This is a genomic window from Streptomyces sp. NPDC054863, assembly GCF_053610825.1.
Genome location: NZ_JBSGZD010000011.1, coordinates 1 through 57,671 on the forward strand (window position 1 = coordinate 1; position 57,671 = coordinate 57,671).

At 74.2% G+C, this 57,671-nt stretch carries 23 protein-coding genes and 1 pseudogene (1 of these 24 running past the window's edge); 15 read left to right on the forward strand and 9 right to left on the reverse strand.

Annotated features, from left to right (window positions below; all coding sequences use genetic code 11):
* Positions 1-279: 279 nt before the first annotated feature.
* A complete protein-coding gene (locus ACWGIG_RS04215) occupies positions 280-2,241 on the reverse strand; it encodes an acyl-CoA dehydrogenase family protein (RefSeq protein ID WP_453319961.1) in 1,962 nt (653 codons plus the stop codon).
* Between the two features lie 336 nt (positions 2,242-2,577).
* Here ACWGIG_RS04215 and ACWGIG_RS04220 point away from each other — a divergent pair, with 336 nt between their 5' ends.
* The 10 genes from ACWGIG_RS04220 to ACWGIG_RS04265 all read left to right on the forward strand — a co-directional run bounded on the left by ACWGIG_RS04220 (position 2,578) and on the right by ACWGIG_RS04265 (position 15,905).
* On the forward strand, positions 2,578-3,264 hold the full coding sequence (locus ACWGIG_RS04220) for a ScbR family autoregulator-binding transcription factor (protein ID WP_453319986.1): 687 nt from the start codon (positions 2,578-2,580) through the stop codon (positions 3,262-3,264).
* A 170-nt stretch (positions 3,265-3,434) separates the two neighbouring features.
* Positions 3,435-4,673 (forward strand): cytochrome P450 family protein, encoded by a 1,239-nt coding sequence (locus ACWGIG_RS04225; protein ID WP_453319962.1) that lies wholly within the window; start codon positions 3,435-3,437, stop codon positions 4,671-4,673.
* Positions 4,674-4,823: 150 nt separating this feature from the next.
* Positions 4,824-5,030, forward strand: a complete 207-nt coding sequence (locus ACWGIG_RS04230) for an acyl-CoA carboxylase subunit epsilon (RefSeq protein WP_453319963.1) — start codon at positions 4,824-4,826, stop codon at positions 5,028-5,030.
* Positions 5,031-5,259: 229 nt separating this feature from the next.
* Entirely contained in the window at positions 5,260-5,862 is a 603-nt protein-coding gene (locus ACWGIG_RS04235; protein ID WP_453319964.1) for a ScbR family autoregulator-binding transcription factor, read from the forward strand.
* 305 nt (positions 5,863-6,167) lie between these two features.
* On the forward strand, positions 6,168-6,998 hold the full coding sequence (locus ACWGIG_RS04240; protein WP_453319965.1) for an AfsR/SARP family transcriptional regulator: 831 nt from the start codon (positions 6,168-6,170) through the stop codon (positions 6,996-6,998).
* 180 nt (positions 6,999-7,178) lie between these two features.
* On the forward strand, positions 7,179-8,933 hold the full coding sequence (locus ACWGIG_RS04245; RefSeq protein ID WP_453319966.1) for an acyl-CoA dehydrogenase: 1,755 nt from the start codon (positions 7,179-7,181) through the stop codon (positions 8,931-8,933).
* Positions 8,934-9,051: 118 nt separating this feature from the next.
* Positions 9,052-9,864, forward strand: coding sequence for a 4'-phosphopantetheinyl transferase family protein (locus ACWGIG_RS04250; RefSeq protein ID WP_453319967.1), 813 nt, complete (start codon positions 9,052-9,054; stop codon positions 9,862-9,864).
* Positions 9,865-10,295: 431 nt separating this feature from the next.
* Positions 10,296-12,395 carry a condensation domain-containing protein gene (locus ACWGIG_RS04255; protein WP_453319968.1) on the forward strand — a complete coding sequence of 700 codons (2,100 nt, stop codon included), beginning with the start codon at positions 10,296-10,298 and terminating at the stop codon, positions 12,393-12,395.
* A gap of 159 nt (positions 12,396-12,554) precedes the next feature.
* Positions 12,555-15,671 (forward strand): acyltransferase domain-containing protein, encoded by a 3,117-nt coding sequence (locus tag ACWGIG_RS04260; protein ID WP_453319969.1) that lies wholly within the window; start codon positions 12,555-12,557, stop codon positions 15,669-15,671.
* 51 nt (positions 15,672-15,722) lie between these two features.
* Positions 15,723-15,905, forward strand: a complete 183-nt coding sequence (locus tag ACWGIG_RS04265; protein ID WP_453319970.1) for a DUF5302 domain-containing protein — start codon at positions 15,723-15,725, stop codon at positions 15,903-15,905.
* Between the two features lie 52 nt (positions 15,906-15,957).
* On the opposite strand, the gene ACWGIG_RS04270 is transcribed toward ACWGIG_RS04265, so the two are convergent.
* The 3 genes from ACWGIG_RS04270 to abc-f form a co-directional block, all read right to left on the reverse strand.
* The gene (locus tag ACWGIG_RS04270; RefSeq protein ID WP_453319971.1) at positions 15,958-16,620 is read right to left on the reverse strand and encodes a dTDP-4-dehydrorhamnose 3,5-epimerase family protein; all 663 of its coding nucleotides are present in this window, start codon (positions 16,618-16,620) and stop codon (positions 15,958-15,960) included.
* A gap of 19 nt (positions 16,621-16,639) precedes the next feature.
* A complete protein-coding gene (locus ACWGIG_RS04275) occupies positions 16,640-17,416 on the reverse strand; it encodes a class I SAM-dependent methyltransferase (protein ID WP_453319972.1) in 777 nt (258 codons plus the stop codon).
* A 248-nt stretch (positions 17,417-17,664) separates the two neighbouring features.
* Positions 17,665-19,389 (reverse strand): ribosomal protection-like ABC-F family protein, encoded by a 1,725-nt coding sequence (abc-f, locus tag ACWGIG_RS04280; RefSeq protein ID WP_453319973.1) that lies wholly within the window; start codon positions 19,387-19,389, stop codon positions 17,665-17,667.
* Between the two features lie 700 nt (positions 19,390-20,089).
* Between abc-f and ACWGIG_RS04285 the strand changes: the two genes are divergently transcribed.
* On the forward strand, positions 20,090-21,259 hold the full coding sequence (locus ACWGIG_RS04285) for a macrolide family glycosyltransferase (protein WP_453319974.1): 1,170 nt from the start codon (positions 20,090-20,092) through the stop codon (positions 21,257-21,259).
* Between the two features lie 16 nt (positions 21,260-21,275).
* On the opposite strand, the gene ACWGIG_RS04290 is transcribed toward ACWGIG_RS04285, so the two are convergent.
* A complete protein-coding gene (locus ACWGIG_RS04290) occupies positions 21,276-22,253 on the reverse strand; it encodes an NAD-dependent epimerase/dehydratase family protein (protein ID WP_453319975.1) in 978 nt (325 codons plus the stop codon).
* 130 nt (positions 22,254-22,383) lie between these two features.
* On the opposite strand from ACWGIG_RS04290, the gene ACWGIG_RS04295 reads away from it, so the two are divergent.
* Positions 22,384-23,685 carry an activator-dependent family glycosyltransferase gene (locus ACWGIG_RS04295; protein WP_453319976.1) on the forward strand — a complete coding sequence of 434 codons (1,302 nt, stop codon included), beginning with the start codon at positions 22,384-22,386 and terminating at the stop codon, positions 23,683-23,685.
* A 114-nt stretch (positions 23,686-23,799) separates the two neighbouring features.
* On the opposite strand, the gene desII is transcribed toward ACWGIG_RS04295, so the two are convergent.
* Genes desII through ACWGIG_RS04315 form a run of 4 tightly spaced genes read right to left on the reverse strand, consistent with a single transcriptional unit; the run spans position 23,800 to position 29,010 of the window.
* Positions 23,800-25,326, reverse strand: coding sequence for a dTDP-4-amino-4,6-dideoxy-D-glucose ammonia-lyase (desII, locus tag ACWGIG_RS04300; protein WP_453319977.1), 1,527 nt, complete (start codon positions 25,324-25,326; stop codon positions 23,800-23,802).
* 40 nt (positions 25,327-25,366) lie between these two features.
* Positions 25,367-26,566: a dTDP-4-dehydro-6-deoxyglucose aminotransferase gene (locus tag ACWGIG_RS04305; RefSeq protein ID WP_453319978.1), complete on the reverse strand. Its 1,200-nt coding sequence runs from the start codon at positions 26,564-26,566 to the stop codon at positions 25,367-25,369.
* A 3-nt stretch (positions 26,567-26,569) separates the two neighbouring features.
* Positions 26,570-27,784 carry a cytochrome P450 family protein gene (locus ACWGIG_RS04310; RefSeq protein WP_453319979.1) on the reverse strand — a complete coding sequence of 405 codons (1,215 nt, stop codon included), beginning with the start codon at positions 27,782-27,784 and terminating at the stop codon, positions 26,570-26,572.
* A complete protein-coding gene (locus ACWGIG_RS04315; RefSeq protein WP_453319980.1) occupies positions 27,781-29,010 on the reverse strand; it encodes an acyltransferase family protein in 1,230 nt (409 codons plus the stop codon). The genes ACWGIG_RS04310 and ACWGIG_RS04315 overlap by 4 nt, the downstream gene beginning before the upstream one ends.
* A gap of 566 nt (positions 29,011-29,576) precedes the next feature.
* Between ACWGIG_RS04315 and ACWGIG_RS04320 the strand changes: the two genes are divergently transcribed.
* The 3 genes and pseudogenes from ACWGIG_RS04320 to ACWGIG_RS04330 form a co-directional block, all read left to right on the forward strand.
* Positions 29,577-40,931: an SDR family NAD(P)-dependent oxidoreductase gene (locus ACWGIG_RS04320; RefSeq protein WP_453319981.1), complete on the forward strand. Its 11,355-nt coding sequence runs from the start codon at positions 29,577-29,579 to the stop codon at positions 40,929-40,931.
* Between the two features lie 13 nt (positions 40,932-40,944).
* Complete coding sequence (locus tag ACWGIG_RS04325; RefSeq protein ID WP_453319982.1) at positions 40,945-52,173, forward strand: SDR family NAD(P)-dependent oxidoreductase; 11,229 nt, start codon at positions 40,945-40,947, stop codon at positions 52,171-52,173.
* Positions 52,174-52,313: 140 nt separating this feature from the next.
* Positions 52,314-57,671, forward strand: a pseudogene (locus ACWGIG_RS04330) (SDR family NAD(P)-dependent oxidoreductase) (its annotated part continues 4,608 nt past the right edge of the window); the annotation flags it as partial.

The following is a 57,671-nucleotide window of genomic DNA, read 5'->3' on the forward strand; positions in this document are numbered from 1 at the left end:
GAGTGATTACGCCGTAATCACTCCACCCCCGCCCACAGTCGTCTCCACAGCTACCGAAGCGACCCAAGCGACTCTGACCTCAGGTTGCCCCAAGGCAGGGCGAGCCAGGGCCTCCCGGCCGTGGGGCACGGGACGGGTGGGGGGGAGTGCGGAGGTGGGGGAGTGCAGGGGCGCGGGCAGTGTGGCCGCCCCCCTGCTGCGGGTGATTACGGCGTAATCACTTTCCGGGTGCTCCGGGTGCTCCGGGTGCTTCAGGCGCTTCAGGTGATTACGCCGTAATCACTCTGCGGCCCAGACGGGCGGAGCGTCCGGGAGGAAGCCGTAGCCGTTGTCCTGGAGCATCGGGAGGGCGTCCAGGAACTCGGGCGGCAGGTCGAACGCGTCGACGAGGGTCCCCATGTGGGGCGCGAGCTCCGAGGTGACCGTCTCGACCGCATCGGGCAGGGAGCGGACGTGGTCCGCGCTCAGGTGCCCCGCTGCGAGCAGATCGCCGGTGTGCTCGTCGAGCTGCTCCAGCAGGAACAACCGGCACACGTTCTCCAGCAGGGCGTGCGTCGCGGGGTCGGTGGCCCGGTCGACGGCGCGGAAGAAGGCGTCGGCCGCCTGTACGGTGGCGTGGATCTTGACCATCCGCAGTGCGGCGAACGAGGCCGAGTTCCAGCGGCCGAGCGGATCCCCCGCCGGGCCGCTCCGCAGCCCCGCACTGGCCCTGGCCCGCCACAGCTGTTCGGCATCGGCCAGCCTCCCGCGCAGGAAGCGCAGGTCCGTCAAGGGCTGTTCCTCCAGCGGGACCTCGCTCTCCTCGCGCTGCGCGGTGCCGGCCCTGAAGAGCATCTCGCTCGCGGCCTTCAGCCAGACGACCAGGTTGTCGCCCTCAGCGGTGATTGTCCCCTCGGTGTACTGCGGGAAGTCGGCGAGGCCGTTCACCGAGAACAGGGCCTGGGCACCGCACCGCTCCCGGCACTCGGTGGTGATGGTGCGCGCCTGCCAGGTGATCCAGCCCTTCATGACGGCCACTTCGCGCTCGACGGTCTCCCGCTCCTTGGGGGAGTCCACCGCGTCCCAGCGGTCGACCACCTCGCGGTGCGCGAAGGTCATGGCGTAGGAGGTGACCAGCGAGCTGAGAAGCCTGCCGTGGTGGCTGCGGTGGGCCTGCAACGGCACCCGCTCGCCGGCCTTGGCCCCGCTGATGTGGCGGTGCTGCGCGTAGCGCACGGCGATGGCGAGGGCGGCCCGTGAGGCGCCCACCGCGGCGCCGCTCATGCAGAGCTTCCCCGTGGTGACCCGGCAGATGGAGTGCAGGAAACGCTTGCGCCGGTTGCCCAGGACGCTGGTCAGCCTCCCCGCCTCGTCCAGCCGCCCGTGCGCGCCCTCCAGCAGGGCCTCGCGCCCCAGCCGGACCCGGTCGAAGGAGGTGAGGCAGTGGTCCACCGGAGCACCCGAACGGTAGGGCAGCAGACGGACGTTGACCCCCGGCAGCGCACCCTGCTCGTCGCTCAGCGGCACCAGGAAGAGGAAGACGCCCTCGTCCTGCCCTTCGACGAGGAGCCGCGCCGCCACGAGCGCGCTCTTCGGGCCGCCGACGGGGCTGGTGTTCGGCATGAACTTCTGGGCGCCCGCGGTGGGCGTGTGCAGGACGAAACCGTCGCACGCCGGGTCGTACTCGGCGACGGTCTCCAGCGCGCTCGCATCGTTACCGTGTTCGAGCTCGGTGCAGAGAAACGTTCCTGTGCGCCGCATGGAGGTGAAGTCGGACAGGTCGCGTCTCCCGCTGTCCTCGTGGTCGAGGAGGCTGCCGAGGAACAGGTTGTAGTGGATGCTGGCGACGGTGCACAGCCCTCCGCCGCCGTCCACGACCGCGGCCCACTCGTGCAGGCCTGCCAGCATCCGCGGGTCGCGGGCGAGGGTCTCCGGGCTGCCGATCAGGGAGTTGACCTCCCGCAGCCTTGCGTAGGCGAGCGCGGCGCGGTCGGCGGGGGAGAGCCCGTCGCGGTAGCGGAACGCCTCGTCCGAGATGAACGTGCGCCAGGTGCCGTGGACCCGCTCCCGCTCATCGCGGTCGAAGAGCAGATGGCTCAGCTCCCCTGCGGTCGCGCCAGCAGGGGAGGCCTGTGCCGAGGCGGGCGAGGTGCCGTGTCCGGGGACGTCCCGGAGGTCCGGGAACAGAGTCGTCCCGGAGGGGAGGGGCTGAGGGAGTCCGGAGGAAGCCAGCTGTTCCTGGTGGTACGCGAGCACGGTCATGTATTCCCCCACAGCGTCGTCACGAGCCAGTTGCAGCCCTGAAGATACGTACCACCCGGTTTTGTTTTCAAGAGCCTCAGAGCACCAAAATGAGGTTGGCACAAGGGGAACGGCAGATTCAGGGGCTGGATGCGGGTGCACATGCGGGGGGAACTTGCCCGAGCACAGGGCATTGAAAAACCGGCTGACTGGTTTTATTGTCCTCTCGCAGGTGAACCTTTGCCGAAACCACGCAGGTGGAGGCAGCAGCTGAGGAGGATGATCGAGATAAGATACGTACCGCCCGGTCTTTAAATATTCGGGCGGTCCATGGCAAGGCGTGGCGCGGAGGTAGTGGTGGCGAAGCAGGAGCGGGCAGTCCGGACGCGAGACGCGATTCTGGTCGGGGCGGCCGAGGTGTTCGACGAGGTCGGGTACGAGGCCGCGGCCATCTCCGAGATCCTCACCAGAGCCGGGGTGACCAAGGGAGCCCTCTACTTCCACTTCTCGTCCAAGAAGGAACTGGCCCAGGCGGTCCTCGCCAACCAGGTCTTCGCGGTCCCGGAGGTTCCCCGGCGCGAACTGATGCTCCAGCAGGGAGTGGACGAGTCGCTGGTGATCGCCCACATGCTCAGCACGGGCGACGCCATGGTGCGCGGCAGCGTGCGCCTCACCGTCGACCAGGGCTCGCGCGTCGACGGGCTGGACCGGCGGGTGCCGATGAGCGCGTGGATCGACCGCAACGCCACGATACTCACCGGCGCGCAGGAGAACGGGGAGCTTCTTCCCCAGGTGAACGTCGACTCCGCGGCGAAGCTGTTCACGGGCGGATTCACCGGGGTGCAGGTCCTCTCGAAGATCATGACGGACCACGCCGACCTGCCGGAACGCGTGGCCGACCTGCAGCGGCACCTCCTGTCGAGCGTCGCGCTGCCCGCGGTGCTCGTCCGGCTCGACATCTCGCCGGACCGGGCGGTGCGGGTGTACGAAGAGGCCGTCACGGCGCGTGCGGAGAAGGCGCTCGCGGCCGGGGTGAGCGGCTGACCCTCTGCGGGGGAGCGGTGCCCTGCGGAGGGGAGCGGTGTCGGGGACGGCGGAGCCGGGCGTCCCCGACACCGGAACCCAGTACGAGTCAGTACGAGCACGAAGGCGCGTACGAGCCAGTACGAGTACGACGTGCACGACAGCAGTGGACATCGACGCAGGGGTGGGAAATGACGGAGATAGCTGCATGCCCGTACGCGCTGGACGTCACCGGGCGCGACCTGGCCGGCGAAGCCACGATGTTGCGGGCCCAGGGGCCCGCGGTCAAAGTGACTCTGCCGGGAGGGGTGACGGCCTGGGCCGTCGTGGGCCAGCGGCAGGTCGAGCAGCTGCTGACCGACCCGCGGGTGTCCAAGGACGCGCGGCAGCACTGGCCGGACCTGCGGGAGGGGCGGATCACCCCGGACTGGCCGCTGTACGCCTGGGTGGCCAACGAGAACATGCTGTTCGCGTACGGCGAGCAGCATTCCAGGCTCCGGCGGCTGGTGGCGGGGGCCTTCACGGCACGCCGCTCCGAAGCCATGCGGCCCCGCGTCGAGGAGATCACCGCCGAACTGGCCGACCGGCTGGCCGCTCTGCCCGCCGACGTCCCCGTCGACCTGCGTGCGGAGTTCGCCGAACTGCTGCCCATGCGGGTGATCTGTGAGCTCTTCGGAGTTCCGCAGGGCGCCGCCACGAAGAGCCTGTGCACCGCTCTGCACACGGTGTTCAGCACCACGGTCTCGGCCGCGGAGATGGAAGCGGCGCGGATGGAGGCCTTCGGGCTGCTCGCCGCGCACGTGGAGGCCAAGCGCGCCGCACCGGGCGAGGACCTGACGTCGTTGCTGATCCAGGCACGGGACCAGGGGGACCGGCTCAGCGAGGCCGAACTCCTGGGCACCCTGTACCTGATGATCGCGGGCGGCCAGGACACCACGGCCGCGCTGATCACCAACGCCGTCGGCCGGCTGCTGTCCTGTCCCGAGCAGTACGCACACGTCCGGGAGTCCCGGGCCACCTGGGACGACGTGGCCGCCGAGACGATGCGGATGCACACGCCCGGGGCGTACTCGCCGATGCGTTTCGCCGTCGAGGACATCGACCTGGACGGCGTGCGCATCGCGCAGGGCGACCCCATCCTCGTCTCGTTCGCCGCCGGAGGGCTCGATCCGGAGCGCTACGGCGAGAACGCGGCCGAGTTCGACCTCCTGCGCACCGACCGCGACACCCTCGGGTACGGGCACGGCACCCACCGCTGCATGGGAGTTCCGCTGGCCAGGGTGGAAGCGACCTCCGCCCTCGCCTCCCTCTTCGCGAACTTCCCGGACCTCAAGCTCGCGTGCCCGCCGGACCGGCTTGAGCCCATGGCCACCTTCCTGATGAACGGTTACCGCGAGCTCCCGGTCCTGCTGGGGGCCCGGGCGCACTGACCGGGTGACCAGAGCTCCGCGGCCCGCGACCGGGTCGCGGAGCTTTTTCGTGGTCCGCCCCGGCCGGAGAGCTCCGGAGCGGTCCTCCACCGGAGTTGGAGCGGTTCTTGAGCGGTGTGGCGGACGGTGGCGGAAAGTGAGGAGGACTTCGTGGGCAGTGTGGAAAGCACCGGAGCAGTGGTCCGGGTGGAGCGTGGCGAGGCCAGCGAGGAGGAACTCGCCGCGGTGGTGGCGCTCTTCTCGCTGCTCGCCGCGCGGCGCGAGGAGAGCAGGGAACCGGCTCTGGAACGCCCGCGCGCGGGGTGGCGGCGGCCGGAGCGCGACGCCGTGTACCACGCCCCGTACAGCTGGAGATGAAGCCGTACGGCCGAAGTTGAGGTCGTACGGCGGGAGTTGAAGCCGTACGGCCGGGGCTGAGCGCGGGGGCGGGGGCGGGGGACCGGCGACGGTCGGCGACAAATGCCTCTCATGTCGGAGATAAATGCCGCTCTCATCTATAAACCGCGCGTGCGGTTTGTTAATTTGGTGATCAGGGCGCCCGTCCTCCGGCCGTGTCGCCCGTCGCCGAGATTCCAGGAGAGAGCAGATGGTCAAGCAGGAACGTGCGGTACGCACTCGGAGGGCCCTGATCGAGGCGGCGGCCGAGGTGTTCGCGGAGGAGGGGTACGTACCTGCCTCGCTGACCACGATCAGTGGACGCGCCGGAGTCAGCAACGGCGCGTTGCACTTCCACTTCAAGAACAAGCAGGCGCTCGCCCGGGCCGTCGAGGAGGAGGCCGCCCTGGTGGTGGCCCGGATCGTCGAGGGCGCGGGGGGCGACGGGGGCGGCGTGCTCCAGGAACTCGTCGACGCGTCGCACGGGCTGATGGACCGGCTCGCCCGGGACGTCGTGGTCCGGGCCGGCTTCGAGCTGGGCGGGGACAACATCGCCGGGGCGGGTTCCTGTCGCCGGGGCTGGCAGCGGTGGGTCGAGGAGGCGCTGACCCGCGCCGAGGGGGAGGGGTGTCTCGCGGAAGGGGTCTCGTCGGACGCCGCGGCCAGCACGATCGTCGCGGCCACCGTGGGCTTCGAGGTGCTCGGCGCCCGGGACCCCGACTGGTACGCGGAGCGCAGGATCGCCGGGTTCTGGGAGTTGTTGCTGCCCCGCCTGAGGGGAACGGGCCAGGAAGTAGACCGTACGGTCCGTTAATTTCCCGTATCGGCGTCAGATCCCGGTGTCCTGGTTCGGCGTGCCTCCTGATCCCCTCGGAGGTGCGCTGGGCTGCGCGGATACCCAATCCACCGTGCTGAAAAGGCACTTCGGGGTACCCCGCTCCTGTGGTGCGGCTGTAGGCAGAATCGAGCAGGGGTGTGGCACGGTAAGAAAACAGCGTGAGCGGTTTGGTATTGACAGACCGGACGGCCTGTTTTTAACTGGGATATGTACCGAGTACCGAGAGGTTCTTGACGAGGCCTCGGGTGACTGACGACTCAGGCACGAAGAGGGGAAACGGCGTGGACATCGAAGTATTGGGCCCGTTGGCCGTCAGGGAGAACGGGATCTCGGTGACGCCGACGGCCCCCAAGCCGCGACAGGTGCTCGCCCTGCTGGCCCTGCACGCCGACGAGGTCGTCCCGGTGGCCGCGCTCGTCGAGGAACTCTGGGGCGACCGGGCGCCGCGCAGTGCGCGCACGACCCTCCAGACGTACGTGCTGCAGCTCCGCGAGCTGATCTCGGTGGCCCTCACGCACGACCCGCAGGGCGCCGTGCCGCGCATCGCCAAGGACGTGCTCATGACCGCGCCCGGCGGCTATGTGCTGCACACCTCGGGCGGTGCCAGCGACGTCCGCGAGTTCGAGCGGCTCGCCGGAACGGGGTACCGGGCGATGGACGCCGGTGACTTCCCGCGCGCGGCACGCGAACTGAGCGCCGCCCTGGGCCTGTGGAACGGATCCGCGCTCGCCGACGTACAGGCGGGACCCCGGCTGGAGACGCAGACCCGGAGGCTGGAGGAGACCTGGCTCTGCGCGCTCGACCAGCGCATCGAGGCCGACCTGCGGCTCGGCAAGCACCGCGAACTGCTCGCCGAACTCACCGTGCTGGTCAGCCGCTACCGCACCCACGAGAATCTGCACGGCCAGTTCATGCTCGCCCTGCACCGCTCCGGACGCCGCAGCGAGGCGCTCGACGTCTACCAGCGGCTTCGCCAGACCCTGGTCCGCGAGCTCGGCCTCGAACCCTCCGCCGGACTGCGCAGGCTGCAGCGCTCGATCCTGATGGCCGGCCCCGAGCAGCCGCTGGACGCACCCGCCGCCGGTACGGAGCGGCTGAGCCGGGTGGGCTGACCGACCGGACCCGACCGGACCCGAGCGGACCCGACGACCCGAGCGGACCCGACGACCCGACCGGGCCCGAACGGCCTTGTGGGCCCGAACGCCTTGTGGGCCGCGGGAGTCGGCGGCCTTGCGGGGTCGGTGGATCGGCTCTCTGCCGACTCTCAAGCGAAGCCCGTCACTGTGTCCACCATGACCCTCAGCGCCGAAACCGTCGACACCCCGGGCTCCGGGCGCACCCGGCAGGCCGTCGGCGCGTCCGCCCGCGCGGTCCGTCTGGAGAAGCTGCTCGGCGACCCGTACGACCCGGCCAACCCGCACGGTCTCGGCACCCTGTTCGCCGCCGACGCCCGGCGCGAGGTACCCGCCGCGACCGAGACCCTCCTGGCCACCGAGGGGATCGGAGCCGAATTCGTCCCGGCCGCGTACGGCGGTCTGCTCACCCGCGCCGACGATCTCGCACGCGTCCTGCGCCCCGTCTTCCGGCGCGACCTCGCCCTCGGCTTCGGCCACGGCATCGTCTCGCTGTTCGCCGCAGGCGCCGTCTGGGCGGCCGGCAGCGAACGCCAGCGCCGGGACGTCGCCGACGTGCTGCTGACCGGCGGGCGGGCCGCGATCCTGCACCACGAACTCGCCCACGCGAACGCGATCCTGCGCCACGAGTTCACCGCTCGGGACGTCCCCGGCGGCTACCGGCTCGGCGGACGCAAGGACGTCATCATCAACGCGCGCCGCGCCGACCTCCAGGTCGTCTACGCCCGTACCGACGCCGCGCGAGGGCCGCACAGCCACTCCGTACTGCTGCTGGACCCCGCCCACCAGCGGCCCGCACACGTACGCCACCTGCCCCGGGTGGAGACCACGGGCATGCGGGGCGCGCTGTTCGGCGGACTGGAGTTCACCGACTGCCCCGTCCCCGCGGACGCCCTGGTCGGGGCGGGCGGCGAGGGGGTGTCCCTCGCCCTGCGCACCTTCCAGGTCAACCGCAGCCTGGTCTGCTCCGTCGCCACCGCCGCCACGGACACGGTGCTGCGCTCCGCCGTACGGGCCGCGACGAAGGACGCCGACGGTCCCGTTTCGCGGCGCCGGTGCAAACCGCTCGCGGGAGTCTTCGCCGAGCTGCTGGCCTGCGACAGCATGGCCACGACCGCCCTGCGGGCGCTGAGCCTGCTCCCGGCCGGCTCCCACCTCTTCGCGGCTGCCGTCAAGTACGTGGTGCCCGACCTGCTGCGCGAGCAGCTCGAAGAACTCGCCACCGTCCTCGGCGAACACGGTGACGACCACCGGTCGCCCGAGTACGGCGCACTCGGCAAACTCGCCCGGGACCTGCCGGTCGCCGGACTCGGGCACGCCGGCAGCGCCTCCTGCCAGTCCGTGCTCGTGCCCCAACTGCGCGGCCTGGCCCGGCGGTCCTGGTTCACCGAGGAGGAACCGCCGCCCGAACTCTTCCGCGGCGACGCACGACTTCCCCGGCTGGAGCACCGGTTGCTCGGCATCGCCGGGGGCGGCGACTTCATGGCCGCCTCGCTCACAGGCAGCGCGGGACGGCTCGCCGCGGCGCGCTCCGCGGGCGGCGACCTCTCCGTACTGGCCGCGCTCGCCGAGGGGTTCGCCACCGAACTGCGCGCCCTGCGGGAACGGTGCCGCAGCCTCCCGGACCCCGGAGCGGCCCTCGCCGACCCTGCCGTCGCCGTCCTCGCCGACCGCTACTGCCACGTCGTCGGGGCCGCCGCCGTCCTGGGGACCTGGGAGCACCAGGACGGCACCGACCCGTTCCTCAGCGACCCCGCCTGGGCGGTCCTCGCCCTCACCAGGCTCGGCGGCCGGCTCGGCATCCCGGTGCCCGAGCTGCCCGCGGGCTGCCAGGAAAGAGTCCTGGAGGAGGCACTGCGCCGCTACCGGGACGGCCGCAGCTACGACCTCGACGCGGTCGGCCTCGCGGGGTGACCCACAGCTCCGGCCCATCCCTCTCCGGCCCATCCCTCTCCGGCCCAACCCCTCCCCGACCCACCTCTGCGGCCCACCCTGCCGGCACGTTCGCGGCACCCCACGGAAGGCAGCGACCTTGACGAACATCCGGTTGCCCGGCGCGGAGCGCATCGGTACGCCGGTCCACGTCAGCGGACCGGAAGCCCCCTGGCACCGCGTACGGCAGTCCATGGACCGCCACGGAAACGCCGTCGTCCACACCACCTGGGGCGAGTGGCTCACCACCGCGATCGCCGACCCCTCGCTGCGCCCCCTGCTGGGCCGCGACTGGCAGCGCTACCGGCGCACCACCGACCCCACCATCCGCTACCGCTTCGTCGCCTCCAGGCTCGCCACCAAGTACACCGCCGCAGCCGCCCTGCACGTCGACCCGGCCGAGATCGATCTCGCGTACCGGACCGGCGGACGGCCCTACCTGCGCGGCCTCGACCAGATCGACGTCAGTCTGACCCACACCGACGACCTGATCGCCGTCGGCATCAGCCGCGACGGCCGCATCGGGGTCGACGCCGAGCCCGCCCAGCGGCGCATGCCCTACGACCTGATGCACGGTCATGTGCTCACCGCCGCCGAGCGCACCGACCTCGGCGGCCTCCCCGAGCCCGAACGCAGCGCCCGGATGCTGCGGCTGTGGACCCTGAAGGAGGCCTACACCAAGGCGCTCGGCCAGGGACTGCGGCTCGGATTCACCGAGTTCGGCTTCGGCACGGCCGACGAGGGCCCCGCCACCCAAGCCCCTTGGTCCTTCGCCACCCACCTCGTCCTGGGCGACCGCTTCCTCCTCAGCGTCGCCCGCCACGACGCGGGCCTGGACAGCTCGTCCGACACCGCGGCCCGCACCATGTTCGACGAGGGCTTCATGGGAGCCGTCGCCGAACTCGTCGACTGACCGGCCGGGCCGTCCCCGTGCCCGCACCCCGCCCGGTCCTGCGACGCCGGGTCCTGCGACGTCCGCCCGCTACTGCAACGCCCGGTACTACAAGGGGCTTCCGGCCGCTCTGGAGCCCTGGTCGAGGAACCGGGCCCCCGGCCGCACACCTGGCTACCGTACGAAAACGGTGGGTGCGTACGTGAGGACGAGGAGGTCGTCATGGCGAAGCCCGACGCTGCCCCTCACCCGTACCACCGGCCCCGCGGGCCGGGGCTCCACCCCCCTGCCGCCCCGGCCCGCCCCCACCTCGGCCGCCTTTCCCGCGGTATTCCCCGACCGCCGTGTCAGCACCGCGTCAGGTCCGCGTGGGCGGGCCTTCGCATACTCGTTCCGCGTTCGCAGAGGAGGGAGGGCAGGGGTTTTCGCCGTGTGCACAGCGGTGGCCGTGCGTGGACACGCACGCAGGTACGCGGATGCGCGCGCCCCGGACGACGATGACCGCCTTTCACGCCCCGCACACCCCTGACGACGGCCCCGACGAGCCGCTGACCGTCGTCGTCGACCTCGGCGGCAAGGCCCAAGACGCCCTGCCGGCCGTGGAGTTGCACGGGCCGATGGACACCGACCGGCTGGAGTCGGCCCTCGACCGCGTCGACCGGGCGGCCCACCGGCCGGCCGGGGAACCGCGGTGGCGCCACCGCGTCGAACGGTCCGGCCCCCGCTGGCACACGCTGCGGCTCTCCCTCGCGGACGGCCCCGGGGTCCCCGTCGACTTCCCCGCCGGGCTGCTCGCCGACCTGCTCACCCACACCCCGTCCGCCGCACCGGACGGGCGCAGGCTGCTGCCGACCCCGTTGCAGCGCGAACTGATCGCCCACCCCTTCACCGCCCGCCACAGCGAACAGTTCGCCTTCGCCTGGAGCGGGCCGCTCGACCTCGACCGGTTCACCGCCGCCTGGCAGTCCGTCTTCGACCACGAGAGCGTGCTGCGCACCACCTTCGAGGACGGCCCCGAGCCGTACCTCGTCCAGCACGACCGGATCGCACCCGAGGTCGTACCCCTCTCGTACGCCACCACCGACTGGCACACGGTCGTCGAGGCGGACCGCCGCCGCGGGCTCGACCCGCGCGGCCGGGGCCCGCTGCGCATCACCGTCCTGAGCGGCGGACCGGCCGGCGCCGCCGCCGAACCCGCCCGCGTCCTGCTCACCTTCCACCACGCCCTGCTGGACGGCCGCAGCCTGCGGATCCTGCTGCAGGAGTTCTACCGCGCCTACCTCGCGGACGGCCGTCTGCCCGGCGGTGAACGCCGCCCGGACCTCGGCGACTACCTGCGCTGGCTCGCGGACCGGAACACCGCCCCCGCCCAGGAGTTCTGGGACGGCGCGGACCTCGACCCCGGCGCGGACCCGCTCGCCACCGCCACCGGGTCGGGCGTCGGATACGCCCGCACCCGGCTCACCGTCGCGCAGACCGAACGGCTCGGCACCTGGGCGGCCGACCTGGGCAGCCCCGAGAGCAGCGTCCTGCACGCGGTGTGGGCGCTGCTGCTGTACCGGGCCAGGGGCTGCGAGGGCCGGGCCCGGGTCCGCTTCCACACCACCGTCTCCGGACGCGGCATCCCCTTCGACGGCGTCGAATCCCTGCCCGCCCCGCTGCGCAGCCCCCTGCCGGTCACCGTCGACGTCGACCCGCACGCCACCGTGCCCGTGTTCCTGGGCGCGCTGCGCGACCGGGCCCTGGAGCGGTCCGCCTACGAATGGGTGTCGGCGGGTCAGGTACGTTCCTGGTCCGGGCTGCGCGGCACGGCGTCGGCCGGCAGCCTGCTCGTCTTCGAGGACCTGCCGCGCGAGGCCGAGGCCCTCACCCGGCTCCTCGCCGAGCAGGGCGTGTCCGTCGGCGCCGCCGAGACCCTCGGCGCCCGCACCGCGTTCCCCTTCACCCTCGTCGCCCACCACCACGACGACGGCGCCCTCGCGCTCACCGCATCCTACGACCGCACCCGCCTGGGCGACGCCGGTCAACTCCTTTCGCACACCGCCCAGTTACTGCGGCGCATCCCGGCCGAGGCGGACCGCTCCACGACCGTCGGCGACCTCGTCGCACTGCTCGCCGACCTCCCCCAGGAACCACGGGCCGAGCCCCCTCGCGCCGTCGCCCGCCCGTACTCCGACGACGCCACCGCGCCCCCGCTCGTCGTACTGCGCCCGGCCACCCGCTCCGGTGCGGGCACCGTCTGCCTGGTCCAGACGCCCGCCACGCCCCGCTCCCTGCACACCTCGCTCGTCAGGGCCTACCGGGGCCCCGAGGCGATCGCCCTGCTGCGCCCGGCCCAGGTGTCCCGGCTGCGGGACGCCGTGCTGCGCGTGCTGGGCGAAGGACCGGTCGTGCTCGGCGGCTTCTCGGGCGCGGGCGTCGTCGGGTACGAAGTCGCGCGTGCGGTCGCGGCCTTCGGCGCCCGCGCCCCGCAGCTGGTGCTCACTGCCGCGGAGACCCCCGCCACCGATTTCGCGCGCACCCTCCAGGACACGGCACGGCGCGCCCGGTAGCGGCCGGCCGGCGTTGCCAGGGAAGGCACGGCCAGGGGCGGGCGCGGCCCGGCGTTGCTCCAGCAGGTCTCCAGAGGGGGGCGGGAACCTGGAACGCCCGCGGCACACGCGGTCCGCCCGCTCTGCCGATCCGCTGCGACGAACCCCAAGGAAGTGCAGATGGGCACTGCCCAGGTGACCAGCGACACCGCCACCCTCCGACGGACCGCCGGGGACACGGCCGCGCGGGCGGGCGCCCACGAGCCGGTCGCGATCGTCGGCATCGGCTGCCGGCTGCCGGGCGGCATCGAGACCCCCGGAGCACTGTGGCAGGGCCTGCGCGACGCCTCCGCCCACCGGGGCGGCCTCCTCGACGACATCGCCGGTTTCGACGCGGACCTGTTCCGCATCCCGCCCGCCGAGGCCCGCCGGATGGACCCCCGCCAGCGCATCGCCCTGGAGACCGCGTGGGCCGCGCTGGAGGACGCGCGCATCGTCCACGACGAGCTTGCGGGCAGCCGTACCGGCGTGTTCCTGGGCACCACGGCGCGGGGCCACGACGACGCGGCGCTCCCCGCCCGGATCGCCCGCACCCTCGGGCTGGCGGGGCCCGCCTCCGCCGTTCCCGCGGCCTGCGGCTCCTCGCTCACCGCCGCCCACCTCGCCGTGCGCGCCCTGCGCGAGGGGGAGGCGGACCTGGCGCTCGCGGGCGGCGTCGACGTGCTGCGCAGCCCGCGCACCACGCCGGGCGCAGGCCGGGCCGGGGACGTACGCGGCGGCTCGGGCCGGGCCGGGGACGTACGCGGCGAGGGCTGCGGTGTCCTCGTGCTGCGCCGCCTGTCGGACGCGCTCACCGCCGGGGACCGCGTCTATGCGGTCATCCGCGGCAGCGCCGTCGCCGTAGCTGTCACCGACTCTGACGCCACCGCCACCGCCACGGCCACCGCCTCCGCCACTGTCACTGTCACGGCCACCGCCGACGACGTCCGGGACGGGCCGACGGACACCGGCTCGTACGGGCAGGAGCCCGTCGAGGGCGTCGTCGCTCTGCTGAGGGCCGCGCTCGCCCTGCACCACGGCGAGGGCCGCCGCCGCGCGGGTGTCGGCGGCTTCGGCCCCGGCGGCGTCCCCACCCGACTCGCCCTGGAGGAAGCCCCGTACCGGCGCAGGCTGTTCGTGCCGCTCGCCGCCGACAGCGCACAGGGCCTGCGCGCGGCCACCGACGCGCTCACCGAGCGGATCCGCACGGGCGGCGCCTGGTACGTGCCCGAACTCCTCGGCCGCGCCACGGGCACGCACCGGGTCGTCGCCGCCGTCGCCCACCCCGGCGAACTGGCCGACGCACTGCGCACGCACGTCGCCGCCCGAGCCCAGGACCCCGCCGACCGGCCGGACGCGCTCGCCTTCTGCTTCTGCGGACCGGGCCCGCAGTGGCTCGACGCGAGCCGTGACCTGCTGGGCGAACCCGCCTTCCGGGCCGCCCTCGACGAGTGCGACCTGGCCCTGCGGCCGTTCACCGGGCGGTCGGTCACCGAGGAACTCCTCGCGGACCGGGCCGAGTTGCGCCCGGAGCGCCCCGGCGGCGACCTGCCCGTCCTGTTCGCCCTCCAGACGGCCGTCGCCCGCACCCTGAGCGCCTGGGGCGTCGAGCCCGCCGTCGTCCTCGGGCGGAGCACCGGCGAGGTGGCCGCCGCGGTCTTCGCGGGCGCGCTGCCGCTCGCCGAGGGCGCCCGTCTGGTCGCCACCTGGTCCCGGCTCGTCGCCGAACGCGCCGACGCCGGGGACGCGCGGCAGACGGGGGACGCCGGGGAACGGGATCCGGCACCCGAGCTGGCACGCCGCCTGGGCGCGCTGCGCACCCGTACGGCTACGGTGCCCTTCTGGTCGGCAGTCACCGGCGGGTACACCGACGGCAGCGACCTCGGCGCCGCGTACTGGGCCCGCGCGCTGTGCGCCCCCTCGCCCGCACCCGGGACCGCGGCCCCGCGCGCGCCCGGCGGCGGACGTGGTCTGCGCATCCTCTCGATCACTCCGTACCCCGGGTCCTGCCCCACACCGCGACCCGGCCCCGACGGTGACCGGCCGCACGTCCTGAGTACGGGCCGCCGGGGCCGGGGCGCCCGCCGGGCCCTGGAGGACGTGGCCGCCGCGCTGTGGTGCGACGGGTTCGACGTGAACTGGGGTGCCGTCACCGGCCGTCGCCGGCACCGCGGCGGACCTGCCCCCGTCGCCCTCACCGTCTCTGGCCGCACCGCGCGGGCGCGCGCCGAGAACGCGGGGCGGCTCGCCCGCCACCTGGACGGCACACCCGACGCGGGCCTCCTCGACGTGGCGTACACCGCCGCCCGGCACCGCCCCCACCTGGAGCACCGGGCCAGTGTCGTGGCCGAGTCGTCCGCGGAGGCGGCGGAGGCACTGCGCGCCCTCGCGGCCGGCCGTGACCATCCGGGACTCGTCGCGGGGACCCTGGCCGCGCGGACGGGCCTCGCGGTGCTGTTCCCCGGCGAGGGAAGCCGCCGCATCGGCATGGGGCGGGAGCTGTACGCGGCGTTCCCCGGGTTCCGGCGGGCGCTCGACGAGGTGTGCGCCGCGCTCGATCCGCATCTGCCGCTGCCGCTGGTGGCGGTGCTGTTCGGTGCGGCGGACGGGCCCGACGCGGCGCTGGTCCGGGAGGCGCGGTTCGCGCAGCCCGCGCTGTTCGCCGTCGAGGTGGCGTCGTACCGGCTGTGGGAGTCGTGGGGAGTGGTGCCGGCCGCGGTGGCCGGTCTCGGGGTGGGCGAGGTGGCGGCGGCGCATGTGGCGGGGGTGCTGGATCTCGCGGACGCGGCACGGCTGGTGGCCGCGCGGGGCCGGCTGACGCACCCGGACGCGGTGCCCGGCGAGTTCGGGCAGGCCGCGGCGGAGTGCGTGTTCGGTGTGCCGTCGATGACGTGGGTGTCGACGGTGACGGGGCGTACCGTCTCGGCCGGTGAGGCGGCGGACCCGGGGTACTGGGTGCGCCAGGCGGGCGACGCGGTGCGGTTCGTGGACGCGCTGCGCACGTTGGAACGCTCGGGAGCGGGCCGGTACGTGGAGTGCGGACCGGGCGTGGAGGCGGGTGAAGTGCGGTTCCTGACACGGGCGTTGGGCGCACTGCACGTGGCGGGGCAGGACATCGCCTGGGAGCGGGTGCTCGCCGCGGGCGTCCCGGTCGACCTGCCGGCCTACGCCTTCCAGCGCGAGCACCACGGCTTCGGCCCCGACGGTCCCGTCCGGGCCCCCGGTGAATTTCGAGTGAGGCTCCAGCACCACCCGTGAAGGTGGGGGGTGCGGCTGTGCCGCGAACATTTCCTACGGCTGGGAGGCCCTATGACTGAAACTCCGCAGAACCACAGCGCCGAGGCAGAGGTACGCGCGAAGTTCAAGGAGGCGCTGGAGCGCAAGGCCCGGGTCTCACAAGCCGCGCAGGCGCACGAAGAGGGACGCAGCAAGGTCAGGAACATGAGCGGTCCCGCCGGCCAGAAGCGACGCTTCCGCCGCAAGTCCGGCTGACCGTCGGTCCCTTCGGGAGAGGCCGCGCCGCCCTGCCCCCGGGCACCCCGTCCTAGGACAGCCCGTCCTGGTACGCCCCGCCCCCGGGCGCCGCGGCCTCCAGCGCGAGGCAGGTCTCGTAGTCGGGCAGGACGCCCGACTCCAGCGCCCGGGCCAGCGTGGGAGCCACGAGGTCGCGCTCCGCCAGGATCGGTTCGACGCCGTCGAGCGTGACCGGCAGGGCGAGCGCCGGATCCAGCGGGGAGAGCGCGAGCTCGTGCTCCGCCACGTACGGCCCGGACATCTGGTACACCATCGCGGTGTCGTCCTCCAGAGCGACGAACGCATGGCCCACGCCGACCGGCAGATACGTGGACCGGAAGTGCTCCTGGTCGAGCCGGACGGTGTCCCACCGGCCGAAGGTGGGCGACCCCACCCGGAGGTCCACGACGAAGTCGAGCGCCCGGCCCCGCGCGCAGTAGACGTGCTTGGCCATGCCGGGCGGCGTCGCGGTGAAGTGCACTCCGCGCACCACACCACGGCGCGAGAGGCTCTGCCCGGTCTGGAAGAACGGGAAGGCGTGTCCGGTCGCCCGGGCGAACACCGGTTGCTGATACGTCGTCACGAACAGGCCGCGGTGGTCGGGGAACACCTTCGGGGTGAACTCGAAGGCGCCCTCGACGGCGAGCTCCCGGACGGTCGTGGGCGCTTGTGCGCCGGTCTGCCGAGTCGTCATCACAGCGGCCCCGGTCCGCTCACTCGCCCCACTTGAGGTAGATGACCGGCGGCTCGCGGCCCGGCAGCTGGCGCAGGGGTGCGCAGTCGAGGCCGAAGACCTCCTGCAGCGCCGTGGTCTCGCCCGGCCACTTGGGGTGGGCCAGTTCGTCGAACGCCAGGATGCTGCCCCTGGTCAGGTGCGGCCGGATCGCCTGGAGGAGTTCCTTGGTCGGCTGGTAGAGGTCCAGGTCGAAGTAGGCCATGGCGATGACCGTCTCCGGGTTGTCCTTCAGATATTGCGGCACGGTCTCGCGCACGTCGCCCTGGACGACGAAGGAGCGCTGGGTGTGCCCGTACGGCTCGGTGGCCTCGTGGGCGGCCAGGACCTCGCGCAGGTGCTCGACCTCGTCCTCGGGCACCGCGAAGCGCCCGGCGACGGCGCTGGTGCTGACCTTGTCGACGTCCTTGATGTCGTCGGGGAAGCCGGTGAAGGTGTCGAAGCCGATGATGCGGCGCAGCGAGTTGTACGGCTCGTAGATGCTGCGCAGCGCCGTGAGCGTGGCCAGGTGACGGCCGTGCAGCACGCCGAACTCCATGATGACGCCCGGGACTTCGGGCAGCATGCGGTAGAGCGCGTCCATGGAGAGCAGGTCGGCGAGCTGGTGGCGGCGCAGGTAGACGGGCAGGTTGTCGATCAGGTACTCGGGCGGGATGGGGCTGTCGACGAGGAGCTTCGTGAGCCGCTCACGCGCGTCGCGTTCCTGGTCCGACTCGTGGGGAACGATGCGCGGGTCGGTGAATCCGTCGGTGGCCATGGGGGGCGTTCCTTTCGCCGGTGGGTCGAAGAAGCCGGAGCGCTGTCACGCAGTGGGGGGATGCGCCGGTGCGCCGGACCGGGTCGCCCGGCCGGGCCGGCGCGGACGGGCGGTGGTCCGGCTGCGGCGGGGGCGGTCGCAGAGGGCCGGCGGTGCCGCGGGGCGCCGCCGGCCTCTCCCCGTACGGGTTCCCCCTGGGGCGATCACCGCGGGATCGTCTCACGGGGCGTGGGGGCGCAACAGCGTGATCAGCCGAGGATGGAGCCGTTCTCCAGGCGCACTGAGCGTCCGTTGAACCGCCTTTCGAGCATGCGGTCGTGGGAGACGGCGACCAGCGTTCCCGGGTAGTGCGACAGGGCCTCCTCCAGGTCCTCCACCAGCGCGGGTGACAGGTGGTTCGTCGGCTCGTCGAGCACCAGCAGGTCGACGGGGTCGTGCAGGAGCCGGGCGAGGGCGAGCCTCCTGCGCTGGCCCACGGAGAGCCGGCCGACCGGGGTGGCCAGGTCCGAGGGCCGGAAGAGCCCCAGGCCCAGGAGCGCCCCGCGGTGCGACTGCGGGTCGTCGACAAGGCCCGCGCGGAACGCGTCCAGGAGGCTGGTCCCGGGGTCGGTGACCGGAGTCTCCTGCGGCAGCCAGCCGGTGCGTGCCGGACGGGTGCTCGTGCCCCGGGCCGGTTCCAGGTCGCCGACCAGCACCCGCAGCAGGGTGCTCTTGCCCGCCCCGTTGGGGCCGGTGATCAGGACGCGCTCGCCGGGACGCACCTCGAACTCCGGTACGTGCAGCCGGTCCGCGACGTCGACCCGGTGCAGGGCGGCGACGACCGGGGCGCCCGTGGGGTCGCCGCCCTTGATGCGGGGCGCGAAGCGCATCGGTTTCGGCGTCCGGGGGACCGGGTTCTCCTCCAGCCGGCGCAGCCGCTCCTTGGCGTTGCGCACGCGGGCGGAGATCTGCTTCTCCACACTGCGCTGGTGACGGCCGTTCGTCCGGTCGGTGTTGCGCCGCGGCCCGGCGGCCAGGTGGTCCGCCGCGGTGCGCGTCAGCTCGCGCTGGCGGCCCAGGTCGTCCTTCCACTCCTGGTGCTGCTGCTCCAGGCGCAGCCGCAGGGCCTCCTTGGCCTTCAGGTAGCCCGCGTAGCCGCCGCCGTGCCGGTGGACCGTCTGCCGGTCGGCGTCCACGTCCCACAGCGCCGTGCACACCCGCTCCAGGAAGACACGGTCGTGGGAGACGACCAGGAGGCTGCCGCGGTGGGAGCGCAGATGCTCCTCCAGCCATTCCAGGGCCTCCCGGTCCAGGTGGTTGGTCGGCTCGTCGAGGAGCATCAGCTGAGGTGCGGCGGCGAGCACGCAGGCCAGGCCGAGCCGGGCCTGCTCGCCGCCGGACAGTTCGGCGAGGCGCCGGCCGGGGTCCACGGACGCCAGGCCCAGGCCGTGCATGGCGGCCTGCACCCGGGCGTCGGCCGCGTAGCCGTCCCGGGCCTCGAACGCCTCCGTGAGGTCGCCGTACTCCTCCAGCAGGGCCGCCAGCCGCTCGCCATCCGCCTCGGCCATGGCCGTCTCGCAGCGCCGCAACCCGCGTTCCAGCGCGCGCAGTTCGGCGAGGGCGTGATCGATGGCGTCGCGCACCGTGTCGTCGGGCGTGAGGTCGGGGGTCTGCGGCAGATAGCCGACGCCGCCCGGCGCACGTACCCGCACCCGGCCCTCGTCGGGCTTGTCCAGCGAGGCGAGCAGGCGCAGCAGGGTGGACTTGCCCGAGCCGTTCTCCCCGATGACGCCGATGCGCTCGCCCAGGGTCACGGACTGGTGCACCCCGTCCAGCAGGCGACGGGTGCCGCGGCTGTGCACGATGTCGTCCAGGACCACCTGGAAGCCGCCGGGCGCGGCCGTGCCCGCTTCCGACAGCGGTTCTTCGAGGAGCGAAGTGCCGGACAGGGAGCTGTTGTGGGCGGGAGCAGTGGAAGGAGAAGAGTGATGCATGATTCGCACGCCGTTTCGTCAGGAGGCCAGCACATGTCGACCGAGGGGGCCTACTGCTCGAACGGGCGCCGGAAACGGGCATGACCGCACGGCCCAGGACAGAGACTGTCGTGAGAGGCCGGTGCGGTGCTTGAACGGCGGAAGAACGTGCCGCTTGTGCAAAGCGGTACGTGCCGTGCCCGCGGCACCCGGAGCTGCCCCGGGGCGGGCGTCAGAAGAAGTAGATGCCGGTGGTGGCGAAAGAGGGAATCACGACGCAGGAGTCTAGCGGAAACAGCCGGTGAAAGGGTGGTGATCTGGGGGCGGAACCGGCCAAGTGTCAATGGTTTTCGGCTGTTGTGGGTGGGGCGGCCGTCGACGGCGGGGGAGCGGGCGGGCCCGCCGGGAGGCCGCCGCGGGCGGGCCGGTGCGGCGGGCGGCACCTGCGAAAACGATCAGTGACGCGGTACGCGCCGCCGGCCCCGCACCCGGGCCCGGCGTCGGCGGCCGGCCGGTGCGCGCACTTCTCCGGGCACGGCGGGTGTGGTTAGTGTCTGCGGCATACACGTTCCCCGGGGCTGCGGCCGGCCGGGCCGCGGCGTCCCCGCCGCCACTCTCCCGCCTCTCCCGCCCCAGCTCTCCGCCCCACCAACTCTCGACCCCCCCTCTCCGTCCCCACTCTCCCGTCGACATGCCGCAGCAGCGAAAAGAGTCAGTGCTTATGTCCCGTCGTCACATCGCGATGATCGGCAACCCCATCGTCAGCCACGTCCTGCCCGGTCTCGCGGTCATCCGCGAACTCGTCGCGCGGGGACACCGGGTGACCTACGCGGACGCCCCGAACGTCGCCGACCTCGTCACCCCCACCGGCGCCGAGTTCGTCCCCTGGACCACCACCCTGCCCGTCGTCACCAACGACTGGCCGCAGGACGCGATCTCGGCGATGACCCTCTTCCTCGACGACGCGATCCAGGCGCTTCCCCAACTGCGCGCCCACTACGACGAGGACCCCGCCGACCTCTACCTCTACGACATCGGGTCCTACGCGGGCCGCGCGCTCGCCGAGGGGCAGAACCGGCCGTTCGTACAGCTCTCTCCGACGTACGTGTCGTGGGAGGGCTACCAGCAGGAGGTCGGCGACGTGCTGATGCAGCTGCCGGGCGCCGACGCGTACCGGCGGAAGTTCACCGACTGGCTCGCCGGGTGCGGGGCGAAGACGCTGGACGTGGACACCTTCAGCGGCATGCCCGACGGGACCATCGCGATGATCACCAAGGCGATGCAGCCCAACGCCGACCGGGTGAACACCGACGTGGTGACCTTCGTCGGCCCCTGCCTCGACGACCGCACCGACCAGGGGGGCTGGACCCGGCCGCCCGGCGCCGAGAAGGTGCTGCTGGTCTCCCTCGGCTCCGCGTACACCCTCCAGCCGGAGTTCTACCGCCAGTGCCTGGCGGCCTTCGGCGACCTGGACGGCTGGCACGTGGTCCTGCAGATCGGCAGGACCACCGACGCCGAGGAGCTGGGGGAGATCCCGGCCAACGTCGAGGTGCACCACTGGGTGCCGCAGCTGGCGATCCTGGAGCAGGCCGACGCCTTCGTCACCCACGCCGGGATGGGCGGGAGCAGCGAGGGCCTCTACACGGGCGTGCCGATGATCGCCGTACCGCAGGGCGCCGAGCAGTTCGCCAACGCCGACCAGCTCGTCAAACTCGGCGTGGCCCGGCGGATCGACACGGCCGACGCCGACGCCGACACCCTGCGCACGGCGCTGCTGGAGCACACCGCCGACCCGGAGGTCCGCCGCCGTTCGGACGAACTCCGCGCCGAACTGCTGGCGGAGGGCGGCACCCGGCGGGCCGTCGACCTCATCGAGGCCGCCCTCGGCTGAACCGACGGCGGCCCCCTCAGCCCGCCGTCGCCCCCTGCCGGGCGGCGGCGGACACGACGTCGTCGACGGCCCGGCGCAGCGGAACCCCGGGCCGCCACCCCGTCACCTCCCGGAACTCCGACGAGTCGACGTCGAGGTCGCGGAAGTCGCCGGTCTCGGCGTAGCCCGGGGGGTCCACCGACAGCACCGGGACGGGCGGCCGGCCGGTGTGGCGGGCCGCGCTCGCGGCGATGGTCCTGAACAGGTCGCCGAGCGACACGACGTGCCCGCCCACCGCACAGGCACGGCCGTCGAGTTCCGTCGCGTGGTCGAGCGCTACGGCGAAGGCGCGGGCCGCGTCGGCCACGTCGAGGAACTCGCGCCGCAGGGTGCCGTCGTGCCACAGGGTGAGGGTCTCGCCGCGCAGCGCCCGGCGGGCCATCGAGGGGGTCACGCCCGCGTCGCTGCCGACGGTGGTGGGCAGCCGGAGCGCGACGCCGCGGACGGCGCCCCGTGCCGCGGCGTCGAGCAGGTGCCGCTCCGCGGCTGCCTTCTGCCGGGCGTAGGCGCTGCGCCCCGGGCGGTCGTCCGCCGCCTGGTTGCTGCTGGCCAGCACGACGGCCGGCCGCGGACCCCCGCCGGGCACCGCCGCGCACCGCGCGACCACCTCGCGCACCAGGTCCACGTTGACCCGCTCCGCCTCCGGGTCCCGCGCCGCCGAGCGCCATGCGCCCTCACCCGCCGTACGGACGACCAGGTGGAGCACCGCGTCGGCGCCGCGGACCGCGTCGGCGACGGCGCCCTCGTCGGTGAGGTCCGCCAGCACCTTCTCGACGACCGCCGGGCCGCCGTCCGGCACGGTGAACGGGCGGCGGGCCACCGCGCGCAGCCGTACGGGACGCCGGGAGAGCTCCCGCAGGACGGCGCGGCCGATGTACCCGGAGGCGCCCAGGACGACGACCAGGGGGCGGCGGGACGCGGCGGGACGCGTGCCGGGGGAAGGGGGTCCTGCCATTGCTGTTGCCTCATTCCGTGGCGTGCTGCCACCTCGGGCCCTCAAGGAACGTTCGTCCTTGAATCGAGCGGGGACGGCTCCGCGTTGGCGTGCTCAGTACACCGGGGCAGAATCGTCGACTGTCCGTCACGTGCTTGACGTATCAAGGGAGTTGTTCATGCGGGTGCTCCTCGCGACTTTCGCGCACACCACGCACTTCCATGGTTTCGTGCCGCTCGCGGGGGCCCTGAGAGCGGCGGGCCACGACGTGCGGGTGGCCAGTCAGCCCGGCTTCGCCGACGAGATCACCGGCGCCGGGCTCACCGCCGTACCGGTGGGGGAGGACCACCGGCTGCTCGACGCGATGCGCGAGAAGGGGGCGGAGATCCAGAAGTACTCCGCGGACATCGACCTGTCCCGCCCCGAGGTCTTCGACTGGGACTACCTGTTCCACCTCTACGACCTGTCCGTTCCCCACTTCTACTCGGTGATCAACGACGAGTCGTTCGTCCGCGGACTCGTCGGGTACGCCCGCAGGTGGCAGCCGGACCTGGTGCTCTGGGAGCCGTACACGTTCGCCGGGGCGATCGCCGCGCGCGCGTGCGGCGCCGCCCACGCACGGGTTCTGAACGCGAGCGACCTCAACGCCCACTTCCGCCGGGAGTTCCTCGCCCGCCTCGCCGAACAGCCCGCCGACGCGCGCCCCGACCCGCTGCGGGACTGGCTGGCGGGCGCCGCCGAGCAGCACGGGACGCCCTACGACGAGGAACTGGTGGTCGGCCAGTGGACCGTCGACATGCAGCCGGCCCGGTTCCGGCTCGACCTGGGCCTGCCGACGGTGGGCATGCGGTACCTGCCCTACAACGGCCCGGCCGTCGTCCCCGACTGGCTGAAGGAGCCCCCGGCCCGGCGGCGGGTGTGCCTGTCGGCCGGCTCCACCGGCACCAGCTTCACCGCGGACCCGGAGGTCCTCCACCACTACCTCCAGGTCCTCTCGGAGGTAGACGCGGAGATCGTCGTCACCGTCGACCCCGCCTTCCTGCGGGAGACAGGACCCCTGCCCGAGAACGTCAGGGCCGTCGGCTTCGCCCCGCTGGACGTCCTGCTGGAGAGCTGCTCGGCCGTGATCCACCACGGCGGGAACGGCACCTGGTCGACCGCCCTGCACCACGGGGTGCCGCAGGTCGTCGTGCCGTACCTGTGGGACACGCTCCTGCGGGCGCAGATGACGGCGGAGGCGGGAGCCGGCCTCTACCTGAGGGAGAGCGAGGTGAGCGCCGGGGAACTCCGCGACAGCGTGGCCCGGGTGCTCGACGAGCCCTCGTTCCTCGACCGGGCCCGCCTGCTGCGCGACGAGGTGCGGGCCGAGACCGGCCCCCAGGACGTGGTGGCCGCCCTGGAGGAGCTCACCCGACGGCACCGCGGCGTTCCCACGACGGCCGCCGCCGGCTGAACCGGTGGCGGCACCGGTGGCGGTGCGGGGCCCGCGGCGGTACGGGTACGGGCCCCGCACCACCGCCGCCCCGTGCGCTCACGTCGACCGGTGCGCTTACGCCGACCCGTGCGCTCACGTCGCGCCGTCCGCGCGCAGCAGCCCCCGGTGCGCGCCCCAGCCGTCGGCGATGTCCTGTTCCATCTGGTGCAGCCGGGCGGTCACGGCCTGGTCGAAACCGTCGAGGAAGTACTCGTCGCCGGAGTGCGGTTCGATGTGCGGGGCGCGCTCGACGAACTCGGCGACCACCTCGTGCAGGCTCTTCGTCGGGGTGACGCGCCCCGCGATGTAGCGGTCCGCGCCCTTGAGGCCGGGGAACCCCGACTCCCGGTAGAGGTAGACGTCGCCCAGGAGGTCGACCTGCACCGCGACCTGCGCGTGCGCGGAAGGGCGCATGGTCTCCGGGGTGATGCGCAGCAGCTCGGCGTCCACCCCGCTGCGCAGACTCTCCAGGGCGTACCCCAGGTCGATGTGCAGCGTGGGGGTGCGCTCCTTGGCGTACGCGGTGAAGTCCCGCAGCGCGTCGCGCAGTTGGGCGCGCTCGGCGGCGGCGAGCCGGCCGTCGGCACGGCCGCTGTAGTCCTCGCGCACCGTCACGAAGTCCAGCGGGCGGCCGGGGGAGTGCTCGTTGAGCTCCGCCACGAAGTCCACGAGGTCCATCAGCCGGTCGGCCCGGCCGGGCAGGACGATGTAGTTGAGGCCCAGGCGCAGCGGTGCGCCCAGGGCCTCGCGCTGTGCCAGGAAGGAGCCCAGGTTGGCGCTGACCCGCGTGAAGGCGCGCGGTTTGGTGGTGGTGGCCTCGTACTCGTCGTCGTTCAGGCCGTAGAGCGAGGTGCGGATCGCGTGCAGCGACCACAGCCCCGGCTGGCGCTCCAGCGTCCTGTCGGTGAGGGCGAAGGCGTTGGTGTAGAGCGTCATGTCGAGCCCGCGGTCGCCGCCGCGCGCCGCGAGTTCGCCGAGCCCCGGGTTGGTGAGCGGCTCAAGGCCGCCGGAGAAGTAGACGGTCGAGGGCTGGGTGTCGGGCACCTCCTCGATGACCGAGGCGAACATGGCGTTCCCGGTGTCCAGCGCGGAGGCGTCGTACCGGGCGCCGGTGACGCGTACACAGAAGTGGCAGCGGAACATGCAGGTCGGCCCGGGGTAGAGGCCGACGCTGTACGGGAAGGCCGGGCGGCCGTGCACGGCCGCCTCCAGCGCGCCCGTCCGTTCCAGCGGCAGGATGGTGTTGGTCCAGTACTTGCCCTCGGGCCCCCGCTGAACGGCCGCGCCCAGCTCGGGCGTCCGGCCGAAGAGGTCGAGCAGCGCGGCGAAGTCCGCCCGGTCCACGCCGAGCAGGTGGCGGGCCTGCTCCAGGGTGGTGAAGGGGTGGGAGCCGTACCGTACGGCCAGGTCGACGAGGTGCTCCGCCCTTTCCCGCACCCGGTCGCCGGTGTCGCCGGGCCGGGCGATGCGGGTGCGCAGCACGGCGATCGCCGCGGCCCGGTCGCCGCCGGGACGCGCCACGTCCTCGATCGCCTGGGCTGCCTGTGCCGTCTGGGCGGGCGGTGTTGTCCGTGCGGATGGTGCGGGGGGTGCGGGTGGTGCCGTTCGGGCGGTGTCCACGAGAACTCTTACCTCCGGGTCGGTGGGGTACGGACGGCGCTCACGCGGGCTCCGCTCCGGTCCACATGGCGTCGATCTGCCGGCCGCGCTCCGCGGCGAGCCGCACGATGCTGCACACCCGGCGGATGTCCTCGAAGGACACCGAAGGACCGGTGGGGAGCGCGAGCACCCGCTCGGCGAGGCGCTCGGTGTGTTCGAGGCGGAGCGGGGGGTCGGTGCGGTAGGCGGGCATCAGGTGGCAGGGGGGCGAGAAGTACAGCTGGGGGAAGACCTTCTCGGCCTGCAGCAGGGCCTGCAGCCGGTCGCGGTGCAGTCCCGTGACGGCACGGTCCGTCAGCAGGACCAGGTACTGGTGGTTGTTGCGCTCGCTCTCGTCGAAGGGCAGCACCTCCACGCCCGGCACCCCGCGCAGCTCCGACCGGTAGAGGGCGTGGTTCTCCCGGTTGCGTTCCCGGGTCCCGGCGAAGGCGTCGAGGGAGGTCAGGCCCATGGCGGCCGAGCACTCGCTCATCTTGGCGTTGATCCCGACGGCGGTCACCGACTTGTCCCGGTCGATGCCGAAGTTGCGCAGGGCCACCAGCCGTTCGGCCAGCTCGCCGTCGTCGGTGGTCACCGCCCCGCCCTCGAAGGACATGACCGTCTTGGTGGCGTGGAGGCTGAACACCTCCGCGTTGCCGAAGCTGCCGATCGGCCGGTCGCCGGAGGTGCAGCCGAAGGCGTGGGCCGCGTCGAAGAACAGCTTCACCCCGTGTTCCGCGGCGAGCTTCTCCAGCTCGACGACGGGCGCCGCCCGGCCCCACAGGTGCACGCCGAGGATGGCTCCGGTGTCGGGGGTGATGAGTTCCGCGACCCGCGCGGGATCCAGGCAGCCGGTGACCGGGTCGACGTCGCAGAACACCGGCTCAAGACCTATCCAGCTCGCCGCGTGGGGGGTGGCCGCGAAGGTCAGCGAGGGCATGATGACCTGCCCGGTGACGCCCGAGGCCCGCAGCAGCAGTTGGAGCGCCGAGGTGGCGTTGCAGGTGGCGACGCAGTGCCGCACGCCGGTGAGGTCGGCGATGCGGGCCTCCAGCTCCGTGGCCAGCGGGCCGCCGTTGGTCAGCCAGTCGTTGTCCAGGGCCCATTCGAGGCGGGCCAGGAACCGTGCCCGGTCGCCGACGGTGGGCATGCCCACCAGCAGCGGGCGCAGGAAGGCGGAAGGACCGCCGAACAGGGCGAGATCGGTGACGACGCGTTTCACGGCTCACCGCCAGCCGACGGGCAGCGCGACCGGACCCCGCATGAACATATGACGCCACGTCAAGTCCTGGGCCGGTACGGCGAGTTCAAGTTCTGGGAAGCGTTTCAGGAGGAGGCCGAAGGCGATCTCCGCCTCCGCCCGCGCCAGTGCGGCGCCCAGGCAGTAGTGGATGCCGTGGCCGAAGGTGAGGTGGCTGCCGTCGTTCCGCTCGACCCGGAAGGACTGCGGGTCCTCGAACCGGGCCGGGTCGCGGTTGGCGGCGGCCAGGTTGATCAGGACGGTGCTGTGCGCGTCGATGGACACCCCGCCGATCTCGACGGGCTCCAGGCTGTGCCGGCTCGTCATCTCGATGGGCGCCATGTAGCGCAGGACCTCTTCGACGGCCGGTCCCACCAGGGCGTCGTCCGCGCGGACCGCGGCGAGCTGCCCGGGGTGGGTCAGCAGCAGGAAGGCCCCGGTGCCGAGCACGTTGACCGTGGTCTCGATCCCGGCGACGAGCAGCAGGAACACCATCGAGATCAGCTCCGCCTCGGAGAGGCGGTCCCCGGAGTCGTGCTGGACGACCAGGGCCGACAGCAGGTCCTCGCCCGGCTCGTCGCGGCGGCGGCGGACCAGCGAGCGGACGCATCCGAAGAGGCTGCGGTACGAGGCGGCGTTGCGCTCCGCGAACGCCGGATCGCTCTCGACGACGTGCTGGGACCAGGTCTGGAAGTCCGTACGGTCCTCCTCGGGCACGCCGAGCAGTTCGCACATGACGGTGAGCGGGAGCGGGCGGGCGAGCGCGGCCACCAGGTCCCCGCCGCCGGTGGCGGCGAACTTCTCCAGCAGGTCCTCGGTGATCTGCTGGATCCTGGGCCGCAGCGCGTTGATGCGCCGCACGGTGAATTCCCTGGTGACGAGCTTGCGCAAGCGGCCGTGGTCCGGCTCGTCGCTGCGGAACATGTTCCGCCGGAAGTACTCGCTCAGGTCGTCGGGGATGCCCGTGGCCGCCGAGAGGTCGATGTCCGTCTGCTTCGTGGGGTCGTTGCTGAGCAGGGGGGAGCTCAGCGCGGCCCGGACGTCCTCGTAGCGGTTCACGAGCCAGACGAGGGAGCCGTCGTAGAAGCGCACCCTGGTGACGGGGCGCTGTTCGAGGAGCTCCCGGTAGGTCGCGTACTGGTCGGTGTGGAAGTGCTCGCCGGCCAGGTCGAGCACCTCGGGCAGGTGCGGCTGGTTCATGGTGTCCTTTCACCGGTGGGGGGCCCGGAGCGCCCGGGGGCGCGGTGGGGCGCGCGGTCTCGGCGGGGAGCTTTGGCGCTGCGGCTCCAGCGGCGCATGGCGGGCAGTTCGACCGTGGTGTGCAGGAGCTGGGCGGCAGCCGCGCAGACGAAGAACAGCACGACCGCCAGAGCGGTCAGCGGGAGCAGCCCGGGCCGGTAGCCGGTCGGCAGCGCGGCGAAGCAGGCCGTGAGGATCATGTGGTGCACGAGGTAGAAGGCGAAGGAGAGTTCACCGAGCCGCACCACGAGGGGACGGCGGGCCAGGGAAGGGAGGTCCTTGCGGTCCCGGGTGGCGGCCGTGGCGATGAGCACGGCCAGCGGGACGACGGTGGCGCTCGCCATCGCCCACAGGTGGGGCGCCTTGGTGGCCGCGGTCGTGACCCCGGCCACCGCGTATCCGGCGCAGCACAGGACCACGGCGAGGCGGCTGCTGACGAAGCGCCACATCCCGCGCCGTACGAGAAGGGCGAGCACGATGCCCAGCGCGAACTCCAGGAGGCGCACCGGGGGAGCGGTGTAGACGAGCCAGAACTGGGTCAGGCTGTAGCCCGCCAGCGGCAGGGGCTCCCCGGGCAGCAGCCGGACCAGGTGCGGGACGGCCATGATCAGGGCGGCCAGGACCCCGGCGGCCGGCCACAGCCCCCGTCGCGGGAGCCGGCGCAGCGCCCCGTACAGGAACGGGAACATCAGGTAGAAGAACAGCTCACAGGCGAGCGTCCACGAGATCGGGTTGACCGTGGCGGTGAGCGTCATGGCGGGCACCCACGCCTGAACGAGCAGCAGGGCGGCGGCAGTTGTCGACACGGTCACGACGGCGCCGGTGACGAGGGCCAGGACCAGACCGGCCGACCAGGTCACGACGTGGCTGGGGAAGATCTTCGTCACCCGCCGCCGCCAGAACTGCCGGACGGTGTCGCCCGGCCGTGCCGCGTACGTCAGGACGAACCCGCTGAGGACGAAGAAGAAGGAGACTCCGACCGGCCCGGCGGGCAGCAGGAAGTACGCCAGGTCGCGCGAGGCGGGGTCGGCCTGCGGGCTGAACTGGCTCAGGGCGTGGCAGACGTACACCAGGAGGGCGGCGAAGAACCTCAGCCCGGTCAGTGACGGCAGCCGCTGCGCCTGACTTCCCCGGCCGGCGGGTGCGCCGGCGCGGGAGGACTCGTGGGATTTTTGCGCAGATGTCAAGGCTCGCCGGCCCTTCTCTTGGTTGCCGATGCCCAGAAACTCGGTCGCTGATTAATGGAATGCCTTGTCGTGTGCGACCGGAAGCGAATGGAGGCTACCCGACCCGGTCGAATTCCGGTAGGTCGGTCCGAGAATCTCGGGAGCGCGGGAGCGAGTGTGGGCGGAAGGTTTGTATCCGCTTTCTGGCGATATCTTTCCGTAAGCCGGTTGAATTCAGCTACAGAGGAACTAAAGAGGCGATGTCGGGGTGCTGGAATTCCACCGTTCAAGCGTCGCACTATCGGCTCTGACCTGCGACTTCTTGGTTTCCAAGCGGATTCTTCGCACAAAGATACCTTGGTCCGGCAGGCTCGTTGATGTACGTTCAACCAGTCACTGATCAAAGGCAGTGGACCATTTAAGGACCGGCGGAAAAACCGGCAGAAAGACCGCCGGAAACATTGATTTTGGCGGTGGCTCGCGCACCTCGCCGGGCAGGTCGCGGACGATGCGGCCGGGATTTCCGCAGGCCGTGTTCTGCACACGTGCGGACGACTAAAAACGTGCGGACGACTTAGGAGTCGGGTGTGAACGGCAGCCCCTTTCAGGGAAAGAACACTTCCGCTTCCGTCGGAGGGGCCACCCGGCCGTGGGTCCTGTCCGGAGCGGACGACGGGGCGCTGCGGGCACGGGCGCGCCTGCTCCTCGCCCACCTCCACGCCCGGCCGGACGCCGACGTCGACGGGTTCGGCGCCGCACTCGCCCGCGCGGACCTGCGCCTGCCGCGGCGGGCGGTGATCGTCGCCTCCTGTCGCGAGGAACTCCTCGACGGCCTGGCCGCGGTCGCCGACGGCGTCCCGCACACGGCGGTGGTGCTCGGGCGGGCGGCCGGCCCCGCGCCCGTCACCTTCGTCTATCCGGGCCAGGGCTCCCAGTGGCCGGGCATGGCCAGGGAACTCATGGGCGAGTCACCGGTGTTCGCCGACGCGCTCGCACGGTGCGCCGAGGTCTTCGCCGCCGAGTCCGGCTGGTCGCTGACCGAAGCCCTCGACACCGCAGGCGCCCCCGGCACCACGCCCCGGGTGGAGGTCGTACAGCCCGCCCTGTACGCGGTGAGCGCGGCCCTCACCGAACTGTGGCGCTCCTTCGGCGTCGAGCCCGACGCCGTCGTCGGACACAGCATGGGCGACCTCGCCGCCGCCCATGCCGCCGGGGGCGTGGAGATCCAGGACGGTGCCCGCGCGGTGGCGCTGTGGAGCAGGGAACTCATGCCGCTCGTCGGCAAGGGCGACATGGCGTCGGTCGCGCTGAGCGCCGACGAGATCACCGGCCGGCTGGCCTCCTGGGGCCCGGACCTCGTCCTGGCCGGCATCAACGGCCCCCGCTCGGTGCTGCTGGCCGGAGCCACGGACGCGATCGGGCGCTGCACGGCGCAGCTGACCGCCGAAGGGGTCCGCGCCCAGGTGATCGGCGTCTCGATGGCCGCGCACTCCCCGCACATGGACGACGTCGTCGACGCATTGCGCACGGCGCTCGACTGGTTCACCCCCGGCGAGGGCACCGTCGCGTTCTACTCCAGCCTCACCGGCGCCACCCTCGACACCCGTCGGCTGACCGCGGACCACTGGTGCGCGAACTTCCGCAACCCCGTGCAGTTCGCGCGCTCGGTGCGTGCCTGCGCCGACGAGAGGGCGGGCGTGTTCGTCGAGGTGAGCCCGCACCCCGTCCTCACGGCCGCCGTGCGCCAGACCCTCGACGCGGCGGGTGCCGAGCGCGCGGTGCTCCCCACGCTCCAGCGCGGCCAGGGCGGGCTGCGGCGCTTTCTGCGCGCGGTGGCGGAGGCGTACACCCACGGCGTGGAGGTCGACTGGACGGCCGCCTTCCACGGCGTCGCGGCAGCGCCCACGGCCGACCTGCCGGAGCTCCCGCCCGCCGGAGGGGACGGCGCTCTGAATCCTGGCGCCCCGGACCCCGGCGCCCTGGAGGGCGGGGTTGCCGAAGCTTCCCCGCCGGCTCTCTTCCCCGCGGGAACACCGCCGCACGAGATACGGCGGCGGCTGTCCCACCTCGTACGCACCGAGACCGCCGCAGTGACCGGCGCCCGGCCCGAGGCCGCGGACGGCTCGCTCACCTTCGCCGAACTCGGGCTCGACTCCGTCCTCGCGGTGCAGCTGCGCGACCGCCTCGCGACGGCCGTCGGCCAGGACATCAACATCGCCATGCTCTTCGACCACCCCACCCCGCACGCCCTCACCGACGCGCTGCACGACCAGTTGTACCCGCGGACGACGCACCCCGGGACGGGCCCCGAAGCGGCCCCGGAACGGCCGCTGCCGGGGGCCGGGCACGACGCGGACGAGCCGATCGCCGTCGTCGCCATGGCCGTGCGGCTGCCCGGCGGCGTGCGCACCCCCGAGCAGTTCTGGGAGCTGCTCTCGGGCGGGCACGACGCCGTCACGGGCCTGCCCACGGACCGCGGCTGGGACCTGGAGGCGCTCCTCCACCAGGATCCGGCGCACTCCGCCGCGGTGCGCCAGCGCTCCGGCGGCTTCCTGCACGACGCCACCGGCTTCGACGCGGACTTCTTCGGCATCTCGCCGCGCGAGGCCCTGGCCATGGACCCGCAGCAGCGGCTCCTCCTGGAGGTCGCCTGGGAAGCGCTGGAGCGGGCCGGGATCTCCCCCGACGCGGTGCGCTCCACGCCCACCGGGGTGTTCACCGGCGTCATCGCGCAGGAGTACGGCCCGCGCATGGCCGACGGCGGTGACGACGTCGGGGGCTATCTGGTGACCGGGACGACCACCAGCGTCGCCTCCGGGCGGATCGCCTACACGCTGGGCCTCGAAGGACCGGCCGTCACCGTGGACACCGCCTGCTCGTCCTCGCTCGTGGCGCTGCAACTCGCCTGCCGTTCCCTGCGCGCGGGGGAGACGGACCTGTGCCTGGCGGGCGGCGCGACCGTGATGCCGACGCCCGGCATGCTCGTCGACTTCAGCAGGCTCGGCGCGCTCGCCCCCGACGGCCGGTGCAAGGCGTTCTCGGCCGACGCCGACGGCTTCGGGATGGCGGAGGGCGCCGGCATGCTCCTGCTGGAGCGGCTGTCCGACGCCCGGCGCAACGGCCATCCGGTGGTGGGCCTGGTCCGTACGGTGGCCGTCAACCAGGACGGCGCGAGCAACGGGCTGTCCGCGCCCAACGGCCGGGCCCAGGCCCGGGTGATCCGGCAGGCGCTCGCCGGGAGCGGACTGCTCCCCGCCGACGTGGACGCGGTCGAGGCGCACGGCACCGGCACCCGGCTCGGCGACCCGATCGAGGGCCGCGCCGTGATCGAGGCCTACGGAGCGGGCCGCCCCGCCGACCGGCCGCTGTGGCTGGGCTCGGTGAAGTCCAACATCGGCCACACCCAGGCCGCCGCCGGCGTGACCGGCGTCATCAAGATGCTCCTCGCGATGCGGCACGGCACGCTGCCGCGGACCCTGCACGCCGACCGCCCCTCCACGGAGGTGGACTGGTCCGGCGGCGCGGTGCGGCTGCTGACCGAACAGGTCCCCTGGCCCGAGACGGAGCGGCCCCGCCGGGCGGGCGTCTCGTCCTTCGGCATCAGCGGCACCAACGCGCACGTCATCGTCGAGGCGGCGCCTGCCGAGGCGGCGCCCGTCGAGTCAACTTCCGTCGAGTCAACTTCCGTCCAGGCAGGACTTGTTGAGGCAGGGACTGCTGAGGCGGCGCGCGCCGCCGTCCTGGCGCCGTGGGTCGTGTCGGCGCACAGCGGGACCGCGCTGCGCGCGCAGGCGGGCCGCCTCGCCGCCCATCTGCGCGAGCACCCCGGACACGCCCCCGCCGACGTGGCGTTCTCGCTGGCCACCACCCGGGCGGCGGCCCGCCACCGGGCCGCGTTCGTGCCGGACGGGACCGCCGGGGCACTGGCCGTCCTCGACGCGCTCGCCGCGGGCGACACCGAGGGCGCCGTGGCCGGTACGGCCCGGCCGCAGGCCTCGCCCGTCTTCGTCTTCCCCGGCCAGGGCTGGCAGTGGGCGGGCATGGCGGTCCGGCTGTACGACACCTCACCGGTGTTCGCGCGCGCCATGGACGAGTGCGCCGCGGCCCTGGAACCGCACCTGGACTTCGCCGTCCTGCCGTTCCTGCGCGAGCAGGACGCCGCGGCGGACGGCAGGCCCGACGCCGACCTCTCCACCGACCGCGTCGACGTGGTGCAGCCGGTCCTGTTCGCGGTGATGGTGTCGCTCGCGGCGCTGTGGCGTTCCTGTGGTGTGGAGCCTGCCGCAGTGATCGGGCACTCCCAGGGTGAGATCGCGGCGGCCTGCGTGGCCGGCGCCCTCTCGCTCGACGACGCGGCCCGCCTGGTGGCCGTCCGCAGCCGCGTCATCGGCCAACTGCACGCAAGCGGCGGCACGGACGGAAGCAGCGCCACGGACGGAAGCGGCGGCACTGCCGGAAGTGGCGGGATGGCTGCCGTCGCCGCCACCGCCGCCGACCTGACCCACCGACTCGACCGCTACGAGGGCCGCCTGGAGATCGCCGCGCTCAACGGGCCGCGCTCCGCGGTGGTGGCCGGTCCCGACGCCGACCTCCAGCACCTCGTCGCCGCCCTCGAAGCCGACGGCGTCCGGGCCAGGCGGCTGCCCGTCGACTACGCGTCGCACACCGTGTCCATGGAGGCCGCGCGGGCCGCCCTGCACGAGGAACTGGGGGACATCGAGCCGCTGCCCGCAAGCGTGCCCTTCTTCTCCACGGTGACCGGGGACTGGGCGCGGCCCGGAGAGCTGGACGGCGCCTACTGGTTCCGCAACCTCCGGGAGACCGTACGGTTCGAACCGGCCGTGCGGGCGCTCGCCGCACAGGGACACCGCGCGTTCATCGAGGTGAGCGCCCACCCGGTGCTCACCTCCGCCATCGAGGAGACCGGGCACGAGGTCGGTGCGGACCTGGCCGTGACCGGGACCGTACGCCGGGGCCACGGCGAACCCCAGGACTTCGCCCGCGCCCTGGCGGCGGCGTGGACGGCGGGCGTGCCCGTGCGCTGGGACTCGGTGTTCCTCGGCGTCCGGCCGCGTCGGGTACCGCTGCCCACCGCGCCGTTCCAGCGGGAGCGCGTCTGGTGGGAGCCCGCGCAGGGCACGGACACCGCGCCCGGCGGGGACGCGGCCGACGCGCTCCGCTACCGCATCGACTGGCAGCGGACACCCGCCCACGAACCCACCGGCGACGGCCCGCGCACCTGGCTCGTCGTCCGGTACGACGGGGCGGCGGGCCCCGCAGCCGAGGCGGCGCGCGCGTCCCTCGAAGCGGCCGGTGCGACGGCGAAGGACCTCGTGGTCGCCGGTACGCCGACGCGGGCGGAACTGGCGCAGGCCCTCCACGCCGCCGCCGCGGGCGCGGACCGGATCGGCGTGCTGTCCCTGCTGGCAGTGGACGAGCGGGGCGGAAGCGGCACCCTCCTGGGCGACGGCACCCTCCTGGGCGACGGCACCCTCCTGGGCGACGGCACCCTCCTGGGCGACGGCACCCCCCTGAGCAACGGCACCCCCCTGAGCAACGGCACTCCCCAGAGCAACGGCACCCCCCTGGGCCTGCCGTCCCTCGGCGGCACCGTCGTCCTCGCCCAGGCCCTCGCCGACTCCGGTCTCGACGGCGCGCTGTGGTGCCTCACCGAAGGGGTCCAGGTCACCACCGTCGACGAACGTCCCGCCGACCCCGCGCGGGAGGCCCTGTGGGGGCTGGGGCGCGTCATCGCCCTGGAGAACCCGGGTCTGTGGGGCGGGCTGATCGACGTGCCCGACGCCTCCACGGACGAGATCGCCCGCTCGCTCGCGGGGGTGCTGGCCGGCGGGAGCGGCGAGGACCAGGTCGCCCTGCGCGCCGACGGAGTGTTCGTACGACGCTGGAAGCGGGCTGCGCCCCGGCCCCGGACCGCATCGCGCACCTGGTCGCCCACCGGTACGGCACTGGTCACCGGAGGCACCGGTGGCATCGGCCGCCACGTCGCCCGGTGGCTCGCCCGGCACGGCGCCCCGCACCTCGTCCTCACCAGCCGCAGCGGCCCCGACGCCCCCGGCGTCGCCGAACTGGCCGCCGAACTGCGCGCGCTCGGCTCCGAGGTGACCGTCGCCGCGTGCGACGTCACCGACCGCGACGCCCTGCGCGCGCTCCTGGAGAGCCTGCCGGGGGACCAGCCGCTCACTTCGGTGTTCCACACCGCGGCCACTCTCGACGACGCCACTCTCGACGCCCTGTCGGGCGACCGGATCGAGCAGGCCGGCCGTGCCAAGGCCCTGGGCGCCAGGCACCTGCACGAACTCACCGCGGACGCGCCGCTGACCGCGTTCGTCCTGTTCTCCTCGTTCGCCTCCGCGTTCGGCGCACCGGGCCTGGGCTGCTACGCCCCCGGCAACGCCTACCTCGACGGCCTGGCACGGCAGCGGCGCGCCGAGGGGCTGCCCGCGACCTCGGTGGCCTGGGGCACCTGGGCCACCAGCGGCATGGCCGAGGGCCCGGTGGCGGAGCGCTTCCGCAGGCACGGCGTCGTCGAGATGGCCCCGGAAGAAGCCCTCGACGCCCTTCGTACGGCACTGGACCGGGCGGAAGTCTGCCCCGTGATCATCGGCATCGAGTGGGAGCACTTCCTGCTCGCGTACACCGCGCAGCGGCCCACCCGGCTGTTCGACGCGCTGTCCGAGGCCCGGGACGTGCGGGAGGCCGCGCGCCGGGAGCACGGCGTGGCCCAGGCACCGTCCGGCGGCCTGGCGGACCTGCCCCCGGCCGAGCGCGGGCAGAAGCTCCTGGACCTGGTGCGCCGGCACGCCGCGGCGGTGCTCGGGCACCGGGACCCGGAACGGATCGATCCGGTACGGGCGTTCCGCGAGCTCCACTTCGACTCGCTGGCCTCGGTGGAACTGCGCAACCGCCTGACGGCCGCGACCGGCCTGCGCCTGCCCGCGACCCTCGTCTACGACCACCCGCACGCCCGGGCCGTCGCCGCCTTCCTGGAGAGCGAACTCTTCGACGGGGCGGCGCCCGAGCCGGAACCGCGGCCTGCCGTCGGCGGCGCCAGGGGCAGGGAAGGGGCCGGGGACGATCCGGTCGTGATCGTGGGCATGGCCTGCCGGTTCCCCGGCGGTGTCGAATCCCCGGAGGGGCTGTGGGAGTTCATCACCGCGGACGGCGACGCCTCGGCCGCGGCGCCGGACGACCGGGGCTGGGACCGGCGCGGAGTGCCGGACACCGGTACGGGCCGCCCCATGGGCAACTTCCTTGAAGGAGCGGGCGACTTCGATCCGGCGTTCTTCGGGATTTCGCCGCGCGAGGCGCTGGCGATGGACCCGCAGCAGCGGCAGGTCCTGGAGGTCGCCTGGGAGGCCTTCGAGCGGGCGGGCATCCTGCCGGAGACCTTGCGCGGCAGCGACACCGGGGTGTTCGTCGGCATGTCGCACCAGGGGTACGCGGCCGGACCGGTCGAGCGCAGGGACGAGGTCGAGGGCTATCTGCTCACCGGCAGCACGGCCAGCGTCGCCTCGGGCCGGGTGGCGTACGCCCTGGGCCTCGAAGGACCCGCGCTGACGGTGGACACGGCGTGTTCGTCGTCGCTGGTGGCGCTGCACCTGGCGGCCCGCTCGCTGCGGGACGGCGAGTCGTCGCTCGCGGTGGCCGGCGGGGTGTCCGTGATGGCGGGCCCGGAGGTGTTCACGGAGTTCGCGCGGCAGGGCGCCCTGTCGGCCGACGGACGCTGCAGGGCGTACTCCCATGACGCCGACGGCTTCGGCATGGGCGAGGGCGTCGGTCTGGTCGTGCTGGAGCGGTTGTCGGATGCGCGGCGGCTTGGGCATGAGGTGCTGGCGGTGGTGCGGGGGAGTGCGGTGAATCAGGACGGGGCCAGTAATGGTCTGTCCGCGCCGAGTGGTCCGGCGCAGCAGCGGGTGATCCGTGGTGCGTTGGCGAATGCCGGGCTTTCTCCCTCCGATGTGGATGTGGTGGAGGGGCACGGTACGGGGACGGTGCTGGGTGATCCGATCGAGGCGCAGGCGCTGTTGGCGACGTACGGGCAGGAGCGGGATGGTCAACTTCCGTTGTGGCTGGGGTCGTTGAAGTCGAACATCGGTCATGCGCAGGCGGCTGCGGGGGTGGCCGGTGTGATCAAGATGGTGCAGTCGTTGCGGCACGGTGCGCTTCCGGCGACGTTGCATGCGCAGGAGCCGTCGTCGCACGTGGACTGGTCGTCGGGTGCGGTGGAGGTGCTGCGTGAGGCGCGTGAGTGGCCGCAGGTGGATGGTCGTCCGCGTCGTGCGGGGGTGTCGGCGTTCGGTGTGAGTGGGACGAACGCGCACGTGATCGTCGAGGAGCCGCCTGCGACGGTGGTCCGCCCGGTGGCGGGTTCGGTGGGTGTGCTGGAGGCCGCGGGTGTCGTGCCGCTGGTGCTGTCCGCACGTACGGAGAGTGCACTGAGCGCCCAATTCAGCCGTCTGGCAGCGCACTTGACGTGCCATCAGGACAGTCGGCTGCCGGAGGTGGCCCGGACCCTCACCGCGGCACGGCAGACCTTCGACCGTCGGGCCGTGGCCCTCGTACGCGACATCGAGGACGCCGACGAGACCCTGCGTGCCCTCGCCGAGGGCCGCCCCACGTCCCGCGCCGTCACCGGTGTGGGCGGTGGGGGTCGTCGGGTGGTGTGGGTGTTCCCGGGTCAGGGCTCGCAGTGGGTCGGGATGGGGCGGGGGCTGCTGGAAGTCCCGGTGTTCGCGGAGGCGTTGGCGGAGTGTGATGCGGCGCTCGCGGAGGTGGCGGGCTTCTCCGTCGTGGACGCGGTGCGCGGTGTGGAGGGTGCTCCGTCGCTGGAGCGGGTGGAGGTGGTGCAGCCGGTCCTGTTCGCGGTGATGGTGTCGCTGGCGCGGTTGTGGCGGGCGTGCGGTGTCGAGCCGGACGCCGTGGTCGGACACTCCCAGGGCGAGATCGCGGCGGCGTACGTCGCGGGGGTTCTGTCGTTGGAGGACGCGGCGCGGGTGGTGGCCCTGCGGGCCCGCGCGCTGGTCGAACTGCGCGGACACGGCGCCATGCTGTCGCTTCGCCTGGGCCGTGCGGAGGCGGAGGAACTGCTGCGCGTCGCCGCGCCCGGCGCACTGGAACTGGCCGCGGTCAACGGCCCCGACGCCGTCGTGGTGGCCGGTGACCCCGAAGCGGTGCACCGCTTCCAGGAGCACTGCACGGAGGCGGGCGTCGACGCGCGGGTGCTCCCCGTCGACTACGCCTCCCACACCTCCCACGTGGCACGCCTGCGGGACGCGGTCGTCGCACCGCTGTCCGGCATCGCTCCCCGTACGTCCGACATCCCCCTCTACTCCACCCTGCGCGGCGCGTTCGCCGAAGGCCCCGAGCTCGACGCCTCGTACTGGTACGAAAACCTGCGCCGCACCGTGGAGTTCGAGGCCGCGATCGGGGCGCTCGGCACGGCGGGACACGACGCGTTCGTCGAGGTGAGCCCGCACCCGGTGCTGAGCGCGAGCATGCAGGAGACGCTCGGCGACACGAGCACCGTGGTGGGTTCCGTCCGGCGCGGCGACGACACACCCGCACGCTTCCTGGCCTCCCTCGCAGAGGCGTACGTCGGCGGTGTCCCGGTGGACTGGCGGGCCGTGCATGGCGACGGCGACGGCGGCCGTGAGGGTGGGGACGGCCAGGCATCCCCGGCCGACCTGCCGACGTACCCCTTCGACCACGAACGCTTCTGGCTGCTGCCCGACGCGACCGGGCCCGCCCGCGCCGCCGACGGATGGCGCTACCGCGTCGGCTGGCAGGAGACCGCCACTCCCTCCGGCGGCCCGGCCGGACGCTGGCTGTTGCTGCGGCCCGCCACGGCGGACGGCCACCGGGCCGGGACCGCCTGGTACGACGCCGCGGCCACCGCCCTCACCGAACACGGGGCCGTACCCCACACGGTCACCGTCCCGCTCGACGATCCGCACGCGGCGACCGCCGCCGTCCGCGACGCCCTCGCGGGCCAGGCCGAGTCCGGTGCGTACGCGGGAGTCCTCTCGCTGCTGGCCCTCGGCGACGCGGACGCAGGGGCCGAGGCCACCCTCGACCTCCTGCGCGAACTGGAGGCGGCGGACGGGCAGACGGCGGACGGGCAGACCGCCGATACGCAGACTGCGGGCACGCAGGCCGCAGGCACGCAGATTGCAGGCACGCAGACCGCGGGCACCGGTACGCCCGTCTGGCTGGCGACGTGCGGCGCCGTCGGCACCGGCCCCGACAACCACGTGACCTGCCCGGCCGGGGCGCAGGTGTGGGGCCTCGGCCAGAGCGCCGCGCTCGAACGCGGCGCGCGGCACACCGGCCTCGTGGACCTGCCGCAGGAGGCGGCCGAAGCCCAGCGTGCGCTGTTCGCCCGCGCGTTGACCGGTACGGAGGACCAGATCGCGGTCCGCCCGCACACCCTGCTGGCGCGCCGCCTGCTGCCCGCCGCCCCGGCCGCCGACCGGACCCCGGACTCCACGCAGAACGCCGCACCGAACGCCGCGCCGCAGGAGAGCTCCGTGCCCCGGGGGACGATCCTCGTCACCGGCGGTACCGGCGGCCTCGGCGCGCTCACCGCACGCCGCCTCGCGGCCCGGGGCGCGGAGCACCTGGCGCTGGTCGGCCGCCGGGGCCAGGAGGCGCCCGGCGTCGCCCCGCTGGTCGCCGAACTCACCGCCCTGGGCGCCCGGGTGACCGTCCACGCCTGCGACGTCGGCGCGAGCGAGGCGGTCGCCGCGCTCGTCGACGGGCTGCGCGCGGACGGCGCGACGATCACCGGCGTGGTGCACGCGGCCGGACTGAACCAGCAGACCGCGCTGAAGGACATGACCCGCGAGGAGTTCCGGGAGGTGCTGGCCGCCAAGGTGCGCGGTGCGCGGAACCTGGAGGCCGCCTGCCCCGACCCGAGCCTCTTCCTCCTCTTCTCCTCCGGCGCCGGCGCGTGGGGCAGCGCGGGGCAGGGTGCGTACGCGGCGGGCAACGCCTTCCTCGACGCCTTCGCCCAGCACCGCCGCGCCCGGGGCCTCGCCGCGACGTCCGTGGCCTGGGGCCTGTGGGCGGAAGGCGGCATGACGGACGACGCGCGGGCCGTCGCCCGGCTCCGGGACCAGGGCGTACGCCCCATGCCCGCGGACCGGGCGCTGGACGTGCTGGAGACGGTGCTGGCCGGCGACGAGAGCGCCGTGGTCGTCGCCGACGTCGACTGGCCGCGGTTCACCGAGACGTACGCGGCGCTGCGGCCACGCCCCCTGCTGACGGCGCTGCCGGGAGCCGCCGTCGACGTACCGCCGCAGCCCGCCGCGGGGACGGCGCTGCGGGAGCGGCTCGCGGGCCGGCCGCCGGCCGAGCAGCACCACGAGCTGACGCACCTGGTGCGTTCCCACGCCGCCGCTGTCCTGGGACACGAGGACCTGCGCGCCGTGGCCGTCGACACCGCCTTCCGCGAACTCGGCTTCGACTCGCTCGGCGCCGTGCGCCTGCGCAGGGAACTGAGCGCGGCCACCGGGCTCGGCCTGTCCTCGACGCTGGTCTTCGACCACCCCAACGCCGCCGCACTGGCGGACCACCTGCGCTCCGAACTGCTCGCGGACCGACCCGACGACGGGGGCGCGGGGGGCGGGAGCGCCGGGGACATCGACGGCGCCGTCACGGCAGCGCTGGGCGGACTGGACCGGCTGGAGAGGGAACTCACCCACGTGTCCGGGCCGCAGCGCGCCGAACTGGCCCGCCGCCTCGACCGCGTGCTGACCGCCCTGCACGCCGGTGCGGGCGGCACAGGTCACGACGGAGGCCCGCACCCGCCCGCCGGGGAAGCGGACCTCGACCCGGACCTCGACGAGGCCGGATTCGACGAACTGATGGAGGCCCTCGGCCGCGAGCTCGGCGACAACGGACAGTCCACGGCGAACAGGTAAGGACAGCAACACGATGACGGACAACGACAAGGTCACTTCCTATCTGCGCCGCGCGACCCTGGACCTGCGCGCGGCCCGCCGGCGCATCCACGAGCTGGAGTCCGACCCGGTCGCGATCGTCGGCACGGCCTGCCGGCTGCCCGGCGGGATCGACACCCCCCAGGCCTTCTGGGACGTCCTGGCGGCCGGCGAGGAACGGCTGTCCGCCTTCCCGGACGACCGGGGCTGGGACCTGACGGGCCTCTACCACCCCGACCCCGACCACCCCGGCACGACGTACGTGCGCAAGGGGGGGTTCCTGGAGCGTGCGGGGGAGTTCGACGCCGCCTTCTTCGGCATATCCCCGCGCGAGGCCGCCGCGATGGACCCGCAGCAGCGCCTCCTGCTGGAGACCTGCTGGGAACTGGCCGAGAACGCCGGGGTCGACCCGCACGGCCTGCGTGGCACGCAGACCGGCGTGTTCCTCGGCGTCGCCCGGCACGGCTACGGCGACACGGGCGGCCCCGCCGAGGACACGGAGGGCTACGCGGTGACGGGCGTCGCGCCGTCCGTCGCGTCCGGCCGGATCGCCTACACCCTCGGGCTCGAAGGGCCCGCCATCACGCTGGACACCGCCTGCTCCTCCTCCCTCGTGGCGCTGCACCTCGCGGTGGCGTCGCTGCGCAGGGGCGAGTGCGAAGCGGCGATCGTGGGCGGTGCCGCCGTGATGGCGGGACCCGAGGTGTTCATCGACTTCGCGCGCCAGCGCGCCCTCGCGACCGACGGCCGCTCCAAGGCGTTCGGCGCGACGGCGGACGGCTTCGGCTTCGGCGAGGGTGTCGCGGTGCTCCTCCTGGAGCGCCTGTCGGACGCACGGCGGCTCGGCCACACCGTGCACGCCGTCGTCCGGGGCACCGGCATCAACCAGGACGGTGCCAGCAACGGCCTGTCCGCACCTAGCAGGGCGGCCCAGCGCAAGGTCATCGAGCAGGCGCTGGCCAACGCGGGCCTGGCACCCGGCGACGTGGACGCGGTCGAGGCGCACGGCACCGGCACCACCCTCGGCGACCCGATCGAGGCGCACGCCCTGCTCGACACGTACGGCCAACGCCGCGGCGCCGGACGGCCGTTGTGGCTGGGCTCCGCGAAGTCGAACATCGGCCACACCCAGGGCGCCGCCGGCGCGGTCGGCATCCTCAAGATGGTGCTCGCCCTCCAGCACGAGCGGCTGCCCAGGACCCTGCACGCGGACGAGCCCTCGCCGCACGTCGACTGGTCGTCGGGCGCGGTCGCCCTGCTGGCCGACGCGCAGGACTGGCCGCGCGGCGAGCGGCCCAGGTACGCCGCCGTGTCGGCGTTCGGCATCAGCGGCACCAACGCCCACGTCGTCCTGGGAGAGGCCCCCGAGCCCCAGGAGACCGACGACACCGAAACGCCCCGGCAGCCCCGGGAATCCCAGGGCGCCGAGCAGTTCCCGGTGCCGCTGGTCGTCTCCGCGCGGACCGAACAGGCCCTGCGCGCCCAGGCGGAACGGCTGTCCGCCGTCGTCGCCGACGAGAGCGTCCCGCTGTCCGGTCTCGGCCGCACGCTGGCCACGGCCAGGGCCAGGCACGAGCACCGCGCGGTGGTCCTGGCAGGATCCAGGGAAGCCGCCCTGCTGGGGATGGGCGAAGTGGCGGCAGGCCGCGCGCGCGTCGGGGGAACCGTCGAATCGGGCACGCGCTCCGCCGTGTTCCTCTTCCCCGGCCAGGGCTCGCAGTGGGCCGGCATGGGCGCCGACCTGCTGGAGTGGTCCCCGGTCTTCGCCGGGTCGATCCGGGCCTGCGACGAGGCGATGGCCCCCTGGCAGGACTGGTCGGTGGCCGCGGTGCTCCGCCAGGAGCCCGGCGCCCCCGGGCTCGACCGCGTCGACGTGGTGCAGCCCGCGCTGTTCGCGGTGATGGTGTCGCTGGCCGCCCTCTGGCGCTCGTACGGTGTGGAACCCGCGGCGGTGGCCGGGCACTCGCAGGGCGAGATCGCCGCGGCGTACGTCGCCGGAATACTCACCCTCGAAGACGCCGCCCGGCTCGTGGTCCTGCGCAGCCGCCTGCTGCGGTCGCTGGCAGGACAGGGCGCGATGGCGGCCGTGGCGCTCGACGAGGCCGCCGTACGGGACCTGCTCGGGCCGTACGGGGACGCCGTCGAGGTGGCCGCGGTCAACGGCCCCGCATCCGTCGTCGTCTCCGGTGTCCCCCAGGCCGTGCTGGCCTTCGTGGCGGCCTGCACCGAGCGGGGGGTCCGGGCCAGGATCATCGAGGTGGACTACGCCTCGCACTCCGCGCAGATGGAGCAGGTACGTGAGGAACTCGCCCGTGCGACAGGGGACTTGAGCCCCTCCCGTGCGCGGATCCCCTTCTGGTCGACGGTGAAGGGACGCCCGGTGGAGGGCGAGGAGCTGGACGCCGGCTACTGGTACCGCAACCTGCGAGAGCCGGTGCGCCTGCACGACGTCGTGGGGCTCCTCGCCGACGCGCACCACGACGCCTTCCTGGAGATCAGCCCGCACCCCGTGCTGGCCGCGACGGTGCAGGAGACGCTCGACGCGCGGGGCCTGGAGCCGGGCGAGGCCGTGTCCCTCGGCACCCTGCGGCGCACCGCCCCCGGCCCGGAGTCCTTCCTCACCTCCGTGGCGCACGCCCACGTCGCGGGCGTCGACGTGCGCTGGCAGAGCGCCTTCCCCGGCGCGCGGCGCGTCCCGCTGCCCACCTACCCCTTCCAGCGCAAGCACTACTGGACGGCCGCCGCCGCACCCGTCCGCGCCGCAGGTGACGTGACGTACCGCGTGGCGTGGAAACCGCTGCCCGCCACGGAACCGGCCGACCCGCGGGGGACCTGGCTGGTCGTCACCCCGGCCGCCGCCCCCGCCTGGGCCGCGCCGCTGGTGGGCGCGTGGCGCGAGAGCGGCGCCACGCCGCTGGAATGCGTCCTGGCCCCCGGCCTGGACCGGGCCGGGGCCGCCGCGGCCGTCACCGCCGCCACGGCGGGAACCACCGGACTGCGGGGTGTGGTGTCGCTGCTCGCGGCCGACGGGTCGGACCACCGCGGCCTGGCGGGCGTGCCCGCCGGTGCGGTCGCCACCCTGACGCTCCTTCAGGCCCTCGGCGACGCGGGCGTCGAAGCGCCGTTGTGGTGCCTCACCCAGGGGGCCGTCCGGACGCCGGGCGACGGCAATGCCACCTCCGGCGACGGCAATGCCACGTCCGGCGACGGCCGCGCCGGGTCGTTCGCGCAGTCCGCCGTGCACGGCCTGGGCCGGGTCGCGGGGCTGGAGCTCGGGCGGCGCTGGGGCGGCGTGCTGGACCTGCCGCAGGGCGCCCCGGACGCGTTCCTGCTCGCCCGGGTGCCCGGCATCCTGGCGGGCGCCCACGCCGCGGAGGACCAACTCGCCCTGCGCGCCGACGACTTGTACGGGCGACGGCTGGTGCGTGCGCACCTGCCGGCCGCCGCCGCCGGGCCGGACCTGCGCCCGGACCGGACCGTGCTCGTCACGGGAGCGGACAGCCCGATCGGCGAACGGCTCGCCCGGTGGGCGGCCGACGGCGGCGCGGCCCACCTCGTCCTGGCGGGCGGGGCGGGCGAGGACCTGCTGAGCACGCTGCGCGCCGGCACGACGACGGTCACCTGCTGCGCGACGGACGAGGACTCCCTCAGGGCGGCCGTCGAGGCCGCCCCGTACCCCGTCCGCACCGTCCTGCACGCCGCGACCCGCCTGGAGTTCGGGCCCGTCCTGGAGACGGACCCGGAGGAGTTCGCCGCTGTCGTGCACGCCAAGACAGGACCGGCCCTGGCCCTCGCCGCGGTCCTCGAAGGACAGCCGGTGGAGCAGGAGATCCACTGCTCGTCCGTGGCCGGTGTCTGGGGCGGCGCGGGCATGGCCGGATACGCGGCCGGAAGCGCCTGGCTCGACGCCTTCGCCGCACACCGGCGGGACCTGGGCCACCCGAGCACCGCCGTGGCCTGGAGCCCGTGGGCCCTGCCCGCCACCTCCGGCCTGCCCGCCACCTCCGGCACGTCTGCCACCTCCGGCACGTCTGCCACCTCCGGCACGCCCGATGCCTCCGGCGCTCCCGGCGCCGTCGCGCAGCCGGTGGCGGGGCGCGGGCTGCGCGGTCTGACGGCCGGGCGCGCCCTGACGGCCCTGCGGTCCGTACTGGACTCGGGCGAGAGCTCCGTCGCGGTGTCCGACGTGGACTGGCCCGCCTTCGCCGCGGGCTACGGCGCGGTGCGGCCGACCGCGCTGTTCGACGAGATCGCCGAGGCGCGCCCGGCGGCGGAGCCCACGGCGGCGCCCGCCGAGCCGGCCGGCGGCCCGTCCACCGCACTCGCCGCCCGGCTCTCGGGCCTGTCGCAGGCGGAACAGGAGAACCTCCTCGCCACCCTGGTCGGCGAGGCCACCGCGGCGGTGCTCGGGCACGACGGCGCGCAGGACGTCAACGGACGGCGGGCGTTCACCGAACTGGGCCTGGACTCGCTGGGCACGGTGCAGTTGCGCAAGCGGCTCGCCGCGGACACCGGCCTGAGCCTGCCCGCCTCCCTGGTCTTCGACCACCCGACCATCACCCGCCTCGCCCGCCACCTGCGGTCCCTGCTGGCCGCCGGCCCCCGCCCGGAGAGCACCGCCGTGGTGGCCGCCGCCGCACCGGGCACCGCGCAGGAGCCGATCGCCGTCATCGGCATGGGCTGCCGCTTCCCCGGCGGCATCGGCTCGCCCGACCAGCTGTGGCGGGCCGTCGCCGAAGGCCAGGACCTCACGAGCGGGCTGCCCCAGGACCGCGGCTGGGACCTGCGGGCGCTCTGCCACCCCGACCCGGACCACCCCGGCACCAGCTACGCCGACCGCGGCGGGTTCCTCACCGACGCGGCGGGCTTCGACGCGGAGTTCTTCGGCATCACACCCCGCGAGGCCCTCGCGATGGACCCGCAGCAGCGGCTGATGCTGGAGACCGCCTGGGAGGCCGTGGAACACGGCGGCATCGACCCGGACCTGCTCAGAGGCAGTCGGGTGGGTGTCTTCGTCGGCTCCAACGGCCAGTCGTACATGCCGCTCCTGGAGAGCGAGGCCGCCCGGGTCGAGGGCTACCAGGGGCTCGGCAACTCGGCCAGCGTGCTCTCGGGGCGCCTCGCCTACGTCTTCGGCTGGCAGGGCCCGGCGATCACGGTGGACACGGCGTGCTCCTCGTCCCTGGTGGGCATCCACCTGGCGATGCGGGCGCTGCGGGGCGGCGAGTGCTCCATGGCGCTGGCGGGCGGGGTCACCGTGATCTCCGACCCCTATACGTTCGTGGACTTCAGCAGGCAGCGCGGCCTGGCGGCCGACGGGCGGTCCAAGCCGTTCTCGGCGCAGGCGGACGGCTTCGGCCTCGCCGAGGGAGCGGGCGCGCTGCTCCTCGAACCGCTCTCGGCTGCCCTGGCGGCGGGCCACCCGGTCCTCGCCGTGCTGCGGGGCAGCGCGGTCAACCAGGACGGCGCGAGCAACGGGCTCGCCGCACCGAACGGCCCGGCCCAGGAAGAAGTGATCCGGCAGGCGCTCGCCGACGCCCGGCTGTCGGCGGCCGACATCGACGTGGTGGAGGCGCACGGCACCGGCACCAGGCTCGGCGACCCGATCGAGGCCGGTGCGCTGCTGGCCACCTACGGGGCGGACCGCGAACGGCCGCTCGCGCTGGGCTCGGTGAAGTCCAACATCGGCCACACCCAGGCCGCCGCCGGTGTCGCCGGAGTGATCAAGACGGTCCTCGCGATGCGCCACGGCGTCGTCCCGCGCAGCCTGCACGCGGAGGAACTCTCCCCCGAGATCGACTGGCGGACCGGGACGATCCGGGTCCAGCGGGAGAACGAGAACTGGCCGCGCGGCCCGCGCGTGCGCCGGGCAGGGGTCTCGGCGTTCGGCGTCAGCGGGACCAATGCCCACCTCGTACTGGAAGAGGCCCCCGCCCCCCTCGTACGGGAAGAGGCCCCGGGCGGTCCCGTACGGGAAGAAGCTCGCGGCGGCCTCGTACCGGAAGAGGCCCCTGCCCCCCTCGTACGGGAAGAAGCCCCCACGGCCCCCGACGAAGCTCCCGCGGGCAGCGGGCTCCGGGCGGGCGCCGTGCCCCTTTCGCTGTCCGCCCGTACGCACGGCGCGGTCGGCGCGCAGGCGCGGGCGCTGGCCGGACTGCTGCGCACCTCCCCGCAGACCTCCCTCGCCGACGCCGCGCGCACGCTGGAGGCCGGCCGGACCCGCTTCGACATCAGGGCCGCGGTCCTCGCCGACGACCGGGAGACGCTGTGCGCCGCACTCGACGCCCTGGCAGCGGGCGAGGCAGGTGCCGACGTGGTGGCGCCGCGCACGGCGACCGGCCGCAGGGCCGTCTTCGTCTTCCCCGGCCAGGGCTCGCAGTGGACCGGCATGGCCGTCGACCTGCTGGACCGGTCGGAGGTCTTCGCCGCGTCCATGGCGGACTGTGCGCGGGCGCTCGCCCCGTACACCGACTGGGACCTGAAGGACACGCTGCGCGGCGACGGGCCCCCGGACGCCTTCGAGCGGCCCGACGTCCTCCAGCCCCTGCTGTTCGCGGTGATGGTGTCGCTGGCCCGGCTGTGGCGGGCCCACGGGGTCGAACCGGCCGCCGTGGTCGGCCACTCGCAGGGCGAGATCGCCGCCGCCTGCGTCGCGGGCGCCCTCACCCTCGACACCGCGGCGCGGGTCGTGGCACTGCGCAGCAAGGTGCTGTGCGAGCTGAACGGGCAGGGCGGCATGGCCTCCGTCACGGCCACGCCCGACGCACTGGAGGCGGCGCTGGCGCCGTGGGAGGGCCGCCTGAGCGTGGCCGCGGTGAACGGGCCGCGTTCCCTCGTCGTCGCGGGCCAGGCCGCCGCCCTGGAGGAGTTCCTCCTCTCGCCGCAGGCCGCGGGGATGTCCCCGCGGCGCATCGCGGTGGGCTACGGCTCCCACTCCCCGCAGGTGGAACAGGTCGAACGGCGGCTCGCCGACGAACTGGGCACCGTCGGGGCGCAGTCCGCCGCCGTGCCCTTCTGCTCGACCGTCACCGGCGCCCCGCTGGACACCGCCGGGCTCGACGCCGCGTACTGGTACCGCAATCTGCGCGGGACGGTCCGCCTCGACGAGGCCGTACGGCACCTGATGGAACAGGGCTTCGACACCTTCATCGAGGTGAGCCCGCACCCGGTGCTGCTCCCCGGCATCGAGCAGAGCGCCGAGGACGCGGGCCGCGAAGGCGTCGTCACCCTCGCCTCCCTGCGCCGCGACCGCCCCGGGGCACGCACCTTCCTGCGCAACCTGCTGGAGGCCCGCGCCGACGGCCTGCCCGTCGACCTCGGGCCGGCCCTGGGAGCCGGCGGCACGGCACACCTGCCGACCTATCCCTTCGAGCACACCCGCTACTGGCCGCGCCCGCGCCGCACCCGCAGCGACGCGGGAGCGGCGGGCATGGACCCGGTGGCCCACCCCGTGCTGTCCACGGCACTGGGGACGACCGACGGCGGACACGTCCTGACCGGGCGGATCGCGCGCGACGAGCAGCCGTGGCTGGCCGACCACGCCGTCGGCGGGAAGACCCTGTACCCCGGCAGCGCACTGGTCGACCTGGCACTGACGGCCGGCCGGCACGCGGGCACGCCCGCCCTGGACGAACTGGTGCTCTCGGCCCCGCTCGTGCTCGGTCCCGAGACCGCCGTGCGCGTGACGGTCGGGGCCCCCGCACCCCACGGCACCCGCACGGTGGACGTCCACGCCCGCGACCCGCACACCCCCGACGCACCCTGGACCCGGCACGCGACCGGTCTCCTCTGCGAGGCCACGCCGCCGCAGGCCACGCCGTCGGCCTGGCCGCCGCCGGGCGCACTGCCCCTCGACCTGGACGCCGCCTACGCGCGCCTGGCCGACCGGGGCTACGCCTACGGTCCGGCCTTCCGGGCGCTGCGCGCCGCCTGGCAGCGCGGCGAAGAGGTGTTCGCCGAGGCCGAACTCCCCGCAGCCGCACGGGCGGACGGGGCCGCGGGAGCGGCCGGATCCGCAGGGGCGGACGGAGCCGCCGACGAGAACGGCGACGAGGGCTACCTGCTGCACCCCGTCCTGCTCGACGCGGCGGCGCAGACCCTCGGCCTGAGCGCCCTGGCGGGCCGGGAAGGGGCGTTCCTCCCCTTCTCCTGGGCCGGGACCACGCTGTACGCGTCCGGGGCCACCACCATCCGCGTGTCGGCGGCCCCCGCCGACGGCGACGCGATGAGCCTGTCGGTGACCGATCCGGCGGGAGCGCCGGTCGCCCGGGTGAACGCCCTGACCGTACGCCCGGCCGACGGCACGCCGCTCCCCGGCGACGCGGAGGAATCCGGTGCCGACGACCTCTACCAGCTGTCCTGGCGGCCGGGCCCCGAGCGCGGCGGCACGGCCCTGCACGGCGTGACCGTCGGCGGCCTGCCGGGCCCCGGCAAGGACTACCCGGACCTGGCGGCACTGGCCGCCGCGGTGGCGGCGGGCGAGCCGGAACCCGACGCCGTGTACGTGCACTGCCGTCCGTGGCGGGCGGCGGACCCCACCGGGTCCGTCCACGAGAGCGTGCTGCACGCGGCGGGACTCGTCCGCGAGTGGCTCGACGCGCCGGAGCGGACCGGCCGCCTGGTCCTCCTCACCCGGCACGCCGTGAGCACCACGGGCGCCGACGCGGCGGCGGACCCCGCGCAGGCCGCGGTCTGGGGGCTGGTCCGCTCCGCCCAGGCCGAGTCGCCGGGGAACTTCGTCCTGCTCGACCTCGCCGACGGCGACGCCACCGACCTCGCCAGGTTCCCCGCCCTGCTCGACCACCCGCAGCTGGCGCTGCGCGGCGACCTCGCGCTCGTACCGAGGCTGTCGTCCACCCGCGCCACCGCGGCCCTGCTGCCGCCCCGGTCGCCCGCCCGGCTGGAGCCCCACGGCGACTCCCTGGACGCCGTCGCGTTCACGGCGGCGCCGGACGCCGGACGGCAGCCGGGACCCGGCGAGGTACGGGTCGAACTCCGGGCCACCGGCGTGAACTTCCGCGACGTCCTCGTCGCCCTCGGCATGTACCCCGGCGCCGCCGTCATGGGCACCGAGGGCGCCGGGGTCGTCACCGCCACCGGCCCGGACGTCACGGGCTTCGCGGTGGGCGACAGGGTCATGGGCCTGTTCGAGGGCGCCTTCGGGCCGGTTGCGGTCACCGACCACCGGCTCCTCGTCCCCGTCCCGCAGGGGTGGAGCACCACCGAGGCCGCCGCCCTGCCCATCGCCTTCACCACCGCCCACTACGCGCTGCACGACCTCGCCGGTCTGCGGCCGGGCCAGCGGGTCCTGGTGCACGCCGCCGCCACCGGCGTCGGCCTGGCCGCGGCCCGCCTGGCCCGGCTGGCCGGGGCGGAGGTCTTCGCCACCGCCGGCCCCGCCAAGCAGCACGTCCTGCGCGGCATCGGGCTCGACGACGACCACATCGCCTCCTCCAGGGAAGCCGGGTTCGCCGAACGGTTCAGGCCCGTCAGCGGCGGCCGGGGCATGGACGTCGTGGTCAACTCGCTGACCGGTGCGCTGCTCGACGAATCGGCCGAACTCCTCGCCGAGGGCGGCGCGTTCGTCGAGATGGGCAAGACCGACCCCCGCGAACCCGAACGGTTCCACGGCCGCTATCTGCCCTTCGACCTCGCCGAAGCGGGCCCCGACCGGCTCGGCGCGATCCTGGCCGAGATCGCCGCCCTGGTGGCCGACGGGACGCTCGGGCGCCTGCCGGTGACGGCCTGGCCGCTCCAGCGCGCCACGGCCGCCCTCCAGCACATGAGCACGGGGCGGCACACAGGGAAGCTGGTGCTCGTCCAGCCGGCGCCGCTCGACCCGGACGGCACCGTGCTCGTCACCGGCGGCACGGGCACCCTGGCCCGGCTGGTCGCCCGCCACCTGGTGACCGAGCACGGCGTGCGCCACCTGCTGCTGCTCGGCCGCCGGGGCCCCGCCGCCCCGGGAGCGGCGGAGTTCGAGGCCGAACTGGGCGCGCTGGGCGCGCGGGTGACCACCCTCGCCTGCGACGTCTCCAGCCGCACCGAGCTCGCGGCCGTACTCGACGCCGTCCCGGACCGGCACCCGCTGACCGGCGTCGTGCACACCGCGGGGGTCCTCGCCGACGGCCTGGCCACCTCCGTACGGCCGGACGCGCTGGCCGACGTCCTGCGGCCGAAGGCCGACGCCGCATGGCACCTGCACGAACTCACCGGGGGCAGTGAGCTGAACTTCTTCGTCCTGTTCGGCTCGGGCGCCTCCGTACTGGCCGGTCCCGGCCAGGGCGCCTACGCGGCGGCCAACGCCGCCCTCGACGCGCTGGCCCGGTACCGGCAGGCGCGCGGACTGCCCGCGACGTCGCTCGGCTGGGGCCTGTGGGAGGAGGCCAGCGGGCTGACGGGCGCGCTGGAGGAACGGGACACCCGGCGGATGGCCCGCGCGGGCATGCTCCCCCTGCCGACCGCACGGGCACTGGCCCTGTTCGACCTCGCGATCCGGCGCGGCGACGCGGCCCTGTACCCCCTGGGCCTGGACACCTCCAGGCCGCAGGGCCCCGAAGGAGGGCCCGAGGTCCTGCGCGGGCTGCTGCACACGCCGTTGCGCAGGGCCGCCCGCGAACAGCCGGGCGGGGCGGGCGGGGAAGGGCTCGCCGCACGGCTGGTGTCGCTGCCGCGCCCCGACCGGCTCGCCGCCCTGACGGAGACCGTACGGGCCCAGGCCGCAGCCGTCGCCGGATACGACACGGCCGAATCGGTGCGCCCCGGGCGGCACTTCAAGGAGCTGGGCTTCGACTCCCTGGCCTCGGTCGAGCTGCGCAACCGCCTGGCGGCCGTGGTGGGCCTGCGGCTGCCGAGCACCCTCGTCTTCGACCACCCGACACCCGAGGCGGTCGCCGCCCACCTGGACACCAAGCTGTTCGCCGACGCCGGAGCGCCGGAGGGGGACCCGCGGCGGGACCCGCGGCGCCCGGGCGCCGTCGCCGCCCTGCACCTCGACGCGCTGGAAGCGGCGCTGGACGGCTGGCGGGACACAGCAGGGGACGCCACCGGGGACACCGCCGGTGAACGCAGGGCGATCGAGGCGCGGTTGACGGCCCTGCTCGGCAGGTGGAGCGCCACGGGCGGCGGGGGCGGGGACTCGCCCACGGCCGTCGACGACGTCGACGACGACGAACTGTTCGCACTTCTCGATCAGCGGTTCGGCAAGGAGAACGAGGGACGATGAGCGAGGACCGGGCGAACACGGACAACACGGCGAGTGCGGCGGGCAAGGAGAGCACGGAGGACAAGCTGCGCCGCTATCTGCGGCGGACGGCAGGGGACCTGGAGGCCGTCGGCGCACGGCTGCGCGAGAACGAGTACCGGGCGAACGAGCCGATCGCGGTCGTCGGCATGGGCTGCCGGTTCCCCGGCGGCATCGACAGCCCCGCCGCCCTGTGGGACTTCCTGAAGGCGGACGGCGACGCCGTCGGCGGCCCGCCCGCCGACCGGGGCTGGGACACCGCGGCCCTCGACGGCTGCAACGGCGGCTTCCTGCACGACGCCACCGGCTTCGACGCGGACTTCTTCGGCATCTCGCCGCGCGAGGCCCTGGCCATGGACCCGCAGCAGCGGCTCCTCCTGGAGGTCGCCTGGGAAGCGCTGGAGCGGGCCGGCTTCGACCCCTCGACGCTCGCCGGCACCGCCACCGGGGTCTTCGCCGGAGTCGGCGCCGTCGACTACGGGCCGCGCCCCGACGAGGCGTCGGCGGACGTCCTCGGCTACCTGGGTACGGGCACGGCCTCCAGCGTGGCCTCCGGCCGGGTGGCGTACACGCTCGGCCTCCAAGGTCCCGCGCTGACCGTGGACACCGCCTGCTCCTCCTCGCTCACCGCGACCCACCTGGCCATGCACTCGCTGCGCCGGGGCGAGTGCGCCACCGCGCTCGCGGGCGGCGTCACCGTCATGAGCACCCCCGGTGCGTTCACCGAGTTCCACAGCCAGGGCGGACTGGCCGCGGACGGCCGGTGCAAGCCCTTCGCCGAGGCCGCCGACGGCTTCGGCCTCGCCGAGGGCGTCGGCCTGCTCGTACTGCAGCGCCTGTCCACGGCGCGGCGCGAAGGCCGCCGGGTACTGGCCGTGCTGCGCGGTTCGGCCGTCAACCAGGACGGCGCCAGCAACGGCCTCACCGCCCCCAACGGACCTGCCCAGCAGCGGGTGATCCGGCAGGCGCTCGACGACGCCGGGCTCGGCCCCGCCGACGTCGACTACGTCGAGGCGCACGGCACCGGAACCTCCCTCGGCGACCCCGTCGAGGCCCACGCCCTGCTGGAGACCTACGGCGCCGGGCGCCCCGCGGACGCCCCGCTGTGGATCGCCTCGGTCAAGTCCAGCATCGGACACACCCAGGCCGCCGCAGGCGCCGCGGGCCTGATCAAGACGGTGCTCGCCCTCCAGCACGGCCACCTGCCGCGCCTCCTGCACCTCGACGCCCCCTCGTCGCGGATCGACTGGGACACGGGCGCGGTCGTCCCGCTCGCCGAGAGCAGGCCGTGGCCGCGCGGCACCCGGATCCGGCGCGCCGGAGTCTCCTCGTTCGGCATCAGCGGCACCAACGCGCACGTCCTCGTCGAGGAGGCCCCGGAGCCCGCTGCGGCCCCGGAGCCGGACGCCCCGGATTCCGACGCGGCTTCGGTGCCCGGCACGGCCCCGGAGTCCGCAAAGGCCCCGCAGCCCGACGCGGCTTCGGTGCCCGGCGTGGCCCTGCGGCCTTCGGCCGGCGGCCGGGAGGCCGACCCGTACCCGCTGCTGCTGTCCGGCCGGACCCAGGGCGCCCTGCGGGCCCAGGCCGAGCGGCTCGCAGCCCACCTGGAGCGGCCCGGCGCCGCCCCGCCGGCGGACATCGCCTTCACGCTCGCCACCCGGCGCACCCTGTTCGAGCACCGCGCCGTGGTCGTCGGCGACCGTACGCAAGCCCTGGCCGCCCTGCGCGCCGTGGCCCGGCAGGACCCGCACCCCCGAGCGGTCACCGGCACGGCCCGCCAGGGCCGGAAGGTCGCGATGGTCTTCCCCGGGCAGGGGTCGCAGTGGCAGTCGATGGCCGCCGGACTGCTGGTCTCCTCGCCGGTCTTCGCCCGCTCCCTGCACGACTGCGAGCAGGCGCTGGCCCCCTACGTCGACTGGTCGCTGACCGAGGTGATCGCCGACGGCGCGCCGCTGGAGCGCGTCGACGTGGTGCAGCCGGTCCTGTTCGCGGTGATGGTGTCGCTCGCGGCGCTGTGGCGTTCCTGTGGTGTGGAGCCTGCCGCGGTGATCGGGCACTCCCAGGGCGAGATCGCGGCGGCCTGCGTCGCCGGCGCCCTCTCGCTCCAGGACGCCGCGAAAGTCGTCGCGGTCCGCGCCAAGGCGCTGCGCTCCCTCTCCGGCACCGGCGGCATGGTCTCCCTGGCCCGCACCGAGGAGCAGGCCGAAGCCCTGCTCGCCCCCTACGGCGGCGCCCTGTCGGTCGCCTCCGTGAACGGCCCGGGCACGGTCGTGGTGGCCGGCCCCCGGGAGCACCTGGACACGCTGCTCGACGCCTGCGCGGCCGACGGCGTCCGGGCCCGGAACATCCCCGTGGACTACGCCTCCCACTCGGCCATGGTCGAACCGCTGCGCGAGGAGCTGACGGCGGCCCTGTCCGGCGTCGTCGCCCGGACGGCATCCGTGCCCCTGTACTCCACGACGGCGGGCGAGGAGATCGACACCGCCGTCATGGGCGGCGACTACTGGTTCCGCAACCTCCGCGAACAGGTGCGGTTCGAGACCGGGACGAGAGCGCTGGCGGAGGCGGGCTTCGACGCCTTCCTCGAAGTGAGCCCGCAGCCGGTCCTCGCCCCCGCCATCGAGGCGACCCTGGAGGCGGCCGGAGCCGACGCCGTGGTCCTGAGCACCCTGCGACGGGACGCGGGCGGCCCCGACCGGTTCCTCACGGCGCTCGCCGAGGCACATGTGTGCGGCGTACGGGTCGACTGGCGGGCCGTGACGCCGGACGCCGCCGTGGCCGAACTCCCCTGCTACCCCTTCCGGCACACCCCGTTCTGGCACACCGCGCCCGGCCGTCGCGCCGCACCCTCCGACGGGGGCCGGCGCTACCGGGTGGAGTGGCGGGAGGCCGCGTGGGACGCGGCCCCCCTCACCGGCCGCGTCCTGCTGATGACGGACCGTCATGTACCGGACGCCTGGCGGGACATGGTCCGCGAAGCCGTCGAACGCGCCGGCGCCACGGTCGCCGCCGTCGACTGCGGCGGCCTCGACCGCGCCGCGACGGCAGCCGCCCTGAACACCGCCGCCACCGCCGGGGAACAGCCGACGGCGGTGATCTCGCTGCTCGCCCTGGCCACCGAGGCATCCACATCCGCCGACGCCGACGCCGACGCATCCGCCGACGCCGATGCCGACTCCAACCCCGACGCCGACTCCAACGCCCCGCACCTGCCCGCGTGGCGGACCCTGCACCTGGTCCAGGCGCTGGGCGATGCCGGAGTCGAGGCACCGCTGTGGGTGCTGACCCGGCGCGCCGTGGCCGTCACGGACGAGGACGGCGAGCCGGACCCCGCCCAGACGGCGGTGTGCGGCCTCGGCCGGGTCGTCGGCCTGGAACACCCCACGCGCTGGGGCGGTTCGATCGACCTGCCCGAGCCGGACGAGGCCCTCGGCGTCCAGTTGACGGCGGTCCTCGCCCGGCCACGGGACGAGGACCAGGTGGCGCTCCGCGCGACCGGGCCCAGGGTCCCCCGGCTCGTACTCGCCCCGGCCGACGCACCCGCCGACAGCAGCACCCCCGCCGACGCACCCGGCCGGCCGCCGCGCGGCACGGTCCTGGTGACCGGCGGCACCGGCGGTATCGGCGCCCACGTCGCACGCCGCCTGGCGCGCGCGGGTGCCACGCACCTCGTCCTCACCAGCCGCAGCGGCCCCGAAGCCCCCGGCGCCGCCGAACTGGCCGCCGAACTGCGCGAGTCGGGCACCGGGGTGACCCTCGCCGCCTGCGACGTCACGGACCGGGACGCCCTGGCCGCGCTGCTCGCCGCCGAGCGGGAGGCGGGCCGCAGTGTCGACGCCGTCTTCCACACCGCGGGCGTACCGCAGTCCACACCGCTGGAGAGCATCACCGAGGAGGAGTTCGCGCACGTCACCGCCGCCAAGACCGCCGGGACGGTGCACCTCGACGCACTCTGCCCCGACGCGGACACCTTCGTACTGTTCTCCTCGAACGCCGGGGTGTGGGGCGCGACCCGGGCGGGCGCCTACGCGGCGGCCAACGCCTTCCTGGACGGCTTCGCACAACGACGCCGGCACCGCGGGCGGTCCGCGCTGTCCGTCGCATGGGGCCTGTGGGACGGCCCCGGCATGGCCGGCGACGCGGGCCAGGACTTCCTGCGCAGCCAGGGCGTACGGCCGATGCCGCCCGAGCAGGCCCTCGCCGAACTCGACACCTGCCTGGACCGCGACGAGGCCTGCGTCTGCGTCGCCGATCTCGACAGGCCCGCGTTCCTCGACCTCATGGGCGCCGCACGGCACCGCCCGCTGTTCGACGAGCTCGCACCCGCCGCGCCGTCCTCCGGAGCACCGGAGTCCGGAGCGGCGGAGCAGGAATCGCAGCAGGGCGGCCGTTCCCCGCTGTACGGGAAGCTGCTGCCGCTGTCGGCCCGCGAGCGCAGGGACCACCTGCTGCGCCTGGTACGGGCCGAGGCCGCCGCGGTGCTCGGACACCCGGACGCCGGGGCCGTCGACCAGGAGCGCGCCTTCCGGGACCTCGGCTTCGACTCCATGACCGCGGTGCAGCTGCGCAACAGGATCACCGCGGCGACCGGACTGCCCGAGGCGTCCACCCTCGTCTTCGACCGGCCCAGCGTCACCGCTCTCGCCGACTACCTGCTCGACCGGCTCTTCGGCTCCGAGCAGCCCTCCGCCGGAGCACCGGACCCGCGGTCCGTCGTCGGCAGCGCCGGGGACAGGGAAGGGGCCGGGGACGATCCGGTCGTGATCGTGGGCATGGCCTGCCGGTTCCCCGGCGGTGTCGAATCCCCGGAGGGGCTGTGGGAGTTCATCACCGAGGGCGGCGACGCCGTCTCGGAGCTCCCCGCCGACCGGGGCTGGGACCTCGACCGCCTGAGCGACACCGCGGCCGACGGCACGGCCGGCCCCCGCCACGGGTCCTTCCTCGACGGCGCGGGCGACTTCGATCCGGCGTTCTTCGGGATTTCGCCGCGCGAGGCGCTGGCGATGGACCCGCAGCAGCGGCAGGTCCTGGAGGTCGCCTGGGAGGCGCTGGAGAACTCCGGCATCGACCCGCGCGCGCTGCGCGGCAGCAGCACCGGCGTCTTCCTGGGCTCCGCCTACCAGGGCTACGGCCACGGCGTCGACGCCCCCGGGAACAGCGAGGGCTACCTCCTCACCGGCGGTTCACCCGCCGTCGCCTCGGGACGGGTGTCCTACGTACTGGGCCTGGAGGGGCCCGCGCTGACGGTGGACACGGCGTGTTCGTCGTCGCTGGTGGCGCTGCACCTGGCGGCCCGCTCGCTGCGGGACGGCGAGTCGACGCTCGCGGTCGCGGGCGGAGTCTCGGTGATGGCCGGGACCGAGGTGTTCGAGGAGTTCTCGCGACAGGGCGCCCTCGCCGCCGACGGACGCTGCAAGGCCTACTCCGAGCAGGCGGACGGCTTCGGCTTCGCCGAGGGCGTCGGTCTGGTCGTGCTGGAG

Bases quoted from the DNA above. Each gene is read 5' to 3' on its own strand.
- ACWGIG_RS04215 (WP_453319961.1), bottom strand. From the start codon at position 2,241: ATGACCGTGCTCGCGTACCACCAGGAACAGCTGGCTTCCTCCGGACTC.
- ACWGIG_RS04225 (WP_453319962.1), top strand. From the start codon at position 3,435: ATGACGGAGATAGCTGCATGCCCGTACGCGCTGGACGTCACCGGGCGC.
- ACWGIG_RS04235 (WP_453319964.1), top strand. From the start codon at position 5,260: ATGGTCAAGCAGGAACGTGCGGTACGCACTCGGAGGGCCCTGATCGAG.
- ACWGIG_RS04245 (WP_453319966.1), top strand. From the start codon at position 7,179: ATGACCCTCAGCGCCGAAACCGTCGACACCCCGGGCTCCGGGCGCACC.
- ACWGIG_RS04260 (WP_453319969.1), top strand. From the start codon at position 12,555: ATGGGCACTGCCCAGGTGACCAGCGACACCGCCACCCTCCGACGGACC.
- ACWGIG_RS04265 (WP_453319970.1), top strand. From the start codon at position 15,723: ATGACTGAAACTCCGCAGAACCACAGCGCCGAGGCAGAGGTACGCGCG.
- ACWGIG_RS04270 (WP_453319971.1), bottom strand. From the start codon at position 16,620: ATGACGACTCGGCAGACCGGCGCACAAGCGCCCACGACCGTCCGGGAG.
- ACWGIG_RS04275 (WP_453319972.1), bottom strand. From the start codon at position 17,416: ATGGCCACCGACGGATTCACCGACCCGCGCATCGTTCCCCACGAGTCG.
- abc-f (WP_453319973.1), bottom strand. From the start codon at position 19,389: ATGCATCACTCTTCTCCTTCCACTGCTCCCGCCCACAACAGCTCCCTG.
- ACWGIG_RS04285 (WP_453319974.1), top strand. From the start codon at position 20,090: ATGTCCCGTCGTCACATCGCGATGATCGGCAACCCCATCGTCAGCCAC.
- ACWGIG_RS04290 (WP_453319975.1), bottom strand. From the start codon at position 22,253: ATGGCAGGACCCCCTTCCCCCGGCACGCGTCCCGCCGCGTCCCGCCGC.
- ACWGIG_RS04310 (WP_453319979.1), bottom strand. From the start codon at position 27,784: ATGAACCAGCCGCACCTGCCCGAGGTGCTCGACCTGGCCGGCGAGCAC.
- ACWGIG_RS04325 (WP_453319982.1), top strand. From the start codon at position 40,945: ATGACGGACAACGACAAGGTCACTTCCTATCTGCGCCGCGCGACCCTG.